Source organism: Muricauda brasiliensis (genome assembly GCF_003057865.1).
In the GTDB taxonomy this organism is placed as follows: domain Bacteria; phylum Bacteroidota; class Bacteroidia; order Flavobacteriales; family Flavobacteriaceae; genus Flagellimonas; species Flagellimonas chongwuensis.
The window spans coordinates 1-57,671 of sequence record NZ_QBTW01000003.1 but is presented as its reverse complement, the minus strand read 5'-3'; the positions used below and the strand labels follow the sequence as shown (position 1 = coordinate 57,671).

Genomic DNA, 57,671 nt, shown 5'->3' with positions numbered 1-57,671 from the left:
AGTTGGTATCGAACCATTTGGTCATTTCCATGGCGATGACATCCACTCCATTTTTTTGTAAGCCTCTGGCCATTGCAAAATAGAGGTCCAAAATGTTCTTGCTTGACTTTTTGGCGTTTTTGTAACGCTCTGGAATGGCCCCGACCATTAACGTGGTATCCAAAACTTGATCGTAGAAGGAAAAATCGTTGGATGGAATAAGGTCGATTCCCCTCTCTAGTTGCAGCTTCCAGTTTTCCGCACGTATACTTTTACCGACTTCTACAAGGTCTTCCATAGAGATTTTGTTCGACCAATACTTTTCGCAAGCTCTTTTCAGCTCACGATGGGCCCCAATTCTAGGGTAGCCCAAATTGCTTGTTTTCATTGCTAAAGCTTTTATAAAATTGAATAATTAGATAAAAGCTCCTTAGCTCAACTTCGCAATGCCTTGAACAAGAAGAACGCAGATGGAATTGGCCCAAGGTTCTGGGTAAATTTCAAACGTTCGACCTGCCCTTTACGCGAAGGCACCGTCAAAATCCTACAAAGTAGGAACAATATAGGCAGGTATCCTGGCTTGTCCGATCTTTGCCGCCTTCTCATCCACTAAATATGGTGGACAATGGCATAATTGGCAAAAACATGCTATCCCAAAAGTGGAATCGGACTTACAGTTGCGCGTCAGCTCGTGATTTACACACGATTCCCTTTTAATCCCGACAATGACCTGTCGAGAACCCCTATCGTTTTGATAAAGAAATTAAGTAAAGAACTTATTTAGGTGTAAATGTATGCAATATTATTTTCCTTTTGTCCCTGGGCACATCTTCTTTATATGGTCGACCTATTGTAATCATTGAATAATCATAATATTTGGATTTCTGTCCCATGCCTTTCCATAATCAAAATAACCATTTCGGCATCTACGTTGGAACCAACACTCGCTACACGGAGAATATTATCACAATCCTCTAAATCAAAATTAATCTCATAGCAAGGGAATTCCTCTTGGAGTTTATCCAAAAGGAATTCAGCTTGTTCAATGGATGATACAGAGGTGGAAAACACCTCCACTGTTTTTGAAGATTGCTCGATAAAACTACTGTGCATAGCGGTTTCTATAAATTTTTGAAAGATTACTAAAATTCAGGGTTGTAGTTGATCATCCAATGAACACCAAACTGATCTACAAAACTTCCGAAATAATCTCCCCAAAATTGATTGGCCATGGGCATTTCTATGTCACCATTTTGGGAAAGTCCATTGAACAAACGGTCTGCTTCTTCTTTACTGTTGGGATGCAACGATAGGTAAACGTTGTTACCATTGTTCAGGGAATGGCCCATGGAAGGTAAAATATCCGACGCCATTAAAGTGATATCCTTGGAAATGGGTAGCGAGATATGCATGATACGGTCCTTTTCCTCCTCTGGCATTTTATCGCTGTCCGGGGCATCGCTCATTTTCATGACTGCTGTAAAATCTCCACCAAATACTGACTTGTAAAAATTAAAGGCTTCTTCGGCATTTCCGTTAAAATTTAAATAAGGGCTTAGTTTCATTGTGTAAGGTTTTTAAATTAATGTGATATATGTATTTATAATGACTTTTCTGCGAGTTCCTTTACTTTCTCCAGCGCTTTTGGCCAAGTTTCCTCGAAAAAGTTCTTGTACTCTTCGATTGTCTCCATTTCTATCCGTAATAGAGTTCCTTCATCGACCGACTCTAGCGTATAATCTTCTGTTGCTCCTGCCCATTGATTGGCCTCCTTACTTTCAAAGTTTTCAATACCTCCCTCAACAACTCCCAAATGTTCTATGGTCATTCGTTCATTGGGTATGTTCCGTTTGATTCGACTTACCATGCCTCTCCCTTCGGGGCCGAGAAAAAGAACCTTGCTTCCTTCCTGCCAATCGGTTTCGGCGAAAGATCCTTCTGCAAAAACAGTTGTCCATTTTCGATAGGTGCTATCGTTCCAAAGTATTTGCCATACTTTTTTGGGTGTAGCCTTAATTGTTATTTTAAATTTCTGAAGTATCATTATTTAATTGAATTTTAATGGGTTAACCATTCAAATTACAAAACAAATTGAACAAATGCCCATCCAAATCGGCAAAAACTCCAACGTAATAACCATTTTCGTCATAAAACTTTTTGCTGTCCTTTCTAGGATCATATCTAATGCTCCCTCCTAACTTTTTTACGGTATCCAACCAATCGTGAATCTCTTCCTTCCCCTCTGCGGAAAGGGTAAACATAATTTCGTTGCCCTGGCTCAGATCGGCCATTTCTCCCTCGAGACTTGTCTTCAATTTTTCCTTCTCAAAAAAGTGAATCACAAAATCATCCTCGCCAAACAGAAAACTTACCAAATCATTTGTAGGCATTCCATTTTGCTTAATTCCCAATGCCAGATAAAATTCCTGTGTCCGTTCCACATTTTCTACGCCAAGGTTTGCCCAGATTTTTTTAGGTATCATGCTGTAATGTATTTAATGATTTGTTCCAGTTGATGGATATGGCGCTGTGTATGTACGGTATTGAAACCTATCCATTCCAGGCGGGTGAACGGACCGTATTCAGGGATTTCAAAATCCAAACATGTTTTTGAGAGGTCCATATCCTTGCAGTTTTGGTTCACCCATTCAATTTTCTTCTTCAAACTGGTCAGGAGGTCTTTCTTGTCAATTTGTCCATCGGTTGGTTCCACGGCTTTGGGTGAGTCCATTTTTATATCAAAGTTTAAAAACAGTTCGCGTATTTCTTTCATTTTTTGATCAGGGGCACGCTTGGTCTCCTCGGTAGTTCCCATCAAAATATTGGATACATTATAAGATTTATCCAAATGATCACCGATCTGTCCCGCTGTCCAGCTTCCATTTGCAGGTCTTGAATTGAGTTGCTCATTGGTCAATGAGGAAAGCAATCCTACAAGTTTTGATGTTGTTGTATCATATTCTTTTAAAACTACTCTGTCATCCATTTTATTAAGGTTTATAGGTTAGTAGTATATTGCCACATGCAAAAGGTTTGGTTTCAACCAAAGTGAGTGTATAACCTTTCTTGGTTTGGAACAATGGAGTTCCTTCACCAAGTGCTACTGGATTTACAATAAGTCTATACTCATCTATCAGGTTATGCTCCATAAACGATGAAGCCAAATCGGCTCCTGCAAATAGTACCATATTCTTTCCCTGTTTATTTTTTTCCTTTGTAATTTCTTCCACGAGATCATTCTTCAATATTCTTGCATTCATCTTAGCCTCTTGCAATGTAGTGGAGCAAACTATTTTAGGGGTTTGATTCATAATATCGGCAAATTCACCTTCTTGCCCGGGCCAATAATCAAGCATTAATTCATACGATTTTCTACCATAAATAAAAGTATCCACAGTTTTTAAAAACTCCATCATATAGGCCTGCATCTCATCGTTCCAAACGTGCCAATCAATATTGTTGTTCACACCTTCAATATAACCATCAAGGGACATTAACATTGATAATACAACTTGCCTCATCGCTTTATTTTTTATCTAATATTCAACAGGTTACCAAAGATACAGGTACCAATCCGTACTTTAGAGGTGCATTTACGTCAATATCACGGGTTGATTTCGACAAGATGTTGGTCTACCTTTGAGTCAACCACAATCCATTGATTTTTGTAATATGAAACATATTTCGATACTTGTCCCCGAAGGCGATTCCAGCCTGAGCAATTTAGAGGCCACCTTTAAAATGTTCAATATGACCAATGATGCCTTGAAAAAAGCTGGTAAAGCTCCATTGTTCTCTACACATCTTGTGGGCACCCATAATAAAGCAAGGTTGAGCAATGGAATGTTCAGCATTATACCCAATACTACAATTGATGAGGTAGACAAAACGGATTTGATCATAATCCCTGCCATACATGGCGATTACAAGGAGGTGGTTGCCAAAAACGGGGCATTTATACCTTGGATCAAACAACAGTATGGTAATGGTGCCGAGGTCGCCAGTTTGTGCATTGGTGCGTTTATATTGGCCGGCACCGGTTTGCTGGATGGACGGGATTGTGCTACCCATTGGCTGGCTGCAAGTGAATTTAGGGCCATGTATCCAGAAGTTAACCTGATCGATGACAAAATCATTACCGACTCAAATGGATTGTATACCAGTGGAGGAGCCTATTCATCTTTAAACCTGAATCTTTATTTGGTCGAAAAATTTGCTGGCCGAGAAATGGCCGTCTTATCATCAAAAATTTTTGAGATTGATATCAGCCGTGCCAGCCAATCGCCCTTTATTATTTTTAAAGGTCAAAAATCCCACAACGATAAAGAAGTTTTGAAAGCCCAAGAGTTTATAGAAAAAAATTACTTGGATAAGATTACCGTGGATGAACTTTCCGAAAAAGTTGCCGTGAGTCGACGCACTTTTGAGAGACGTTTTAAAAAAGCAACTTCGAACACGGTCATCGAATACTTGCAACGGGTTAAGGTAGAGGCCGCAAAAAAGGAGCTGGAAAAAGGAAGAAAAACCGTCAATGAAGTTATGTATGATGTGGGGTACAATGACCCAAAGGCCTTTAGGGATGTTTTTAAGAAACATACTAGGGTCACTCCTCTGGAATACTTGAACAAATACAGTAGAGTCAATTGAAGTAGTTATGAAACTCCATCAGGGCAGCGGTTGAATCTTGCTCATAACCACTAAAATATTGACCCTATCGAAAATATCTTCCAGTATACCCTATTTTTTCGATACCTTTTATTCAAACCCACTTTGTAAAAAATAGAGAACACTTTGATATGCAACTTCCCTCACATACCAAATACAGGCCAACTGCACCTTTGTTGATATGGGATGGACAATGTGGTTTTTGTAAATATTGGGTGACCTGGCTTGAGCAATTAACAGGAAAATCGGTCCTGTATACCCCTTACCAACAAATTCATCAAGCCATCGAAGAGATTCCAAAAAATGCGTTCAAAAAGGCCGTACGTCTCATAGATACAAATGGTGAAATTTATTGCGGTGCGGGTGCAGCTTATAAAATCTTTGAAAAAACCTCAACATGGAGCTTTCTTATTTCTTGGTACAAAAACAACTCCTTGTTCAAAGATTTCAGTGATTTTGTTTATCGATTCGTTTCAAATCACCGTTCTGCCCTGCTAACGATCACTAAATTACTATTTGGTAAAAACCCAACAAGACTTCAACATTTTTGGATAATTTATCTGGTGTTGTTCCTATTTGCGATTATCTTAATCGTTAAGCTGTTACCATCCTAGCCTCTTCCCTTTTGCAGTGAACCTTTTAAAGCCAAGCCGATTTGGTGTGATAGGGACAATTTTCGTTTCAATTAGAGCAAAGTATTCTATTGATCACTCCTAATTTTTAAGAAACCATAAGGGTTGTCACCGATTTAAAACACTATAAATCAAAAAAGTAACACTGGCAGCATATTCATTTAAAAAAAGAGAAGCATGGAAAAAAAAGGTGAAAAAACAAACTGGAAAGCAAAGGATAGTGCCCCTATGCCAACCAAAGGCAGAAAAGGTGCCAATTTTAGAAACAGAACTACAAACAGCCAAAGAAACAGGTTTCCTTGGGTAATGATTATTTCCATTTTAATCATATTGGGAGTCATTGCCTTTATTCTGCTATTTGTCGGAGGCGTAGCTTCAAATTAGGGAGCAGCGGAATGTCCACATTATCTATAAAGGATTTTTTTAAGTTTTGGTTTTATTAGAAAGGATAAAGCAAAAAACTATTGGCATTTGGTATCAATTGGATTTTCAATTCAATACAATTCTTTAATTTTAGAATTTTTAATCCATATTATCTAAATCAGCTAGTAATGGAACCTCGCATTACAAACTGTTTCTGGACATTGTTGTTTTGGTTTATTTTTAGCTTCAGTATCTTTTCCCAAGACAAACCAAACCAGCAACAAACAAGTCCCGAGACAAAAATAATCGATAGCATAGCCCAACAGGGGTATGATTTATGGATAAGAGACCCCGCGGAGTCAGTGAAGTTGGGCCAGCAAGCCTATGCATTGGCTGATGAAATAAAGTATTCCAAGGGTGCCGCTTTCGCCAAAAGGGTGTCAGGAGTAGGACATTGGACCCTCGGTGAGTCAAAAAATGCTCTCTTTGACCTGTATGAAGGGCTGGAACTCTATGAAGATTTAAAAGACCTTGAGGGGGTCTCCAACATAAAATTAAATATAGGCATGGTTTATGCCGATATCGATGAAGATTCGTTAGCCCTTAAAAATTACCGCGAAGCCATCAATGGATTTAGTCAGCTAAATTTGGATAACAGGGTTGCCACTGCATATACAAAGTTGGGGACTCTACAAATGGAAACCGGACGGTTGGACAAAGCCCATACCAATATCAGCAATGCACTTAATATTCATACCAAAAACAATTTTCAATATGGTATGGCAGAGGCTCACAATCGGTTGGGCCGTGTATATTTGGAACAGGGCGACCTCGAACAGGCCAATTACCATCTTAGGCAATCGTTGACTCTTGGGCGAAGAATAGACGATAAAGATGGTATGGTGAGCAACCTGCTTCAATTTGGCAGAATGTTTACCATGGAAAAAGAATATGAGTTGGCCGACATGCATTTTAAGCTAGCACTGAGCAGGGCCAATGAAATGAACCTGAAAAATTATCAATTGTCAATTTTAAAAAATTTAGCCGATCTTAAAAGACAGATCCAACAAAACGACTCGGCCCTTTACTATTTTTCCCGATATGTAGATTTAAAGGATTCTCTCTTTACTATTAAAAAATCCCATCAAATTGCCGGTTTAGAATTCAGGAACGAACTAGAGCAAAAAACAAACGAACTGGAACAGCTTTCCAAAAGGCAGCAATTGAGCAAAACCATACAATGGATACTGATCGGCGGTATTTGGATTATTGCCCTATTATCTTTCTTCCTTATCAAAAGCATGAGGCAACGTTCAAAAAACCAAAAGCATTTGCTGAAACAACAAAACATTATTGCCCAAAAAGAACTGGAAAACCAACAGCTCAAAGGTATGGACCTTGAGGGGGAATTGAATGCCAAAAACCGAGAACTCACTTCATATGCCATGAACTTTGTTCAAAAAAATCAGTTATTGGATGAGTTCCAGAACAAAATACAAGAGGCAAAAAAAGCAACTACATTAAATCAGGTCGGCAAAATTATGACCGATATGGAAAGAACCATAAAAATAAACCTGGGCAAGGAGAAGGATTGGGAAGACTTTAAACAGCATTTTGAAAATGTACACCCTGAATTTTTCACCAATTTGAAGCAACAATTCCCTGGTTTAAGTGCAAATGACTTAAAAGTTGCGGCCCTCACTAGGCTCAATTTATCCATTAAAGAGGCTTCCAATATCCTCGGGATCTCCCCGGAGAGTACAAAAACAGCTCGCTACAGACTCAGAAAGAAGTTGAACCTGTCTCCGGAAAAAGATCTTTTTGATTTTTTGTTGGATTTTAAATAAAAAATAATTTTTTGTTTTTCAACACTTTACAATTTTAGGAATACATTTTGTCTACCTAATGTCTACCTGATAGGCGATCAAGTCTACTTCTTATTCTTACGCTGTACACTCCATATACCTCCCTCTTTTTTTTTGATTTAAAATTGTCACGCTAGGTTTGCGCTCTCAAAATCAGCGGGATACACCCGTGTTTATTCATCATTTCAAAAATCAATTAAAAATGAAACGACAATTATTTATTGAGGCCTATCAATCCAACGAAGGATTATGGGCCATTAAGAAGAGAAGGAAAATGGAGTTCAACGCTAAGTTTAAATCTAAAATTTAACAATCATGGATACACTACAAAATTTACCTACACCGCTAGAAATTTTATTGGACCCTATCTCCTTGGTTGTCTTGGGGATGTATGCGAGCTTAATGATTTGGGAGGCGTTGTTTCCTGCCAGGGAACTACCAAAGGTCAAGAATTGGAAAACCAGAGGACTGCTCACCTTCGGAGTGTTTTTTTACCTATCCAGTTATTTACCTCTAATTTGGGACGGTTATATATCCAAATACCAACTTTTTGATTTGTCCTTCTTGGGAGATCTAGGAGGTGCTGTAGTAGGTGTAGTTATTTATGAATTTGGCCTGTTTCTTTGGCATTACAGCCTTCATAAAAGCGATTTTCTATGGAAAGTTTTCCATCAAATGCACCATAGTGCAGAACGTATAGATACGTACGGTGCCTTTTACTTTAGCCCAATGGACATGGCAGGTTTTACACTTTTAGGAAGTCTTTGCCTAGTTGGAATTACTGGCTTTACTCCTGGAGCATCAACCATTATCTTGTTGACAACCGTGTTTTTGGGCATTTTTCAGCACAGTAATATTGTTACCCCGCAATGGTTGGGATATCTCATCCAACGACCTGAAAGTCACACCGTACACCATGCCAAGGGTATACATGCTTACAATTATTCCGACCTGCCCATTTTCGATATCATCTTTGGTACTTTCAACAACCCCAAGGGTTATTCACATGAAACTGGATTCTATGATGGAGCTTCAAAAAGAATTAAGGAAATGCTTTTTTTCAAGGATATAAGCAAGGAAAATCAATCAAAATAGAAAATGAAGAATAGTATTGTTGGAATAGTATTAGTGGTGATGTCCCTTGTATCATGTACATCGGATGATATCTCCGGTTCAGGTGTCCTTACTACGGAAAACAGGGAGCTCAATGCATTCATTGCTGTTTCAGTAGATGGGATAACAAATGTGAACATTGTTCAAGGTAATGCCCAAAGTGTGAAAATAACGGCCGATGACAACATCATCGGCCTTGTTAAAACAGAAATCAAAGACGGTATCTTGGAAATTTACCTGACTTCGGGACATAACTATAAAAATATTGATGTAAGCATCGAAATTATGGCAAAAGCATTGAACGGTGTTGCCAATAAAGGTTCTGGCATATTGAAAGTTGCCAACGTGGATGGTCCAGAGTTTTATTTGGATAATGTGGGTTCTGGCGGCATCAGCCTCTCGGGAACATCAAACACATTACGTATAGAAAACGAAGGAAGTGGCAGAATTTCCGGATTTTCATTTTTAGCCGATAAGTGTGCAATAGACATCATGGGTTCCGGAGATGTAGAAATCAGCTGTACGGACGAACTTGACGTGAAAATCGATGGCAGTGCCAAAGTATTTTACAAAGGAAATCCACACGTAACCAAAAATATCTTGGGAAGCGGAAATGTAATAGATGAAAACTAAAAAATAATATAAAAATGAAAAAATCAACCTTAATACTTTTATTACTGGTATTACAATTCTCCAATATAATCGCTCAGGTAAAGTTTGCCGAGTTTGGCAACCATACTCTTAGAAACGGTGAAGTATTGGAAAATGCACGTATAGGCTACAGCACCTATGGCTCCCTCAATCTTGATAAGAAAAATGCCATTTTGTTCCCTACTTGGTATGCTGGAACGGGTAAAAGTCTTACCCCTTACATTGGCAAAGAAGCTATGATAGATACTACAAAGTACTATGTTGTGGTTGTGGAAGCGTTGGGCAATGGGATTTCTTCCTCCCCTTCCAATACAGATATAAAGGACGGGGGCAAATTTCCGGAATTTGGAATTGGGGATATGGTGGACCTGGAGCATAAACTGATCAAAGAGGTTTTGGGCCTGGACCATTTGTATGCTATAACCGGCATTTCCATGGGAGGTATGCAAACGTACCAATGGATGGCCAGTTACCCTGATTTTTTTGATAAGGCAATTCCAATTGTGGGCTCGCCCAAACTATCCGTTTATGACCAACTGAACTATGAAATCTTCAAGAAGATACTGAACAAGGAGATACAGCATGGCACAAAGGAAGAAACTTTTTTGATGTTGGAGTACGCGTTGGGACTTACGCCTCAATACTATGAAGGCAGTACTGAATCCATTGATGAAGTTTTGCAAAAAATCAAAGATGAGGCCAAACGGTATGATGTTCGGGACCTACACAGTCAAATGCTGGCCATTTCCAATTATAGTTTAGATCAAGATTTGAGCAAACATAAGGTTAAATCCCTATCCGAGCTGTTCAAAGGTGAGGCGTTTATCATATATTCAAGAACGGATCATTTGGTAGCTCCCTCAGCCAATTTGGAGGTTATAAAGGGATTAAATGCCCAATCCTTGGATTTAAATTCCAAATGTGGCCATTATACATTTGGCTGTGATTTGGAAAAACTCAATATGGCCGTAAAAAATTTCTTAAATTGAGCTGGACATGACCAGAGTACTCGTTATTTTCCTCCTGATTTTCTTATACCCTCACACCAAATCAATTGGGCAACAAAATGATGTTTTCATCAAGGCCGGCCTTTTGTATGACAGTAAGAGCAATCAATTATTCCCCAACAAGATTATTCATATTCAAGGCTCCACGATAAAATCCATTACCGGGTTCCGTAAGATGGGCAAAAGCAAAAAGGTAATTGATCTGTCCGATTATACAGTTCTCCCCGGATTGATTGATGCCCATACCCATGTTCTTTTTTCCCAAGAGGCCAATGAAGATTTTGCAGACCACAGTATACAGACCCTTACCATGGAAAGTGATGCATTACGAGCTTTACGGGGAGCCAAAAGAGCAGAAAGCTATCTCAAAGAAGGTATCACAAGTATTAAGGATTTGGGCAATTCTGGGCTGTATTTGGATGTGGCCCTTCGCGATGCGATTAATGAGGGAACCATTGATGGTCCACGAATCTTTGCTGCCGGCCCTATTTTAAGTGCTGTTGGAGGTCAAGTTTATGGAGTAACACATCAGCATCAAAATATTATTGATCTGGAATATAGAATCATTAAATCTTCTGAAGATGCAAAAAATGCTGTCCGGGAACACGTTAACCAAAATGTGGACCTCATTAAAATTTGTGCAGACAACCTTCCCAACAAAGCATTTTTGACCACAGAAGAAATGTCTGCCATAGTTGAAATGGCCCATGCATATGACCTCACTGTAACAGCACACTGTATTACCAATCAATCTGCAAGGAATGCCATAGAGGCTGGTGTGGACGGTATTGAACATGGATTCAACTTAACCGATTCTACGTTGACACTCATGGCTGAAAAAAAGATTTTTCTTGTTCCTACGGAAAACAGTAGGTCTTATATGGAAACTTACGCCAAATTAATAGGTGATGACTTAGATGGCATGGATTGGGTGAACGGATATATTAGTAGAGGAAAAAAGAGGTTAATGACAGCTATTGAAAAAGGGGTTCCCATTGTGGCAGGTTCCGATAATTATACCAAAATGGGCGTCAGTCGTGGTAAATCATCCACAGATATGCTGAGAACCTATTTTGAGGCCGGCATGAAACCCCTTGATATCCTCCAGTCGGCCACCTATATTTCTGCGATGCACTTAAATAAGGAAATGGAAATTGGCACAATAAGTCCTATGGCATATGCGGATATAATTGCAGTAAAAGGAAACCTGGAAAATGATTTTATTTCCACCATGGATAATGTGGTCTTTATAATGAAGGATGGAAAGGTTTATAAAAATATTGGGGATTCATCGAAATAAACCAACGTAAATATTAAAGTAGACCAATGAGTATACCCTACAATTCAGGAGAGCATTATTGCTCTCTTGATTTTTGTGGGAATATTAGCTGAACCACATCGGAAATCAAAAACAGCACTTTCAATCTTTTAAAAAAACTGGTTACTGCCAGTACACGGATTCGTTTTACCACTAAACATAGTAGGTTTTAACTTTTGCTATAGGCAATAGCCCTTACCTGAATTATTTTGATTGTTGATAATGAAACGTTTGTCACTAATTATTGAAAGATAAACTAGCCCTATAAACAGGGACGTTGCAAATTCCATCACCCCAATATTCTTTGCTTATACTTCAAAAATCTTGTTGTTCCATACTAAGCGTGGATTGCCTTACCACAAGACTTGTTTTTATAGTCTTAGTTTCAAACTTCGCTTTATCGTCCTTTCCCTCTATCCTATCAATCAATTTATTGGCAGAGGTCTCTCCGATAAAACGGCCATGTTGACTGATCATTGTTACTGGTGGACTGGCGTATCTTGATAGTTCTCCGTTGGTAAACCCGATTACAGAGATATCCTTTGGTATTAAAAAACCTTTGGAGCGCAAAAGGTCCATTACCTTAACGGTAGTAATCTCATCAAAGACCAAAATTCCATTTAGTTCTTTCAAGTTTAAAGAAAGTGAAATAGTAAGTTCTAGATCATCCTCCACTCCGAGCGATACTACCATATCTGAATCAAAAGGAATGCCTTGTTCCTTCAATGCTCTTTTAAAACCTTCAATCCTTAACCGGCCTATTGAAGAATTGGGGATTGGGTTTATGATGGCCAAAGAGCGACACCCTGTTTCCAAAAAATGTTTTGTGGCCTTGTAACCGGCCTCAATATCGTCCACGACCACTTTGTCACACTCGATCATTTCGGTTACCCTATCAAACATGACCAATGGAATCTGCTTTTGTAACAATTCCTCAAAATGTGCAATGTGTTCGGACAATTGAGCCTCTCCAGCAACAGTGGAAATAATAACCCCGTCCACTGATCCTGAGCATAAGAAATCCAGGATCTTAACCTCTTTTCCCAAAGATTCATTGGTACTGCAGGTAATAATACTATATCCCCTTTCATCGGCAACCTGTTCTATACCAAATAGGACTTGAACAAAAAAATAGTTCAAAATATTAGGGATTACCACACCAATTGTCTTGGTATTCCTATTTAAAAGGTTGAGGGCTACACGATTGGGCTTATAGTGGTTCTGTTTGGCAAATTTCCTAATCTTGACCTTAAGCTCCTCACTAATTTCATGGCTATCGTTTATAGCTTTAGAAACCGTGGATACCGATACATTAAAATGGGCAGCAATGGTCTTTAGGGTCAATTTGTTCATGGATACCGTAAATATAGCTCTAAAAGATAGCAATTTAATATCATCGAAACCATCTTTAGAGCAGGAGCATTCCAGAAGAAATTTAATTAATGGCAAACCGCCCATTCAGAATTTCAAAAATCCAATGGGCGGTCAGTATAAACGTGAATTTTAATTATTGGAGTACTAAACAAATCTCCCAACAATGTTCTCGAACAACTCTTGTTTGCCACTGATCTGTTTTGGCTCACCTGTTTCCAGAGCATGCTTAAAAAGATCGGAAAATTCCAATTTTCCTGAGCTGAACTCAGCTCCTTTGCCCTCTTGAAAGGATGCATACCTTTGACTTAAAAGTTCTTCGTATGAAGATTCCTCAATGATTGCATTAGCGGCCAAAAGTGCTCTGGCAAAGGTGTCCGCGCCTCCTATGTGGGCATGGAAAATATCCTCCAAATCGGTACTGTTTCTTCGTGTTTTGGCGTCAAAATTGACACCTCCGCCTTGCAATCCACCCGATTTGAGGAAGACCAACATGGCTTCGGTTACCTCTAGCACATTATTGGGGAACTGATCGGTGTCCCAACCATTTTGATAGTCACCCCGGTTGGCATCGATACTTCCAAGCATCCCCGCATTGGCTGCGACTTGTAGTTCGTGTTGAAAGGTGTGTTGTGCCAAGGTGGCGTGGTTCACTTCAATATTGAGCTTAAAATCATCCTCCAGTCCGTATTCCCGTATAGAATTGATAGAGGTAGCAGCATCAAAGTCATATTGATGTTTTGTGGGTTCCATTGGTTTTGGCTCAATAAAGAAAGTTCCTTTGAAACCTTGCTTGCGAGCATAGTCCCGAGCCATGCCCAAAAATCGGCCTATATTGTCCTGCTCCCGCTTCATATCCGTGTTCAATAGAGACATGTATCCTTCACGACCTCCCCAAAACACATAATTTTCACCGCCAAGTGCAATAGTAGCGTCCAGAGCCATTTTTACTTGTGCACCGGCATAGGCCAGTACATCAAAATTGGGGTTGGAAGCTGCACCGTTCATGTAACGAGGGTTTGAAAAGCAATTTGCGGTACCCCAGAGCAATTTTACCCCAGAGGCAGATTGCTTTTCCTTTAAATAATCCACTATGGTAGACAGTCGTTTTTCGGATTCGGCCAAAGAATCTGCCTCATCCACTAGGTCAAAATCATGGAAGCAATAATAATCGAATCCCATTTTCGTCACAAATTCGAAAGCGGCATCAGCCTTATCCTTTGCTGCCTTAATTGGGTCTTTATCCACAGACCATGGAAAATTTTTGGTACCGGGGCCAAAAGGGTCTCCCCCCGTTCCACATAGCGTATGCCAATAAGCCATGGCAAACTTAAAATGTTCCCTCATGGTTTTGCCCGCCACCACTTGGTCCGGATTATAGAATTTAAATGCCAAAGGGTTATCGGATTCCCTTCCTTCAAATTTAATATCACCTATTCCGGTGAAATATTCTTTGTTGCCTAAATGTGCCATTATTGTTTAGTTTTTAATATTAGTTGTAGTTCATTTTTCCAATTCTCGTACGCCTTTTGATAGAGCTCCTTATTGTCAAGCGGCTTATAAGTCATCACATGGTCGTTGTTCATATAAGATGTAAACTTTTCTTGGCCATGTTCATATATGGCACATGCTCTGGCCGCACCTATGGCGCCCGTTGTATTGTATATTTCTATTTCTTCTTGAATTAGGGTAGAAATGGTACCGGCAAATATGGCAGACCTAAATAGATTATCGTTGCCTGCCCGTATCACCTTTGCCCTAGCACCGTCTGAACTCATAATTTCCATACCGTATACAAATGAAAATGCAATTCCCTCCAATGCGGCCCTACAGAGATGTGCCTTTGAGTGTCTATTAAGGTCAAGGTTCACAATGCGGGTACCGATATCTTGGTTGTTCAACATACGCTCAGCTCCGTTACCAAAGGGAATTATACTGAGTCCGTCCGAACCAATCTCTATTTTCGATGCCAAATCGTTCATTTCTTCATAGGAGGCTACATCCAGGTTGTTCAGAAGCCATCTATATTGTATACCGGACCCATTGATACATAGCAGCTTTCCTATTCTAGTATGAGTGTCCGGACGATAGTTGACATGAGCAAAATTATTGACCCGAGAGCTTTCCTTAACCGAAAGGTTGTCCGTAATGGCATATACTACTCCCGAAGTGCCGCCTGTAGCAGCCACTTCACCCGGTTCAAAAATGTTAAGGGACAGTGCATTGTTGGGCTGGTCCCCTGAGCGATATAAAATAGGCGTACCTTCCAATAGACCGCTTTGTTGCGCACCTTCTTTGGACACCTCTCCTTGGTTCCCAAAAGTATCCACTGTATCCGGAACCATGGATTCTGGAATTCCATAATGTTCAAGAACCTCTTTGGAAACTCGGTTCTCCACAAAATCCCAAAATATCCCCTCTGACAGACCTGATATGGTTGAAGCTATTTTACCGGTCAGTCTGTACCCTATATAATCGCCGGGTAGCATAAACTTATAGACTTTATCAAAAACTTCGGGCTCATTTTCTCTGACCCAGGCCAATTTGGATGCTGTAAAATTTCCTGGGGCGTTCAATAATTTGGTATCACAGTTTTCCTCGCCTATTTCCTTGTAGGCGCGGTTACCAATTTCCACGGCACGACTATCACACCAAATAATGGAATTTCTTAGTGGTATGCCGGCGGTATCAACAATAACAAGTCCATGCATTTGATACGCAATTCCCAACCCTGAAATATTGGCCGGCGATATCTTATGATCTTTTAAAATTCTTTTAATCCCCTTGCATACCAATTCCCACCAAAGTTCGGGGCTTTGTTCCGCCCAACCTGGTTTTGTGGCCATCATGGACATTTCTTCTTCCGGCTCCTGTACGACCGTTACTTTTTTACCTGTGGACGCTTCGACCAGTGCAATCTTTATTGAAGAACTGCCCAAATCAATACCTATATAATACATGAAAGTTAATTGTTGAACTATATGGTTAAATATAAAAAATGCCCAGTTCAAAAGTGTTCTTTAAGTTAAAACAATCCAAAGCAAGATTGTTTAGGCTCGAATTGAACTGTTCAAAAGAAACCAATTAACTTACTGTATTACAATAATTTATGATAAAACCAATTAATCATCTGCGTTTCGAAATGGTTTTCGTAGATAATTTTAGAAATGGATGATAAATAACTTTATGGAAAAATCCGTTTGATGAATTACTCAATCATTCAAGTGTAAAGAATATTGATATCCCAGTTTGACCTACAGCCTTATTGTCGTTATCTAAATTCCAGATAATATTCAAAAAAGGGCAACACCTGCTGTGGAATACGCCCATCTTTCGTGTATATATTGTTCACATGGGTTCCGATATATTCTTCTGCAAAATGGTCAATGCCCAGATTCTCCAATTTAATACTGAACATTTTACATTGTTGCGTGAAGCGTTCTCCTGCATTTCGACCCCAATCCATTTTAATGGCCCTTAAACTTTTCATGTTGTCTATATAATTTTCAAGATTGTAGAACGGCATATTATCGTGCCACTTTTTGAGTATTTCTTGGTGTATGACCAATTCCCCTTCTTCGTATCCAAATGGAAAATCGCAATAAAAGGGTGGATTGTTAGGGTTCGGCGACCATGAGCGTGCAAATGCTACCATTACTTTTCCAAAGTAGGTTTTTTCCAATGCTTCATAGGTGGATATTTCAGATAGTTCCTTAAAGGTGTCGCTATTGGGGCCATATTCCCTAACTATGGCCAGAGCTCCTGGACTGATGGCGTACACTGTATTGAATACATCGGGGTGTTTCATGGCAATATTCAAGGCTCCATAGCCGCCCATACTATGCCCGGTTATTCCACGACTTTCCTTTTTGGGGATGGTACGATAATTCTTGTCCATATAGGCAACCAAATCCTCTACCGTAAAATCTTCCCAGTTTCCAAAAATTCCAGAATTGGAATAGAAACTTCCCTCGTAAGTTGTTTTTTGGTCGGGTATCACTAGAATAAAGGGTCGAATACGTTTAGTGGCTATGGCAAAATCCAAAATTTCCTTCATAGGTTCCAATAGGCTATGGTCCCCATAAAATCCATGTAAAAAATAGATGACCGGATATTTTTTGGTTTCGGTTCCATAGTTAGGTGGAAGATATACCCCTACTTTCCGAGTAGAGTTCTCTCCAAAATCATTCACCAAATGCTCCGAATAAATGGAATCAATGACAATACTCCCCGTTTCAGATTGCGCATGTATTATCTGAAAGGCGAAAATCAACAATATGAAGTGTAAAAATGTTTTCATCAATTTGCTTTTAATCGTTAGTATTTATGGGCATTTCCAACAGAATAGAGGATAATGTCTTGCCATGTTTGTCCAATCGCAACGAACGGGTTACCCCTCCCCTAAGAGCTTTGTGCATTACAAAATTGATTGCGCCCAATGTTGCAACCTCATACCGTATTATTTCGCCTTGAATCGTTTCACCTAAAAACAGCTTGACTTTTTCGACGGTCACTTTTTTTTGAATTATGGGATAATCCTTCTCATCAAAGGCAATCACAGAAATATTTACCATGTCCCCTTTGTCTCCTGTTCGCGAATGTGCTATCTCTTTAAGTTTCATAATTAACTTTCAAAATATTCAACCTGCGGCACCACCTTTTTTTTGTCAATCAAAATGGATTGAATAGCTATGACCTCCGTAACTAACTTGGAAATACCGCCACCGGCTGCCGGACCATTGGTATATAGGGTTTCCACTTCATTGACCAGTTTTACGGCTGCTTCCCTGGTTTTGGTTTTGGCCGCTATACGCAACCGTACTTCTTGAGGGTTGATGTCCAAAACATATTCTTTAAAAAGACTATTGGTTCCGATAAGGTCAAAAAGAATATCTTCTACTACGAGATTCCTGGCTCTAAGTCGCTCTTTGACAATTTCAATGGCCAATTGGGCCCTTTCCAATGCATAGCTCCCGCCATAACTTATTTGCGCATCAGCCATGTAACCATCGTGATACCCCACCGAAACTTTCAACTTTCCGGTCAATGTCTTTCCTGAAGCACCATAAATTTCAACTTTGTCCTTTTCTATCTCCTTTAATATTATATTGGAAAAATCCGCAACCACATCAGGCGTCAAATATGCGGAAGGATCATGCACCTCGTACAACAATTGTTCTTTACAGGTTGCAGGTGTCACCATACCACCCGAATCCTTTAATTTGGTAATATGGAACAAACCATCGTTGTTTATTTCTGCAATGGGATACCCCAGATTGCCCAAGTTAGGAACTTGTTTTTTTACTCCATCCGCAAAATAGCCCCCACATACTTGGCCCGCACATTCCATTAAATGCCCTAAGGCCGTTCCTTTTCCCAATAGAGGGTAGTCATTTATCGACCAATCAAATTCATAGATAAGTGGAGCCAAAAACAAGGAAGGGTCGGCCACTCTTCCTGTCAATATAATATCTGCCCCTGCTTCCAATGCTATTAAAATTCCCTCAACGCCCATATAAGCATTTGCGGAAATGATTTTATTCCCTAAAACCGATAGGGGTTCGCTGCTTTCCAAAAAGGTCTGTGTGCTGAAATCCAACATGGACAAAACATCATCCCCGAACACGGCGGCTATTTTTAAGTTGGTTAGACCAAGTTCTTGGGCAATTTTTGCGGTTTTCTTTGCTGCCGCCAATGGATTGGCTGCCCCCATATTGCTGATAAGTCTGACCTTTTTTGAAACACAATGTGTCAAGCAGGCCTTCATCCGTTCTTCCAACAAGGGGTCATATCCCAGCTCAGGGTCCTGCATTTTCTGCAATTGTGCCAAGGCAATGGTCCGCTCTGCAAGACATTCGAATATGATATAATCCAAATTGCCCTCTTTTATCAGATCCACAGCGGGTTCTATCCGGTCACCCGAATACCCTGCTCCCGAGCCAATGCGAATAATTTTTTCTGGTATCATGCTTTATATGGGAATAGTTCCTATTAATATAGATACAATGGTCATAACAATGGTCGCACCGAATGCATATTTAAAAGTGAACCGCTGATGCTCCGCTAAATCCACTTTCGCCAAACCGATGAGCAAGAATGTCGTTGCTGTCAATGGGCTCAATGGAAACCCAGTGGTCATTTGCCCCAATATGGCAGCCTGACCCACACTAATGGGTTCTACATTAAATTGACCTGCCACTTCGGATATCACGGGCAAAAATCCAAAATAGAAGGAATCCGGGTCAAAAACAAAGCTCAGTGGCATACTGGTGACTGCCATAATAAGCGGAATTTGTTCCCCTGCACCATCAGGAATTACATTGGCCATGGCACGCGTCATTTCAGCAATCATTCCGGATTCTGTCATAATACCTGTAAAGACGCCCGCTGCCAGTAGGATACTTGCCATCAAAAGAGATGCTTTTGCGTGGGAATCTATCCGCGAAGCTTGATCTTTAAGGTTTGGATAGTTTACCATTAGGGCAATTATAGTACCTAGCATAAACGGCAGTGCAGGGGCGACAACACCCACGATCAGCAATACAATCACTGCAATGGTCAACACGATATTGAACCAGAACAATTGAGGCCTTCTCATCCTTTTTTCTTCTTCTGAAACTTTTTTCTGATAGCCATCATCTTTATCAACATCCATGGAGCCCAGTTGAAGTCTTTTAGCCTCTTTGGAGCCTAAATACCATGCAATGACCAAAACAAACAATATTCCGAACAATTGGGGTATCATTACAGGAGTGTACAATTCCGTTATCTCGACCTGTAGTGCCGTAGCTGCCCGAATGGTAGGTCCGCCCCAAGGGACGAGGTTCATCGTTCCTGCACCAAGGGCAACAACACAGGCCAATACCCTTTTGTCCATTTTGAGTTTCTCAAAAAGAGGTAACATAGCGGGAACGGCAATGAGAAAAGTAACTGCTCCAGAACCGTCCAAGTGAACAATCATTGAAAGAATTGCCGTACCTATGGTAATTTTTACTGGATTGTGCCCCACCAATCTGAGGATGATATTGATAATCGGGTCGAACATCCCAGCATCGGTCAAAACTCCAAAAAACAATATGGCGAAGACGAACATGGCGACCACCGGGGCAATATTTTTGATGCCTTGTATTGCAAAATCTGCGGTATCCAGACCAAATCCTGCAATCAACGAACCTATAATAGGGACCAGAATCAAAGCGGAAAGGGCACTTACCTTTTTAGAAAGGATAAGTGCCAGCAATACCACAGTAATCGCTATTCCAGTAAAGAGAATCAATTTTTATACACTTGGTCTAAAAAGTTATAGCGAGCATCGTTCGATGCCTTGGTAAGGTTACTCTCCGTGTTGATGACCATTACGGGAGGGTTACTCTCATTACTCTTGGAAGCATTCCAATTAGGAAGCTCTCCACCATTGGGGTCGCCTGTTTTAATAAAGTTTGCAAAGAACTCCTGCATAGTGGTAGATGCTTTATAATCATCAGGGGTCCAGGCATAATCATCTACAAGGTGTAAATTGCCCATAGCATATTCGATTTCTGCAGCATGCGGTGCCCCGATTGCTTTGGGCATCTGAGGTGCACCGGAATCCTTTTCTACGGTTCCACCCGCCAATCCTGAGACTTTGCTTTGATCTCGTAAAGGTGGACGTATCTTACTGTATAGATATCGATAAACCGGTTGGTCTGAGTTTTTACGGTGCAAATCGAACCATTTCCAAGTACTGTAAACTATAAAGTTATCGGATGCCAGATTGGTCGCTGCCCATGCTACTTCCGTGGATGTGCCATGAGGGTAGAGTTCCAAAACTTCCTCATACTTCTTGGGATAGTTTTGCTTTACCTTTTCCACAAAAGCCTCTTTTGTGATTGGTCCCTGTGTAAATGCCATACCCGGTATTTCCGCAGAATTCCATCCAACCAATAACGGCACTTGGGCCTGTTGTTTCGAAGCAAAAATTTCAGGTAGCGTTTTTGGCAGAAGATAGCCATCAATGACCATGGGAAAACCAAACCTTTTAGAGTCGTTGTACTTTTCATAAATCTCACGTGTGCTCAGTTTCCTTAGCTCAGCAATATTTTCCACACCTGTGCTTTCAAGAAACTGTGTTCCTTGTTTCTCTGCCTCTTCCAAGGAAACAGGAGCCATAGTAGGTGAAATTGCAGCTCCACTTTCTCCTATTGCCCCCGCAATAAGGTTTTTTGATAAGGGAGAGGCCATCTGTACACTGACTCCTATGGAGCCAGCTGACTCCCCTGCAATGGTCACTTTCTCAGGATTTCCGCCAAATGCCGCAATATTGTCCTGCACCCACTTGAGGGCCATGTTCTGATCCAATTGACCGTAATTACCAGAAGCTTTGTATGGGGCCTCTTTGGTAAGTTCCGGGTGTGCCAAATTCCCAAAAATATTCAGGCGATAATTGGTTGTCACGACCACAATGCCCTTTTTGGCCATGCTTTCGCCGTCGTATCTATACTCGGATGCATCTCCAGCAACGTTTCCTCCTCCATAGAAATAGACCAAAACAGGAAGGTCTTTTTCGCTGTGCTTAGCAGGTGTCCATACATTTAAGTATAGACAGTCCTCGCTCAAACCTTTTGAGCGGGATTTCATATCCCCGAATACCATAGCCTGTATAGGTCGCGGACCAAATTCCTTGGTTTCCTTGACACCTTGCCATGCATCCAAAGGCTGGGGAGCTTTCCAGCGGAGTTCCCCTACAGGTGGTTTTGCAAAGGGAATCCCAAAATACTTTTGGATGCCCGAATGGGTATCGTAAAGCCCTTCAATTGTTCCATTTTTCAGTTTTACCTGGACCGGAAAGGCATTGGTGTTCTGTGCATGAGCACTAATGCCAAGTCCTAATAAAATCATTAAGGTAATAGCTAATTTCTTCATTGTGCGTTTGTTCTCTTTGTTATTGTAACAGTTTGTTACAATAATACTTTGTTTTTTCGAATTTTCATGCTTTATTTACCAAAATTTCAGTTTTGAATACCGATAAACATCCACAAAGCCTTAACAAAGAAGACTATCTTTCCCATATCGCATTTGATTCTGTCATATTTGGATTTAATGGAAAAGACTTAAAAATCTTGATATTGGAGTATCATAACACGGGCTTGTTCGCTTTACCCGGAGGATTTGTACGACGAAAAGAAAGTCTGGCCGAAGCTGTCACCAAAGGCGTAGAGGAACGAACTGGAATTGATGACCTCTATTTGGAACAGTTCCAAACTTTTGGAGGTCTCAATAGATCTGATTCCAAAGCGATGGAACAAATATTGGAAATGAACGGACTGGATATTAAGGCCAATGAGTGGTTATTGGACCGGTTTATTTCCATTGCCTATTATGCACTGATCAATTTTGAAGAAGTCAATCCCATTCCTGATCCTTTGGCCGACAGTATTGAGTGGTATTCTTTGGATGAACTTCCCCCATTGATGATGGACCACGAGGAAATCGTTCATAAAGCACTTGAAACCCTACGTGAAAATCTGGACAAAAAATTATTGGGCATGAATCTGCTTCCTGCAAAATTTACCATGAAAGAATTGCAGAATGCCTATGAAAAGATAACGGGCGAAACCTTCAAGCGTACTGCATTCCAGCGGAGGATGCTGGCTACAAAAAACTTGGTCCGTCATGAAAAGCTATTTACAGGGGGAGCCCATAGAGCCCCATACCTCTATAGTTTTAAAATCAAGTAAAGCTAGAATCATTTGGATCTATTTCAAAACCGAACAAAAATTTGGAAACATTCGACACAATATGTGTTTGATTTTCAAAATTTTATAATGACTATTGAAATTGAAAATATAGTAAGTTAAAAAAAAGATGACCCATAGTGGGCCATCTTAAATTAACTAAATCAAAAATAAACTATCCTTGAATTTTACTCTACATCACAAATACCTTATTCAAATTCCAAAAAATAGTCCTTGAACTCAGGTGAATTGAACATCCTGTTACCATCGTGTGCCACATTGGGCACTACTATTCTTCTATGATTATGGTCGGTAGGGTAAAATGTTTCCATGTATTGAAACATATGCTCCCCCCTAATGAAGCGATTGGACCCCAACAAAGTTGCTTGACAGTCCGTAGTGTTAAGAGTTCCTTCCGTTGATGTGTCATCACTTCCCAAAAAGTAAACCGTATTCCGTGAAACCTGCTGTTGGGTCAAGGTAGTTGCATCTACCCCATCCAAATAAGGCACAGCAAACTCATATCCATACGGCCAATAATCGTATCCCTCACAATCCATAGGCTCATAGAAACTGGAGGTATCCTCATTATAGCGCTGGCCATCTGGATAATAGAAATATTGATTGTTTGCCACCACGTACTGAAAATCAATACCTTCTATCGTAGCCTGCACTTTATTGGCCAAAGCATAATGTTGTGTATAAGTGGCTCCGGATGAATGTCCGGTAATAAAAATGTTCTCTACATTGGGAAACTTCTCTTGGTTCGAAAAGCGATTCACCAGACTATCCATTACAGTAAAGGAGCTAATTGCGGCATTATTGTTTCCTGCGTTTGCTCCTTCACGCCATCTGGAATCGTTCCATATCAATCCATTTGCTGGGGCCGTTCCATTATCTTGAAAGTATGGTGCAATAATAAGAGTGTTTCTTTCCATCTCCATACTTTGCAACGAATTGACCATGTAATTGTAATAATTATCTGCATCTCGATTGGCTCCGTGGACTACCACAACGACCTTCTCTATAAAGTCCCATACAAACTCGGTGTCTTCGATAAAATCATAGTTTGAATAAACATCAAAGGATAAGGATTGTTCTGAATCGTCCAGAAACTCGATTCTTTGCATACAATCTTCAGATGCCGAAAGGCATGGGGTCTTTGCATTCGTTTCCGCATTTTCTGTTGTAAAAGAATAGGAAACCGACTCTTGGAGCATTTTTCCCTCGACACCAATTCGACCAGAATCAATATTAATTGTATAGGCCGTGTTGGGCACCATGTCGCCCAAACCAATCAGCACCTTAGTGGATTGGTTAAGGTATTGCGCCGTATAGGTCACATTCTCCTGTCCTGCACTTATATACACCGCATTTTCAAATACACTGGGTTCCACTGCGGACGAAAAAACAACCTCAAAAGTACTGTTCAATGGAACACCTTGCATATCATCGGTAAATACAGAATCGTTCAATTTAACGGAAATCACGTTTAACGAGCCCGTCGTGGCATCATCATCTTCACTACAAGCGGTGAACCAAAGCACAACCATGCCCATAAGTACACGTTGAAGGTTCTTAATTATATTTTTATTCATCTTATTCTTTTAATAAATTAATTACATGCTGGATAGGTACAGGCCGACTCTTGTGTTATGGTGGAACCAGCAGCGCAATCCACACCACCTGTCATCCAGGTTGCACCCTCCTTATAGGCCCAAGACCCCGAATATTCCCAGGCTGCCCCTGTTCCATCCACATCAACATCACCAAAGGTTTCAACCACGGTATTCCCATTGAACAGTTCTATGGCATCATCACCATTTTGGTTCATGGACTCGGTCTCAATAATGTGTTCGAACGAATCGATACAGCTACCAAAATAAGCAGCTATAGTTGCTTGCTCGCGAGCCAGAAGAATATCGTCCCCTTCCTCTACGGCAATTGCCGGAAGTGTATATTCGATACCGTCGGTACCACCTCCATTGTTGGCAACACCGATACTGTATATGCTCAAATCGGGAATGTTCTTATTTACCTTTAAGTGAACGGCCTTTCCTCCATTGGTCCCACTACCGTCCCATGATAGGGCCAGTACTCCTTTTAAGGAAAGTGCTTCGTTACAAATGGGGTAAGGACAGTTGGAATCGGCAGAAGTAGTGGAGCCAACGGAGCAATCAAGCCCGCCAGTGGTCCAGAACCCATCAAATTTATAGGCCCAAGTTCCGGAATATTCCCAGGCCTCACCCGTACCATCTACGTTAGCGTCCCCATAGGTTTCGATGACAGTATCTCCTTGGAACAGTTCAATGGCATCGTCCCCGTTTTGGTTAATTGCTGATTCAGCTTGGAGTACATGCTCGAACTCACCGGCACACCCTCCTAGGTAAGTGGATAACAATGCCATTTCCCTTGCTACTAAGATGTCATCCCCTGCTGCAACAGAAATCGCAGGCAAGGTAAACTCGTTTCCATCCGTTCCATCACCATTGTTCGCTGTTCCTAAACCATAAAGGCTCAAGTCGGCAATATCCTGATTGGCCACAAGATGGATGGCCTTACCATCATTGGTACCGGAACCATCCCATGTTAGGGCCATAATCCCCTTTAAGGATAAAGCAGGTAATTGCTCAATAATGGCTAACGTTATCCCTTCTGAGCTACTGGAGGCATTGGTTACTTCTCCCAATGAAATATCAATCAGCTCATTGCCTTCATTTTCGCCATCCAATACGGTGGTAATCTCAAAAGAAACAGACAAGGAACCTTGAGGAACAGTGATAGTTTCCTCCCCGGAAAAAGTATAGTCCACATCCTTGGTGGCACTTCCATCAAAAATGATGGTAGCGGTCACATCATCGTTCGCAACTTTATTCAAGGTTGCCGTAATCGTCGCCGTTTCACCATCTTCCTGTAATTCGGAAACATCGCTGGACAAGGTCAAGGTCGGTGGCACAAAAGCTGCGGTAGTGAAATTAATGGCAAAAGGGGTGTCCAAGGATTCACCTTCAACACCATACGTTCCCTCTGGCAATGTTACCGTATAACTCGTTTCATAATCCAATTCACTTGGAATCAAACTAACATTTGAGTCGGTGTTTGAAAATTCAATTTCGTAATCTACGTTTGCGGAACCTGAAGTAAATTCCAGGGCCGATACTATGGCTTCGGTATTTAAACTATGGGAAAAAATCAAATCGACCGATGTGTTCACCGGAACATTTTCGGCATTGGTCCCAAAATTTGTTTCGGTTATATTGGTGGTCAATACTCGCAACGAGCCGTCATCTAAAATGCTACCTTCATCGTCATCGTTACAACCAATAAATAAAAACACCATAAAAAAGGCTATGTGCAATATTGGGTTTTTATACGTTTTCATGTTTAGTAATTTTTAGTTTGTCATTTGGTAATCTTTTCTGAAATAAATACACTGAACTCCCTTGGATGAAAATCCCAAATAAGAGGCAGTAAGTAGTACACCATAAGTGAAAGGAACACTATGGAAACAATGTTCATCCATATCCCACTCTTTGCCATATCGGATATTTTTAAATATCCCGACCCAAAAACAACCGCATTGGGTGGTGTTGCCACTGGGAGCATAAAAGCACAGGAAGCTGCCACTGTGGTAGCCACCATCAATATGTAAGGGTTGATATCGAGTCCTATGGCAATTGGCGCCAAAATAGGAAGCAACATGGCAGTCGTAGCCAAGTTTGAGGTTACCTCGGTAATAAAGTTTACGGAGGCAACGATTACTACAACCAATACAATAAGGGCCAATCCTTGCAACAGACTCATTTGACTGCCCAGCCATTCTGCCAATCCGGTCGTCTCAAAACCCGAGGCCAAGGCCATGCCGCCTCCAAAAAGCAATATGATCCCCCAAGGAAGCTTTACGGCATCTTCCCAATTGATCAAAGGTTCCTTTTTGTTGTCACTTTTAATGGTGAACAACAAAATACCAGCGCACATGGCTATTATGGTATCATCAATGGCTGGCAACAAAGGTTGAAGCACAAAAGAGCGGGTGATCCAAGCAAAAGCGGTAAGGACAAAAATGCCCAAGACCATTTTTTCTTCCTTCTTCATGGGCCCCAGCTGTTTTATCAATGTATTGATTTCCTCCCTTCCACCTGGAAACTCTTTCTGTTTAAAGGTAAAGGCAAACTTGGTCAGGTAGATCCAAGCGATGACCAAAAGTGGAATTGCTATGGGCAATCCCCACTTGGCCCATTGCCAAAACGTAATCTCTATCCCGTAGACCTCTTCTACATAACCGGCGAAGACCAAATTCGGAGGTGTTCCAATCAAGGTGGCCACCCCTCCAATGGAAGCACTATAGGCTATTCCGAGCATAAGCGCCTTTCCAAAAATCAAGTTTTCGTCTTCCCGTGTAGCTGGATTGTCCTTTAGCTGTGTAACAATGGACATGGCTATGGGCAACATCATTACTGAAGTGGCGGTATTGGAAATCCACATAGACAAGAATGCTGTTGCCACCATAAAACCCAGAATAATCTTGGAGACATTGGTCCCTATGATGCGAATAACATGCAAAGCGATCCGTTTATGCAGATTCCATTTTTCGATGGCAATGGCCAACATAAAACCGCCCATATATAAAAAAATGTACTTGTGTCCGTATGAGGCAGTGGTACTTGATAAGTCCACAGCTCCCGTCAATGGAAATAGAATAATGGGCAAAAGTGCGGTCACCCCAATTGGGATAGCCTCGGTCACCCACCATATGGCCATCCAAAGGGTGATTCCCAACATGCTAAAAGCACTCTGTGGCATACCGGAAGGAGGGTCAAAGGTTTGTAGTATTAAAAAGACCAATGGCCCCAGTACCAAAAATATATTTCTTTTTACCAAACTCATTTTTGGGTCTTGTAAGGTTCAAAATTCATTTCATCCACCAGTTGCCTCAAAAAGTCACCTGTGGTTGGCAAAACAAACGATAGATATAATTTTTCGTCGTTCGCATCCTTAGTGATCAAACGGTCGGGAACCTCAAGGATGGATTTACCCGTGAGCAATTTGGTAATCGTCAATGCAATCAAATACGTACCATCCGAAGAAGGGTGTTTGTCATCAAAATAGAATTCCAAATCAGGCCTCACAGTTCGAGCCTTCATATATACCGGTCCCACTGGCAACACCTTTGCATTTAGCGATGTGGCCAGATCCATGTACCCTTTGGTAATGGTCTCTTGCATCAATGGATTGGATTTATAGGCCCAAGTCATATAAAAAATGGGCTCCGCCCCTTTGGAACGGACCAATTCGGCAAACTTGGTCCCGTATTCCTTAAAACGTTCCGGAGTGTCTATGGTACTAAGGCTATGGTCGCCGAACACAACATAGTCCCATTCCTTTTCTTCAAGTAGTTGACGGGTAACGGTTCCTTTTTCATTTTTCCAATGCTGTTCCAAATTACTGCCACCCACTGTGGATTGATGTGCAGAAATATCGACTCCCTGTGTTTCGGCCATGGCATCCACCAATTGGGGCATGTTCCAAAAGTAGGTGAAGCTATTTCCAACAAACAATATTTTGATGGGGTCTTCTTTTTCTTGGGCACTTAGCTGAACCGGAATGGTCAGCACCAGTGCAACAATCCATATACTCAGATTTTTGATATGTCTATTTCTCATAATTTGATAATGCAATTCTTATTGGTTTATTGATTGACCGGGGTTTGGTCAAAAAAGTTGGGAATTGGGTCGGGAACATTATCGTTCCTGTCTATTTCAGATTGTGGATACAAAAACCGTTGTGGCAGCTCATTGCCCGTGTTCGGGGCGATAGGTACCCTGACAACCGTTTCTCCCTCGGTTCTTCGGGTATCGTTGAATGTCTCTATTTGTCCGAACAATGTAATGTAACGTTCTTCCAAGATTTCGCGGAGCAGCGCATTTTCCGGACTGATACCATCCATATTTTCCATTCCTCCCACTTCAAAATCTGCCGACACATAAGGTTCATAGTTTACTTGGGATGGGTCTACATTTCTAAGGTATCCTCCTGTGTCCATAAATTCCCTATACTCGTTCAGATTGGATAGTCCTGTACCAAAACCACTGGCCCTTAGTCCTGCCTCTGCCAATATCAGTAGGTTTTCCTCATAGGTCACCAAAGGTGCCGGGGCATCCTGGGCCGCAAAACCGTCTTCTATATTGGGCTGTATCCCTGTGCTATTCGTGGTGAAAAGAAAACCATATCGTCCTGTTTCATCCGTCTTGGCATTTCCCCTATAATTGGAAGGTATCGGACTGCCTGCGCTTGGGTCAACAAGACTTGCCATAAAATCGGATACCACAAGGTCGGACTGCCGTACTTCTATGGCAAAAAATTGATAATTGAGATTGGAGTTTTCCGCCGCAGTTCCATGCGGTCCATACATACTGTTCGCCATGGAGCTAATTCCGTTGCCCGCGGCATTCAATGCAGCTTGATAGTTCTTGGTGTGCATGTAAAAACGTGCCTTAAGCGTATAAGCGGCTTCTATCCATGCATTGGCGTCTCCATCAAAATAAATATCGGAACCGGCACTTGGTCTTCCCGTTCCTTGGCCCAACAACGAAATTGCGGTATCCAAGGTGTTCTGTATTTTTCCATAGACCGAGGTCTGGTTTTCAAACACGGGGTCCGTGATAGCAACATTTCCAGCTTCATCAAAAGGGATATCACCATACAGAGATGCGATGGAACCTGCAACCTGTGCCTGTAAAACCAAGGCTATTCCCTGTGCAATTGGGCCAATTTCATCATTGAGAGCGGTCTCTTCCGCAATCAAGGCATTTCTGAAACCATTTACAAAGGCATCATTCCAAAGGGCATCAAAATCACTGGTGGTCACCGAATAATTATAGAACCCTTCATGCTGTCGATCTATTCCTCTATACTGGCCGGCAAAAATAGCGGCTCTACGGGCCGATTCCCCGCTCTGGAACAATAGGTTTCCTACTTCTGCCCCAGTCAGCACAGAACTGAAGGAACTCTCCGTAAGGTTATTGGGGTCGTTGTTCAAGTCGTCGACCAAGTCACTACAGGATGCCAGTAGCGTACAAAGTATTATGATGGATATATAGCGTTTCATTATAATAGTTTTTTTTGATTAGAAGTTAAGTGTTAGGCTAAACAAGTAGGATTTAGTGCTTGGGTTGTTGAAATAATCTATCCCTCTAGCTGCACTTACCCCCGAAAGATTGGTATCGGGGTCGTTTCCTTCAAATGGGGCCCATAAGAACAGGTTTCTTCCGGTCACTGAAAATTCAGCGGATTGAATTCCCATGGAATCCGCCATCCATGCATTTTTTAAACGATAGGAAAGGCTTAATTCCCTTAAACGGGTCCATGAACCATCTTCAATATACAGTTCATCATTTCCATTGCTGAAAAATCCTCCGTCGCCATTGTACCATGCTTCGGTAAGAGCAACTGGGCCCGCACCAAAATCCTGTACATTCCCCCTAAAGGTTTCCCCGATATTGATAATGTTCCCGTCCGCAGTAAAGTAATTTCGTGTCGCCGTGACCTCATTGGCCGTATCGTACCAAGTTCCCAAATCTCGCATCACGGATTTGGTTCCGGCATAAATATCTGCACCTTGATAGGTTTCCAGCAGGGCTGTCAATCTAAAATTCTTGTACGAAATGCTTGTGGCCAATGACCCTTGCCAATCTGGGTTGGGGTCACCGATTACACCTTCCACCTGGTCTTGCTCGGGAAATCCGTATTCATCATAAACAATGGAACCATCTTCGTTCCGGAGGGTTCTGGACCCCCACAAGACACCCAAAGGCTCTCCTTCTACCGCACGGGAACTAACTGCAGAAAGGCCTCCTAGGTTCAAGGATTCTATTCCCGCCAAATCGGTCACCTTATTACGAACTTGTGTGAAATTCGCATCTATCGACCAGCTAAAATCTCCCGTATCTATGATACGATAGCCCAAATCCAGTTCGTAGCCTTTGTTTTCGATTTCAGCGCCATTGGTATATACGGATGTGTAGCCCGTTGAATTGGCCTGTGGAAACTCCAACAAAACATCTTCCGTAACATTGGAAAAGTAAGTACCGCTGATAGAAAGCTTGTTTCTAAAAAAGCGCAGGTCCAAACCTAACTCCATTTCCTTTTTCCTTTCTGGTTTCAAATTGGTATTACCACGACTGGCACTTGGTACAAAAGCTCCATTACCGAACAACCCAAGATTCAGTCCTCCTCCGTATGAATCGCCAAATGTGGGGGAAACATATACATTTGAGGTATTGTATCGGGCAGGCTGTACACCGACCTCACCATAGGAAGCTCTTAATTTTCCGAAGGAAAAAAATGTGCTTTCGGTAAAAGGTTCCAGTTCGGAAAACTGCCAAGCTATTGAAGTAGAAGGAAAAATAAAGGCTTTGTTGTCCATATCCCCAAATGTAGAAGCGGTCTCGCCCCTGACCGTGGCATTTACATACAACATCTCGTACAGCGCAAATGATGCCGATGAATATACCCCCACGGTCCGTTCTTGTCCTTGGGAACTATTGGTCTCTATATTTTCGGGCAGGATATTATCCGAATCCCGTATACCACTGTCCACATCGAGGAACTGTACAAAGTTTGTCCCTACGTATCCATTTACCGCTCTTGATTTATCGTTATAATTAAATCCCAACAAAAAATCACCACTGACATCATCCGTTAGGTCAAAATTGGTCTTGGCGATGTAATCCATATTAAAAATGGTATTGGTCGCCAATTCCTGACTGATAAAACCTGTGCTATATGAGCCCGATGCGGAACCTGGTGTAAAAAATTGATTTCGTTTCTCACTATAGTGGTCAAGCCCCACTCTACCTATCAAGGTCAACCAAGAGTTGGGCGTAGCGGTCAACTCCACATTAGTGATAAAACGATCCACCTTGGCCAAATTTTCTTGTTCGTTTATGGTCCAAAGTGGGTTGTTATAGGTAGGTGTACCGTCCGCACCTAATGGTTCCCTATACGATCGTTGCCTATCGGATACCGGAGTTGCATCACTATTTGCATAATAGTCCCCTCTGTATCCAGAGATATCAAAATCCACTGGATTTCTCAGTAATCCAAGATATAATCCTGAACTGTTCGCCCCTTTTAAAATTCTATTGGACTTGGTACGGGAATAGGATGAGCTGATCTTCAAACTAATTGCATCGGTAAAGTTTTGTCTGGCATTAAAGCGCATGGTCGTTCTATTATAATCGGAATTGTTCCTGATGATACCTTGTTGGTCCAGGTTTCCTAAACTAAAGAACATAGAACCTTTTTGATTACCTCCGCTAACGCTCAAGTTGTTTTCCAAAAAGTGCCCATTATCAAAAATCTTATCAAAATTGGAATCATGGAAGGTTTCCCTTGAGTTTTTGTTCAGAATAGGATAATGGACATTTCCGTTTTGATCCAGATAAAACTCGCCCGAGGTATCCAGTTCATCCAGGCCACCGGACCTTTCGGACAGCTTATCGCCCCAGGAATCCCTGGCCCTTTGATCATATACCCCATTATCGCCCTGGCCGTATTCATCCTGTTGCGGATATCTACGGTTAATTTCATCGTAGGAATAGGTACTCTTTAAGCTTACGGAAAGTCGGCTGTTGAATTTACCGGTTTTGGTCGTAATATTGATGACACCGCCTAAGGCCTGGGTACCCCATAGAGCCGCTGCCGATGCTCCTTTGAGTACGGTAATGCTCTCGATATCGTTCGGATTGATATCGTTCAGCCTTGATTCTTGGTTCACTCCACCGCTATCGCTGTTTCCTCGCACATCGTTACTAATGGGAACGCCGTCCACAATAATAAGCGGTTGACTGTTTCGGGTGATGGAAGACACCCCCCTGATCTGAATGTAGGAACCTGCCCCCGGATCGCTCGAGTTCCGTGAAATACGTACCCCGGAGGATTTACCCGATAAACTATTGAGTACATTGGTCTCCCCTGCCTCGGCCACCTTGTTCCCAGAAACCGTGGAACTGGCATAACCCAAATCGTCTTTCTGTTCCTTAAATCCCAAAGAAGTTACGACAACCTCATCAAGGGCCTCTGCACTCTCTTCCATTACAATATTTAAGGTAGCACCGCTCCCCACCGTTTTGGTTACCGTGGTAAACCCAATATAACTGAATAGAACTTGTGAGGATTCATCGCGTACCGTAATGGCGTAATTACCATCAAAGTCTGAAGTGGTTCCATTAGTTGTCTCTCGCTCAAGTATGGAAACCCCGGGCAATGGCTGCCCATTTTCGTCAGTTACTTTTCCGGAAATTTGTTTTTGAGAAGATACAATTTGAAAGGAAAGGACCCCAAGAAGCAAAAATGCATGCTTAAGTCTGAATTTCATTTTAAATGTTTTAAGTTTGATTAGTTTAGAGTAAAAACTACCAAAAAAACAAAAGTTGTTGTTTTGATATTATTGTGCTTATGTGATTGACAATTATATAAATAATCATCATTTATATTGTCACTTTAATAACTTTTATCAATTTTTATCAATTTTTAACCGACTTACATGCATACAGAAGACGAGATAAATAAAATTCATGCGGAATTTATCTCAAAACTAGAACGCCATTATGGCAAATACGATCCGAACACGAACAAATTCGAATCCACAAGCAATTCAAAGATTGCACGTGACCTATTTTATAGTGATTCACAATTCTCTAGATTAATAAACAATACAGCATCGGAAGGTGAGCTTACCCGGGCCCTACGAAATGTTCAGCGTCTCTTGGACGTAAATGAGCTTCGCGGTAAGGTGAAGAAGTTAGGTGAAAAGCCAAGCGATTCCTCTTTCAGCAATAAAAAGTACCTTTTTGGTATCGGGCTTTTACTATTAGGTTGTATCCTGACCACCTACATGATAACACGTTCAAACGAAACAATTGACCAAACCGAGGAACTATCCGAGGAGACCCGATACGAAATGTTGCGATGGGGTTTTGAAAATAACTACGTAAAACCCTATGTCCGACTAAAGGAACTACCTGAAGATTGTTACTACCCCTGTTACAAGTACCAAGGTAAATGGAAGCTCAAAGAAGAATATAAAATTCCTTTTTTTAGGGAAAGAAACGGATTTCATTATGTAGCAAAAGAAGTGGTCATGTATGCCAGGTGCATGGATGAAAGGGATGATCGCGGAGAATCTTTCGAAGGATATGAATACCAAAAACATGAGATTTGGTATGATAAACGTGAGGTCCCCATCGATTCATTTCTAACCAAGGACGCTAATCCCAAATTGATTTCATCCTACATGAACTCCAACTTTGAAGATGACCCCAATTATGTAAAAATTGCTTATGTGCATACCTTTTTCAAAACCGAGTTCAGTATTGATGGTGAACAGATACAGCGATCCGGCAAGGCCATTGGACGTGACATTGAGTTTGTCCCTCAAGAAGTTCTGGAAAAAGAGGCCGTATCTGCAAAGTTATTGAACGAACTAAAAAGCGAGACCAACTCCATAGCCAAAAATCTATTGGATGACTTTTCAAAACCCATTACGTGTAATCCGACGATGGCGCCCAATGTGGATTTTAATCAAATCAAAGAGGGGGATGTCCTAAGTTTTGACTGCCAGTTCAGTACCGGTAGATTTCTTGTTGACTATAACAAATCTTACATTTTCACAGATCAATACATTAGTACCTTCTGTAGATAGACCAAAGATTTAGAATGCGTACCGCTGTGGTCCTCCCCTTCGGATTTCCTCACTGGCATGTTCCTCGAACTTTTTAAAGTTTTCCCTAAAGGCATTGGTGAGCTTAAAGGCCGTTTTGTAGTACGCCCCGTCATCGTTCCATGTAGCCCTTGGGCTGAGCACCTTGGTCGGAACTCCCGGGCATTCCCGTGGCTGGGCCACGCCAAAGACCGAGTGGATATGGTACTTCTCATAATTGTACAGTCCCAGCTCCCCGTTCAATGCGGCGCTGATCATTGCCCTGGTGTACTTCAGCTCCATACGCGTGCCCACTCCGTAGGGACCACCGGTCCAGCCCGTGTTCACCAACCATACGTCCACACCGGACTCCTTCATCTTCTTGCTCAGCATCTCCGCATACTTGGCCGGGTGCAATGGCATGAACGGGGCCCCGAAGCATGCCGAGAACGATGGCTGTGGCTCCACAACACCGGCTTCCGTTCCCGCTACCTTGGCCGTGTAGCCCGATATAAAATGATAGGCGGCCTGTGCAGGGGTCAGTTTCGAAATGGGGGGCAATACCCCGAAAGCGTCCGCCGTAAGGAAAAAGATGTTCTTTACGTTCTTCCCTATCGATGGCCACTGTATGTTATCGATATAATGGATGGGATAGCTCACCCTAGTGTTCTGGGTGATCGAGGTATCTGTAAAATCGACCTCGCCGTTGTCGTCCATCACCACGTTCTCCAAAATAGCGCCCTTTTTGATGGCACCGTAGATCTCCGGTTCCTTCTCTTTTGATAGATCGATCACCTTGGCATAGCAGCCTCCCTCGAAATTGAACACCGTGTTATCGGGCGTCCAACCATGCTCGTCGTCCCCTATCAGTTTTCTGTCCGGGTCCGTGGAGAGGGTCGTCTTCCCCGTTCCGGATAGTCCAAAGAATATCGCCGTGTCCCCCGATTCCCCCACATTGGCGGAACAGTGCATGGGCAATGTATTCTTATATACGGGAAGGATGAAGTTCAGCGCGGAGAATATCCCTTTCTTGATCTCCCCGGTATAGCCCGTACCACCGATAAGGGCGATCTTCCTGTCAAAGTTCAGTATCGCAAAGTTGTGCTGTCTGGTACCGTCCTGCTTTGGGTCGGCCATAAAACCGGGCGCGTTGACCACGGTCCACTCCGGGTCAAAATCCTCCAGTTCTGCCTCAGTGGGCCTAAGGAACATATTGTACGCGAACATATTGGACCATGGGTACTCGTTGATCACACGGATGTTCAAACGGTAGTCCGTATCGGCACAGGCGTACGCATCCCGGACATACAGCTCTTTGGTGTTCAGGTAGGCGATGACCTTATCGTAGAGCGCATCGAACTTTTCACCATCAAAGGGGATATTGATGTCCCCCCACCAGACCTTGTCCCTGGTGATATCGTCCTTCACGATGAAGCGGTCCTTTGGGGACCGGCCCGTGAACTCGCCCGTATTTACGGCCAAGGCACCGGAAGAGGCCTCACGGCCCATGCCCTTGTCGATAGTGATGTCCTGGAGCTCTTCAGGGGTCAATTGGTAATGGATGTTGTTGGAGTTAAGGTTTAATTTTTCAAGCGACGCGATAACGTCGGCGGAAGGTGATACGGACATGATTTCTTGTTCTGTTGATTTATATATGCCTTCAAGAATATCAAAAAAATGCCAGGTAGTAAGAGTTTAACAACGTTTACTAATTTTTAACGATTTTTATTTTAATGAGCGTCGCCCCCTTTCCTTAACCGGCATTCAACTATGATTTCATGTTGATGATTCTCTATTGCATTCTACCTAAGAGAAATAAGGTGTACACCAAAATCAAAAAAGCACTATCAAATGGTTGACAGTGCTTTTAAAACATTCGTTTATGGTGTCGGGATGACTGTATCTTCAACGAAATCTTATGTTGTTGAAAATCATTTTTTTAACCCTGTAATCTTGAAGGTATTCGCGTTAAGAACACGGAAAGAAAAAACAACTTTTGAACACATTTTTGATGTGTTTATTACAAAAAACATGCAATAAACTCTATGTTGAAAAATATTTACTGCTAGACTAAGATTTGAAATTCTTGGAATTAACATTATAGTAAGAAAACATTGCCCATTGACAATCCTTTCTTGATGAAAAGATACCCGTTCCCATATCCTTCTCTATTGAATCAGTTGACATATCAAATGATTATTGGAAAGATAGACCCTCAAAACCAAATTCATAAGCTATTTCAGATACATTATTTTCTGTATTAATACATAATTTCTTAGGTTCTTTAATCAAAGAAATATGCCCTAAAATCGTTCCTAATAGACTCTAATGTATCATCCCAAAAAGGCAGCATACATCCAAACCAGCTTTTCCTGTTCACGAATATAATCGCTCATCAAGGAATTAGTTCCTTCATCTTGGGCCTCATCCGCCAAGACCAACAACTCCCTTTCCAGAAGCAGAAGAATCTTGAAAGATTCTAAAATGATACGCACGGCGGTTCCTTCATCCTGAACATTTTTATGTTCCGCGATTTGGGCTACTTCCACATAGTCTGAAAAACTATGCAACGGATGTTTCCCCAATGTGAGCACACGTTCTGCTATCTCATCAATTTTCACCAATGAATCGGTATACAATTCTTCAAATTTGGCATGTAGTTCAAAAAACTTATCGCCCTTGATGTTCCAATGGAATCCCCTTGCGTTCAAATAAAAAACCTGGTAGTTCGCCAATAGTGCATTAAGTTTTTCGGCAATATGATGAGATTTGGCCTTTTCCAGGCCTATATAATTTAAATAATCCATGATTTACTTTTTATAGATTGCTAATTCTTCTTTTGAGTTGTAGTAATTAAAAAACATAAGGGCCGGAATCCATACTCCAGCCCCTATCGATCAAAACCACAACCAACATCTATTATGCATTGTTATTTCAAATATTTTTTCAGTTCGGCAGCGGCGTGATCTAACATGGCCTTTGTAGAGGGTTGATCGGCCAAGGCGTTCAACAATCCAAAGTCATGGATGGTTCCATTGTAACGAACCGTGGTTACTTCTACACCTGCTTGGTCCAACTTACGGCCATAGGCTTCACCCTCATCCCTAAGGATATCGTTCTCAGCGACCATGATCACTGCAGGGGGCAATCCTTTCAATTCCTCGATATTGGCTTGCAATGGTGAGGCATAGATAGATTTTCTTTCTTTGGGATCGGTGGTATATTGATCCCACATCCATTTCATGATGGGTACGGTCAAGAACCTATCGCTGGCAAATTTTTGGTAGGACTCTTGGCTAAACGTAGCATCGGTTACGGGCCACAAAAGGATTTGTGCTTTGATTTTGGGTCCATTTTCTGCTTTGGCCTTTAGGGCCGTTACTGCGGTCATGTTACCTCCAACACTGTTTCCGACAACGGCCAAACGAGATCCATCCACATTGATTTCCTTGCCATGCTCGGCCACCCACTTTGTTGCGGCATAGATTTCATTGATGGCCACTGGAAATTGGGCTTCTGGAGAAGGGGTATAATTTACGAAGACCCCAACGTATCCGGAGCGAACCACTAGGTCTCTGACCAATCTCTTGTGGGTAGGATAGTCTCCCAAGATCCAACCCCCGCCATGGATGAATACGAATACGGGAAGTTCCCCTTTCACGCCACTTGGGCGGACAATATTCAATTTTACCTCATACCCATCGGCATGGATGGTCTTTTCGGATTCATCAATGCCGCTAAGATCGACTTCAAAAGCTTCTTGTGCCCCTACCAAAACCTGACGGGCATCTTCTTTGGAAAGGGTTTCCAGACCTGGTCCACCAGAAGTGTTCAATACGGTTAAAAAATCCTTTACGCCTTGATCAAGATGTGCATCTGTGGCATAATCTTGTACCTGTGCATTAACTGTTGTACTCATAACTGTTAGAATTAAAGTTTTAAAAATTGTTTTCATTGTGATTCTTTTTAAAGGTTATTTCATTTTGATGGCACAAAGATTTATTATTTGGCATATATAAATCAAATTAATAATTTTATATATTAATTACTTTTACTTATATGTATGACTATACAACAGCTTCGGTACATTGTGACCCTCGAAAAAGAACGACATTTTGCTAGGGCGGCAGAAAAATGCTTGATTACCCAACCTGGTCTGACCATTCAGTTGAAAAAATTGGAAGAGGAAATCGGCATCAAGATCTTTGATCGATCCAAGATTCCCCTCGAACCAACCCCACTTGGCCTAGAGATAGTTGAAAAAGCCAAAAAGATTCTGCGTGAAGTAGACACGGTCCGGGATTTTATCATCGAACAAAAGAATATATTGACAGGTAAGGTTCGCTTAGGTGTGGTATCCACTTTGTCCCCCTACTTGATACCCCTTTGTCTGAGAGAGTTCCAAAAAACCTTGCCGGATATCCAGTTCATTATTTCAGAAGATTCAACCGTGGGCCTTATGAATACATTGGAAACCGGGGAATTGGATGTCGCTTTGATGGCCACGCCCACTGGCAATTCCAACTTAAGGGAGTTCCCCATCTTCAACGAGCCTTTCATGGCCTATCTGCCCATCCACCATCAGAAAGCCACGCAAAGCACCTACGAACTTGATAATCATGACAGGGATAATTTGTTGATCTTGGAAGGTGAATTCTGCTATAACTCCCAACTGTTGGACATCTGCAGCTTGGACACTTCCAATGCCCATCTCAATTTTTCCTATGAAATCAATTCGATTGAAACACTCAAGAACATGGTGCGGCAAGGGTTTGGCTTTGCCATTGTTCCCTGGTTGTCCACATGGGTCGAAACCACTCAAACAAAAGCGAGCAGCATCCCATTTGCGATACCTCAGCCCGCACGGGAAATAAGTCTGGTGACTTCGGACACCTTCTCCAAAAAACTATTGGTTGAAAAAATGAGCCAAGCGATATGGGAAAGTCTTCCCGATGCTCTAAAATCCATGACAACGTATCGGAAAATAAGATGGGACGATTCCCCTTATTTCTCAAAAAAATTGGCCAAATAAAGTGCCGGCTCCAATCGAGAACTTTAAGTTCCCCATTCCTTTTGATAACGAAGAAATTGTCAAAGGGGATATTGGGTAAATGTAGGAGGACAAACTCGAAGGACAATTTCGATTTGTGGGGAAAATGGGGAAACCAAGGTCTGGGGAGAGCAAACCCCATACCAAGGTATTACATCTACGCTGTCCTTCAAGGTCCAAGTATTAGGTTTTGGTTGCCACCGTTGTATTTTGGCCAGTTAATCTGTCCATTGAAGCTGGTCAAGGGCCGTTTCTATGGATTGCTTTTGGAGTTTCTTCATAGCTGTACCCTCTACCCTGACCAAATCAACATCCTTAATGCCTAAAAAACCAAGTATGGTCCGAAGGTATGGGGAAACAAAATCCATTTGTTTGGCCGCACCTTCTGAATATACCCCCCCAGAAGCCATCGCAATATAAGCCTTGGTGTTTTGTATGAGGCCTTTAGGACCATCCTTTCCATATTCGAAGGTGACACCGGCACGACTGATCTGATCCAGCCACGCTTTCAGTTGGGACGGTATTCCAAAATTGTACATGGGGGCATCAATAATCAGAATATCGGCTTCCATCACTTGCTTTATCGCCTTGTCGGATATCCGTAATAAATGTTCCTGATCCGGCGTCAACTTTTCTTTGGGCACAAAAAAAGCCGCAAAGGTATCCCCTCCCAAATGCGGGAAATCCTCTTCGGACAAATCCTTCGTCACCACATATATGTCCGTATAAAGGTTTCTTAGTTTATGTACCAGTGCACAACCCAATCTTGCACTATAGGATTCATTCCCGTTGATACTTGACTTAATATGCAATACTCTTTTCATATTTGGATTTATTGATTGTTCGATTTCTGCATGTGGTGTTCCCCTTTAACAAATAGGGCATAGGAGATAGTAAGTAGGACCAAGAACACCAATGGGGCAACCCATACAGCAATCGGGTCCCCCACCGAAATGTGTGCCAAGGCGGCAGAAATAAAGGTGAAAGCAAAGCCTGCATACACCCATTCCTTGATCCTGCCCTTTACTGGTGCAAGCAGTAGAATAGCACCGATGATTTTGGCAATGGCCAGTTCAACTCTAAAATAAGAGGGAAAGCCAAGATGTTTGAAAGCCTGCTCCATCTCTGGATTCCCGAGATAAGAATATGCAGAAAACAACATCATAATGCCTATTGCACCGGTAATGACCCAAAAAGTAACTTTTAAATATTTTCTCATGATTTCATTTTATTTGGCTAAATTAGTAACATCAGCTATACATATGTTAGCAGTATACCAAATGTTAGTAGTTACATTTTTGTTAGTGGATTATGGAAAATACCATCTCAAAGGAGGCCTGTCAACGAAAACTCAATGGCATTGACGATGCCCTTTATGCAATTGGCGGGAAATGGAAACTAAAGATCATCCTTGCGGTCAAGGAAGGTAATTCACGCTTCAACGAGATTCAGCGGGCCATTGGAATATCTGCAAGGATGCTGTCCTTGGAGCTGAAGGATTTGGAACTGAACGGGTTCATCCATCGCAACGTGGATACCGGACCACCGGTGCAGGTGGAATATTACGCCGCTCCTTACTGTGATACCTTGGATGGGGTATTGGCGGCTTTGAGTGATTGGGGCGAGATACACCGTGAGAAAATAAGACGTGAACGATCTTAAGGGTATACACCACAGCTTTGTCGGTAGCGACTGTAAACTGTCCCCAAAAAAAGAACCTCTTCCATTTAAATTATAAACCGAACGCAACTTTTCTCCGGATTCATCCTCTTCCAACAAAAAATATGAGAGCACACTATCTGCTTTGTGTCCTTATTGCTTCCAATAAGCCATTGTTGGGTTCAAAAACAGGTATATCAGATGCAACCATCAAATTATGAATTAGGATTAATATCAATCGAATCCCTTCAATAAGGACAGAACAACATTTCATTTTTAAAACCTATTGACTCTGTTTTTAACCCTTCCTCTATCTGAAAAATGAAGATTGTATCAGCTACCCCTCATAAAACATTTTGAGCTGCTCCAAACGGCTTTTGACCCGTTTATTTTTCATGGGTTCAAAACGGAACAATTTCTTACCGTCTTTGATCACCAATACCCTATAGGGCTGTTTCAATTTCTTAGTAAAATGGTATATGGACACCAATTCCGCAAGATCCTCGCTCCAAGAAGCCATACCGTAAAGGGAGGCGAAGGGTGTTTGCTTTAGCGCAAGGTACACTTCAGGTGCCTGAGCAATGGGAAGAGGTTTGCCTCCCCTGAACCTAGTGCTCTCCAGCAGGGTATCCACATACATCTTTATAGGTAGATTCCGGCCACTCCACACATCTTGGGTAAATGGGGTAACGGCCAAAGAGGCTTCTACTTCGGTTTGGGGTGCGATTTCCATGACCACATCCATAATGTGCGTGGCCTCATGGAGCAATACATAGACCATGGCGCTCATATCACCGGCCTCGACGCGTACTTCATATCCATCTCCCTCGGAAGTCCTGTAACATAGGTTCTCTTTCCATGTCGCCCATTCAGAAACAGTTTCATTAAAAATACCGGCCCTGAAGGTGATATTGAACTTTTTCCTTTCTACTGTTGAGTCCAAGGTTGAAGTAAGGGCCGTATTGGGCATATTGTCCATAAAACTAAAGCTATGCAGATGCTCTTTTAGTACCCTTTGATGGGAAGGTGGCAAAAGTGAAAAGCTCATCTGGAACAAATCCTTCTCCTTGGCCGTCAATTCATGGTTCACCGGGTCCATCCCGGCATCCCGAAACTTGCCAAGCACACTTTCAGGTGCAGGCTGGACCCTTTCGAACAACCAAACATCCTTGGGACCACCGGTCCTCCCAGAGGTCTGGGCTTGGACGGATGACCCCAAAACAATCAACAAAAACACTTTGAACAGCTTACGTTTCATCTTCATCTTATTAAGTCAAACCATGGATGCCCATAGCTGTGATGTATAAACAATTCCCAAAACCAAGATTAACCCGGGCCATCAAAATAACGACCGACAGGTCTACTAAAGGGTAATTCTCAAGGACTTGATCAATCCGTCCTCAAATTCAAAATTATGCCTCAAAACAATAGGACTGCCAGGAAAAGTGCCGGAACTTTCTGCGGTAAGTATCCCCAACTTCCCATGTTCTTCATAGTTTAAGGGTTTTACCACTGTATTGTACTTTGCATTGGTTTCGGCATTCCAGTTTTCAATCTCAACTTTTCCCATATGGTCCTTTCCCTCGTCGAACACCCTTGCTTTTTCAGTAAAACAATCGGCATAGGCAGCACTATCAAACTTGTCCTGAGCCGTGATCAGATCCGTAATTACTTTTGGTAGATTTATTGTTTTCATATCTTCTATTTTTCGATTTCTAAAATGTAGTTGCCCACAAAATGGGTATGTTTAAATGGTGGGGATGGTGCCGCCATCGATCACGTATTCCGTACCTGTCAAATAACCTGCTCTTGGAGATACAAGGAACCCTACCAGTTCGGCCACCTCTTCGGGCCTAGCAGGTCTTCCATAGGGTATTCCGCCCAAGGCGTCCATCACGGTCTGCTCCGCCGCTTCAACGGAAATGTTGGAACTTTCCGAAATACGCTCCATCATCCTTTTGGATGCTGCGGTCATGATCCAGCCCGGCGAAACGGTCAGTACCCTCACCCCTTTTTGGGAAACCTCCTTCGCCAAACCTTTGCTGTAATTGACCAAACCAGCTTTGGCCGCTGCATAGGGCAAGGTGGAGTCGTGTAAGGGCAATTTCGCTTGGATCGACCCAATATGGATGATCACCCCGTTTTTTCTCTCCAGCATTTGAGGCAAGATGGCCCTATCCAATCGAACTGGGGCCAACAGATTGGTCTGGAGGGTCGATTCCCAATCCTCGTTGGTCAGCACAGAAAAGCCGCCTCCCGGGGTGTCCGACCCACCAAGGTTATTGACCAAAATATCAATCTTCCCAAAACGGTTCAACACCTCGGATGCCACTTTGGAAGTCCCCTCCTTGGTACTGAGGTCCGATGGAATGAATTGTATCCCATCGGCCAGGGATTCTGGGTGGCTTCTGGCGGTCACGATCACCGTTGCACCAGCACTGTTCAAGCGTTCAGCTATGGCCCTTCCCGTTCCTTTTGTTCCTCCCGTCACCAACGCAACTTGGCCTGCCAGTTCATTCTGATAATCCATTTTCTAATCTATTTGAAATTGTTTGGTACAAATTTCTGCCGTATGATACTTTCCCACAAGTACGGACTTACGATTCATATAGGGATAAATTTTTCCCCTATTGTCCAAAATGGAACATAGGTTTATTTTTGTATCATGTATGAAAGAAAAATAATGCCCAATTTAAATTGTGGGCTCGACTTGATCGGCGAGGTCCTCTACGGCAAATGGAAGATGCGCCTTCTTTGGTTCATTAATGAAGGACATCTGAGGCCGAGTGAACTGCAGCGTAAAATACCGGATGCCTCCCGCAGGGTCCTGAACATTCAATTGAAGGAACTGGAGGAGCACGAACTGGTCACCCGAAAGATCTATCCGGTGGTCCCTCCCAAAGTGGAGTACAGTCTTACCGACTTTGGCAAGAGCCTGATTCCCGTGATCGGTACAATAGGGCATTGGGGCGACGAAAATGCAGCACGTTTGCGGGAGGTAATCATGAAACGATTGACCAATTCCGAAACGGAGTGACCAACAACTACGTGCCACATGACCATTCACCGCTTTCCCTTGGTGCTGTGCAAGACCATGCCCACTATGATCAATACCATCCCTCCCATAGCATAATTACTAGGGATTGGAGCATTGAGCAAAACCATTTCCCCCATAAGGGCGAACATGACCTCAGTGGATTGCGTGGCCTCCACCATGGCCAATGATTTCTGGTCATGGCGAACCTTGTCTGTCGCCAAAAAGAAGAGTGAAGTGGCCACTACCCCCGATGTCAGGGCCACGATCAAAGTCTGGATGTATTGTTCCTTCCCGGGCAATGAATGCTCCACAAGAAGATCATATCCGCTCAATAGGAGCCAAAATGGCAAACTACCGATCAACATACCGAGTATCCTTTGGTAAACGTCCAACCTTCCCCCGGTGAACATCATCGTTTTCCGGTTGCCCAAGGGATATGCACATGCTGCCAAAAGCACGGGCAAAGTACCCAATGCCATATGGTCCAAGGTTAGGGATTCTGCCTCATTGAGCTGCATGACCACAATTCCACATATGATTATCGCGGAAAACAAGAGGGATGGGAGCAGACTTCCTTCCGTGGGCCTTCCCGACCTATGGATCAGTGGGGCCAAGAGGATCCCGGCAACAATGGTAAATTGCCAGGTACTGGCCACCAGCCAAGAGGGACTATATGCGGCCGCAAAAGTCAACGGGGCATAGAACACACCAAAGCCCACGGTGCTCCAGAGTATCCATTTGAGCTTGTTTTTCTTCATTTCGACCCACAGTGCACCAAAGTTCCTTCGGGACAGTACAATCAGCAGGAAAAAAGGGAGCATCCAAAAAAAGCGCAATGACGCACTCCAAATCCAACTGCCCCCTCCAAGGGACATCAAACGGTTCACGATAAAGGTGATGGCAAAAAATAGGGATGCCAGAAGCCCTAGCACTAGGGCCTTGTATGAATTATTGTCCATGATGTAAATGCTATTAGTTCTTGGAAAGGAATTTGGTCCTGAAATTCGATGGGGTCTCGCCCGCTTTTTGCAGGAACAATCGACTGAAATAGGCGGGGTCCTCATACCCCAAAATGTATCCTATCTCCTTTGAAGTAAGCTCCGTATAGGCCAGCATTCTCTTGGCCTCCAGCACGATCCTGTTCTTGATCACATCGTTGGGCAGCGGCAGCTTTAACCTTTTAAACTTATGGGTAATCGTTTTGGGTGCGAGTCCCAATATTTCAGCATAGTCGGCCACATTGTGCTTTTGTTTGTAATGTGTTTCCACCAACATCGTGAATTTTCTAAAAAACTCGAGATCGTTCTGGTGTTCCGACAGGGCCCTGTCCAGATTCTGCTTCTTCCAAAGGCGGGAAGATTTAATAAAAAGTTGTTTTAGATAGGTCCGGATCATTTCCTCAAGAGAGGGGTCCTGAACCGCAAACTCCGTTGCAATCTGTCCAAAAATATGATCAAAAAAAGGAAGTTCATCCGCTTCCAACCGTACAATGGGCATATTGTGGATATTATTGAACAAAAGTCCGTCGCAAGCGACCTCTTCGTCATGGATCTGGATACAGTAAAAATCCCGGTTATAAAAAATCAAAAATCCAGGTTCCTTACCTATTTGTTCAATGCGCAAATGCTGATCGGGGCTCACGAACAACAAAGAAGGCTGATCGATGGTATATGATGTTAAATCTACTTGTACCCGGTAACCGGAAGGAAGGAACAATACTTTTATATATTCCGTATAGACCTCATCGTTGATATTTTGGACACTTTTGTTGTCAATAGGCAGAAGCCCAAGGGTCTTCAATTCACTTTGAAACAACTGTTCGGTTTTCATTTTTTTGGGATATAAAGGATAAACGTACAAATTTTAAGGACATTTACAGGGTTATTCGCCAACTCCACCACAATTGTAGTGAACTGTAAATAAGCAACATTGGCAGCATACCAAAGCATCCTGCCAATGTCCAGACTTTACTGATTGGCAAATTTTTCCAATTCTTTGTTGAACTTCTCAGCTTCTTCCACGAAGAGCGCATGTCCACTGTTCTCGAACTTAACGATATAGGAATCCCTGATACCTTTGTGTAGTTCCTCAGAAAATTCAATGGGACATAATTTGTCTTGGGTGCCATGGAATATAGCCACGGGAATATCGATGATCTTCAATTGGTCGCGGAGGTCAAGGTCACGCAAAGCGGTGATGGATTGGGTAACGGCATAGGGCCATGCCTGTAAGTTGATGTCTTCCAACCATTTTTCCACATTTTTTGAAATATTGCCCTCCTTGGCTGGAAATCCTGCACCAAAGCTTGCAATAAGGTCCTGACGAGCAGTCATCGTGGTATAAATCAGGCCATCCGCATCTTCTTTGGTAAGACCGTATGGATATTCATCCCGTTGTATCCAAGAGGGGGCAGCGGCTGCAAACAAAGCTAATTTACTGACATGGGCGGAATTATACTTGGTCACATAGTGGGTCACCACGGCCCCACCCATGGAAAAGCCTCCCAAAGTGGCATCCTTGATCTTGAGTTTCTCCAAAACTACTTTGATATCATCGGAGAACACATCAAAGTCATACCTGCCGTAAGGTCGGTCCGATTGCCCAAATCCCCTTAGGGTAATCCCGATCACACGGAATCCATTTCGGGAAAGATATTGGTATTGGTATTCGTACATGGCATCGCTCAAGGGCCACCCATGAATCAATACAATAGGTTTTCCCTCACCCATATCGGTGACATGTAGCTTGACGCCCTTCTCAACTTCAATGTAGGTTTCCCTCCCCAGTGAAGCTGGTACTCTTTTCCCTTGTCCAAAGACATTATGGTTAGACAATATGGATACAAATAAAACGGTAGTTGCAAAAATTGTTTTCATCTTATTGATTTTTAATGGTTCATATAAATTTTACACTGCAAAGATGAAACAGAAACCGTCGCAATAAAATGGACAATGGTGGATAGATATTGTACATTTTTCCCAACCAATAAGAAAATGCAAAAACTTGTCAAAATACCATTTCCTTAAAAGCCAAAAAACGATTTCCAAGCTATATTCCTGGGTGTGATTACCCTGTTCATGATGAACTGGGAAAAATCTACTAGATATAGTGCCTTTTCTCCATTTATTGGCCTGTTCTGCCGCCGCAAATTTGTGCTCTAAATAAATAATGTTATGACAAATAAGCAGAACCGCACCTTAGGTGCATTTGAGAAAACCTTTTGGCTATTGGATTTTATCGATTCCAAAGATTTTGCCATTGCCGGTGAAATTGAGGGCCACAGACCCGTTTCCGAATGGCGAAAGGCCTTGAACAAGGTACAATTAAGACACCCCAACCTGTCGGTCAGAATTGTTATGGATGCCTATTCCAGACCCGTTTTCAAACATGCCTCCTTTTTGCCCATACCATTAAGGGTACTTGAAGTTGACCAAGATTACCGATGGGAGCAAGAAGTTGAAAAAGAATTGTCGACCCGCTTCAATACCGAAAAGGAAGCCCTTTTACGGGCTGTACTGATCCAAAGGCCCCATGACACGGTACTGATACTTACGGGGCACCATTCCCAATCTGACGGCACGTCCATGACCTATCTGTTCAGGGACATCCTAACGGCCGTAAGCGGAAAGGAATTAGACCCTATGGAGGCCCAAGAATCCAATGACGAGACCCTGGGACTCCCCGAAGATAAGGTTTCACCAAGTTCGCAGCGGACTCAGCCTTTGGTGAAAGTCAATAAAGGCTTTGCACCAAAAATTTCAAGCCATCGACTTTCAAAAGAATTGACCAACAACTTGCTTAAAAGGGCAAGGGAGGAGTATACAACGGTACATGGGGCATTATGCGCTGCCGTTCTCATTGCCTGTAGAGCCATGAGAAAGGAATGGGCAAAGAAAAAAATAGAATTGATTTCTCCCATCTGTTCAAGGAGAGCACTACAACTGGATGATAATTATGGACTCAATATTACGACGCATCCTGTCTATTTTGAAGGTGACCAAGAATTTTCATTTTGGCAATTGGCACGATTCGCCAAGGCGGGTCTAGCAGGGACAGATACCAAGGAGCATGTAAAAAATTATATCAATTTCTTTCGGGATCTGACCTACAACACAACTGATCTCAATAAAATCATCGAAGTTTTGAAGGAGGCCTTTAATCAAGAAATCATGGTCACCAATTTGGGTTTGATCAAATACAGAACTGATTTTGGGTCACTCAAGCTCAAAACCCTCTATGGACCCATGGTTCGTTCCGGCAAGGGCATGGAGCAAACTATTGGTGCCATTACCAGCAATGGTTCGCTTTGTTTGACCAACACAAGTGACACCCCCATAGAAGGGCTGCTTCAGGAAATGGAAAATATCTTGACCAGGGCATGCCACAGCGTTTAATTATAAAAGTTCGGGGACTCTGGAACATAAGGGTCCCTGAACTATAATTTTAAATTGTATTCTAAAATTGAAAAAAAGTATTTCTTTTTCAACTCATCTATGATGTCCCCACATTCAGTTCATTTCTTTTGACACCAACTGGAATCTCATTAAACACCATAAAGACAATACCATTACAATTAATATTTTATACATTGAAATAAGTTTGACGAGTAACCGTAAAAAAACTTTGACTTTGAAAGCTGAGCGGGGGCGTTGTTCGAATATATCCAAGCCATTGATCCCACCAAATTGCTCATGGTATCCAGAGAAGACTTTTATGAACTTGTGGAAAACGTCCCCAACATTTTAGTCGCTTGTTTAAGAAAAAAGTAGGCTACACACCCAATGAATTTAGGATGCTGAATTGAGAAAGGTTAATCTGTAATAAAAAAGGTATTATAAAACTAGTGCTTTTTTTCGGGATGACCGAACCACTCATATGATTGTATGTTATTGTAAATCAGAAGCAATTACTGAATTTTCAGAACCTAAACACCTTATTACACATTTATCATGACAATGAGATCCATTTGACAATAAAAGTACTGGAATCAGTCTAATAAGTAAGAATGGGGTCGCTTTAAAAAATTTAATTTCAATCCCACCATTAATCGAATTTCATATAGTACGAATGTGACTAAATCCAAACAGAAAAGGTGGCAGAGCAAGATTGTAACATCGACCTATAACCAAAAAAAGCAAATGGTTATTGTTGAAGCTTAAAAATTCTTAATTTCATATAAATCTCCACCTACAAAATTCAATATCCACTAAAAATTGGGATTTCCACTTGGAGGGATGAAGGGAAACCACCATCTTTTGAAAACATATCCTTATATTCGATCAGGGCCATAACCAACAAATTCTTGCCTATGTTTTGTAGGTCATTGATAATTGTCTTGTGTACATTATAGGAAACATATTCTCCTCTTTCAAACATCAAAAGTGAGATGCCCCCATGTGAAAATCTCGTGATAGCATCCCCCCCCGACAAGCAAATCAATTTAAAATTATTTTTAATCAACCGAAATGGTGTGCGCTCGTAAGGTTCGAGTAAAATCAAACCCATTTTGACATTCTTGGTTTGATATAGGCAATATTCACTAAAATCCTCGCATGTCTGTAGCTGGCGAAGTTCCGTAAGTCTTGTTTTGTTCCAAAGTTCAAATTGCCCCTTCTTGTTTAATTCTACACATTTCATCCTTGGTAATATTACCGGTTATTACTTTCTATTCTGTTTAAAGATGTTCCAAAAAATATAAATGGTCACTGAAATACAAATGGGCACAAGTATAAAATCAGTTCGTAAAATTTGCCCTTTGGCCGAACTGTGCACGTTTTGCAGATCGGTCACATGTATAGTAACAGTGAGCCACATAAGAAAAACCAATGTTAAAAGAAGACCATCAATGAATTTCATAAAAACATTTATTTTTAGAAATGGTTTGGTTTAGCGGCAAGTTCCCGCTGCTTTAAAATCTTTGCTATCTTCTCACACGAGAGAGGTTTACTGATAAATCCCTCACATGCACTGTGTCTATCTGCATCAATCCTATCCATAAGACATGTTGAAGAGGAGAGCATATAAATTTTTGTGTTCCTAAAACACGTTTTTTCCATGGCACTATAAGCATCCAAAAATTCAAATCCGCCCATTTCCGGCATATTGATGTCCAACAAAATGATATCTGGGGTGAACAGAAAATCGGCCGTTTGTTGATTCTTCAACGTGGTTAAAAAATCGATTGCCTTTGCTGCCCTGATGAAAGTGAGGATTTCAGCATCGTCAACTACCTTTTCAATGAATTTTTGATTGACGAACAAATCAATCCCATTATCATCGATCAACATAAAGTTTACTCCCATGATTCACTTGTTTTAATGTTTTTTGGAAGAATTATATGGAAGCAGGCACCTACCTTTACCCTACTCTCAACATCAATGGTTCCATTTAGATTCTCCACAATTCTTTTGACTATGTACAGTCCCAATCCGTTCGACCCCGAAAATTCCTCAACCTCAGCCCTATAATACATATCGAATATCCGTCCCAGATTTTCTCTCCGTATTCCTTTGCCATTGTCACATACCATGATTTCTGTCCTATCACTCAATTCCGACACCTTTATCTCAATAAATGGCGTATGGTCTTTTGTTCTGGGTAATGAATATTTTATCGAATTTTTTATCAAATTCTGGAATACGGCAAAAATTAAGTCCGGATTGGAAACATACTCATGGGCAACTTTTATGTCCACATTGAATTTTATCTGGTCAAAGTTGTGACACCTCTTGAGCGAAGTCAGCACATGCCCCACAAGTATTTCAAAATCAATTGGTTTTGAGCTTTTTACCTTCTCAGATACCAATGAGGCCTTGGCTAGCCCTTCCGACATTACCTTGGCACAGCTTATAGTGTTCTCTAGCATCCCTAAGAGTGTTTTCATTTTTTCAATGGAATACTCATCCCTCATTAAATTGATCAACCCTTGTGCAGATGAAAATGGTGCATTGAGGTCGTGGGCAGAGCGGTACAGAAACAATTCCAGTTCTTTGGTTTTCTGTTTCAGTCTATTTTGTACCTCAATTCTCTTTGTGATGTCCAGCATTTTCAGGGCATAAAGGTTCTTCCCATTGGAATTGAGCTTACTCATAACAAACTCAACAGGGAACTTCCTCCCTGATTTATGCAGGCACTTAAATTGAAGTAGTTTATTTTTCTTAAGATCTTCATTGCTTTTTGCGCGTTTCACAAATTCCGAAAAACCCAGTTTTCCATATTTTCTATCCATTAAAAGCGAATATGGCCGGCCCAATATCTCGTCCTCGCAATATCCAAATGTGTTCTCCACACCTTTGTTCCACTTTAAAATCTTACCATTGGCATCCGTAACTATAACAACTGCTATATTCATGGAATCATAAATATTCCTATACAGAAGTGCATCATCAATTGTCTCATTTTTCACGGGGTGGGATTGTGCAGCCATGGATATCTACTTTTTGTGTTCTTTTATTTTATGTTTTAGGCAATACTCTTGAGCCTTGGATATATCATCAAATATGACATAGGGCGTTTTTGTATGATAGATCCTTTTGTAAGATTGCACCAATAGGTTGATCGGGAGAGAGTTTACAACATAGACCTCATAGACGATATTGGATAGTTTGTTGAAGCTTTTTGCCAACAATTGACCAGCCTCACTGGAGAATGTGCCTTTAACGTCACGAAGGTCGATCAAAAAAGGCATGGGAGTCCCACTGGACAATTCCGCAATTGTTTCAAGATACAGTTGAGCAGTCCTGAAATCCAGCTGATGCCGGGAATTCAAATTGCGTACCTTTCCAAATAGGATCCCATTACCCTTGGTCCAAAAAGTAGCATGTTTATGGATAATCATCTCTTCCATGCCCCAACCATTCTCCGATTATCCATACAAGCCATTTTGAACCTGCCAAAGCATTGGTTCAATGCCACTTTGGGGTTGTTGTGCAAGGTGTTCCAAAAAGCATTTCCGGTTGCAACGCAATACACCGACAACATTATCCTCAAAGCATTGGATCTGACCAAAAATGATGTGGACAAAACTGAAAAATCCAACAATGATGGGGGGGACAAAATGGCAAACAGCCTAAAGGCATCAAAAATTCCAACTTCTCTCAAATCAATCAACAGGGGGAGGTATCTACCGTTAGATAAAGTTGAAATTCCACTTGCAAAAATTTTAGCGACATTATCCTCCAAAATTCTACCTTGGTGCTCTTTACCTACTGTACAATGAATGATATTAGAATCTATCCAGAATACAACTCCATCAATCTCAGTCATGTTTTAAATCATTTGTAAAAAACAAGACAATGGCCGTGCCAAATCAATTACAGGTTAGCAAAATCAATTTTAACTAATTGATATTTAGTACTTTAAAATTAATCTAGGAATTTTAGTCCATCAAAAAAGGTCACGGTATACCGTTTTTTGAATAGTAAGAAATACCCTACTTAACGGTATTCCGTGGATATTTATTTCTTTTTAATGCCTAATTTGGACATTTTATCACGTAGAGTACTTGGTTTTACATCGAGTAGTGTGGATGCACTATCAGGTCCTGAAATTTTCCATTTACATTTTTCCAAAACGCTGACGATATGGTTGCGTTGGATAGTATCCAATGATAGATTCTTGGATTTAATCGGCATTTTGGACTTTTGCACCTCGGATTCAAAACCGGGAATCACCAATGTTTCCCCATTGGACAGAATAGAGGCCCTTTCTATCAAATTTTCCAATTCCCTGATATTTCCGGGCCAATCATAGGACCTTAGTTTCTCCATGGCCTCGTCCGATACATATTTAATATGCTTTGCATATTCCTTGTTGAACTTGTCCACAAAATGTTCCACCAATAATGGAATATCCTCTTTCCGTTTTCGTAAAGGGGGAATTTCTATAGGAAAAACATTAAGCCTGAAATACAGATCTTCACGAAATCTTTTCTTTTCTATTTCTTCTTTGAGATTCCTATTGGTTGCGGCAATGACCCTGACGTCCAATTTCTTTGTGCCCATTCCGCCAACTACCTCAATCTCTCCCTCTTGTAAGAAACGTAAAATTTTTGGTTGCATGTCCAAGGGCAACTCCCCTATTTCATCCAAAAACAAGGTTCCGCCATCGGCCAACTCAAATTTTCCGACCTTGTCGCTGAATGCACCAGTAAAAGAACCCTTTTTGTGCCCAAACAGCTCACTTTCTATCAGCTCACGTGGTATGGCCGAACAATTTACTTTGATCAAAGGTTTGCTGCTCCTAGCGCTGATATTATGTACCGCCCTAGCCAATAGTTCCTTACCTGTTCCGGACTCTCCCAACAACAATACGGTCGCATTGGTGGCAGCCACTTTCTCCACTTCACTGAGTACATCACTGAACTGTGCACTCCCGTACACCATTTCCTCAAAATTGAACACTAGGTCGAGCTCATTTCTAAGATAGGTGTTTTCCTGTTCCAATTGATCTCTTAGAACATTCAATTCTGCATTTGCCTTGGACAATTCTTGGTTTGAAACAACAAGTTTGTCCTCGGCTACCTTACGTTCATGACTCTCTACCATTAAAGAAACAATGTTTGCAATGGAAGTGGCAAATTCCTGTTCATCCGCTGTCCAATCTCTCGTACTGTCCCCTACATGCTCAAAGCAAATAATTCCATAATAACCGTTTGTACTATTAATAAAGACATCCATAAGGGATTGTATGTTATTGGGGACCAAGTAATCTTTTGCAAACGGTTTTGTGACATTATTGAGTTGGGCATCTTTTACCTTTACTGTTTGATTCTTGTTCAAGGCCTCAAAATAACTAGGGTTGTCCTCTTTCTGAAGCAGCATTCCATGTAAGTGGATATCTTGATCAAGATTATAGAGGTTTTCACAGTAAATCTCATTTTTATCGGTATTAAAGCTCCAAATACTTACACGACCAACATTTAAAGTTATAGCAGCCAATTCTGTGATTTGATTTAGGGAGCGTTTAAAATTTTTACCGACAAGACCCGCCAATTTAAGAATAACATCCTTTTTCTCCGAGGACTTTAGAGCACTTTCCTCCAAGGCCGCTTTTGCCTTTACCTCTTCAGATATGTCCTTCATGGTTCCGAAAAGCGCTATTACCTCACCCTTATCATTGGTTATATTTCCCGTTAGAAAAGTTGCCAAAAACTTTTCACCATTCTTCCGAATGAATTCAAATTGGAACGAAGGGGCTTCGCCCCTTGCTACCTTTTGATTGGTCTTGGCTATTGCCTCAAAGTCTTCTGGTTTGACGAAGGGATAAGGCAAATTGAGCCCTATGAGCTCTTCTTTGGAGTAACCAAGAATGCTACAGGTGGAATCATTTACTAAAATAATCTCACCATTTAGATCAACAATGATAAGTCCCTCCTGCATGGACATGACGAGTTTATCCGTAAACTCTTTGGCCAATTTTAAATCCAGTTCGGCTTTTTTGCGTTCGGTAGTGTCAATGACCGTCGCAAAATAAGAATTGACTGCTCCATTTGGGTCTCGCATCAGGGAAATCATTACGTCTACATTAAACCGACTCCCATCCTTGCGCATATAGATAGTCTCAAAATTGTCCAGTTGTTCTCCCCTTTCAATTTTTTCATGCCGCAAATTGGACTCATCCTCAATTTCTGGAGGTGAAAAAGGGTATGGGCATTGTTTCCCGATCAACTCTTCTTCTGAAAAGCCCGACATTTTGCAGAACGAGGGATTTACACTTGTTATTTCGGTCTCCAAGTTGAATACAACAAGGCCTTCATGCATGGATTCTATCAGTCCTTCTGAATATTCCTTGGCAGCCTTTACCTCTAGTTCCGCATTTTTACGTTCTGTGATATCCCTAATGATCCCAATCAAAAATTTGTTCCCTTTTTCATCAACAAATCTGGTTTTTTTGGTTGAAATCACCCTTTTTTCCCCTCTTCTGACCGTTAGGTTTTCCTCATTCACATTTTCAACGCCAGTTTTAATGACTTCCCTATCGATTTTCAAAAAACTTTCCCTTTCTTCTGGTGTCACATCTTCGGCCAGTGTCTTGCCCAAAATATCCTTTCGGGACAAACCGAAGATGGTGCAAAAAGCATCATTTGCCAACAATACCTTGCTTTGGTCATCTTTTACAAAAATGGGGTCGCCAATATTATTTATAATATTGTCCAAGTATTTCTTGTTCTCCACCAAAAGATCTTCCGCCATTTTTCTTTCCGAGACATCAGAAAAAAAGATCGTGAGTCCTTCTTTTGAAGGATAGAATCTATTCTCAAACCATTTTCCAAAAGGAGCATAAAAATGTTCAGACTCTTGTTTTTGCTGAGTTTCAAGAGCCTTTAAGGCCAAGTTATAAAATGGGGTCTCAACAATATCGGGGAACTCTGTCCAAATATGTTTCCCTATTAAGTCCTCTGGTGTCCTGCCCATAATGGCAGCTGCATTTTTATTTGCATACGTGTAGTACCAATCCGTATCCAAGGATATAATACCATCACTAATATTGTTCAAGGTAAAATCCAGTTGAGAAACCAGGTTTTTTTCTTCCAAAAGACTGTTATACTTTCTTCTGTAGTTCAATACGGAAAATATATCCTGGTTTACAGAACCATTCCGGACCATATCAACTTTTCCATTTGAAATATCCCTCAATAAGCCCAAATGGGCAATGATCTTTCCTTTTTTGTCCTTGATACTTGACGAGAAAATGGATACGGGAAAGTGGCTTCCATCTTTTCGCATGTGCAAAGTCTCATGTTCACCAGTGAGGCCTTCTTTTAGAGTTTTTTTAAAGCCGTTGGTGAAATCTTTTTTTAATTCCTCTGGCCAAAAAGGGAAAGGGGCTTCAGCGCCCAATAGTTCATTGCTTTGAAAACCTGTCAATTCACTGAGAGCGGTATTAACCATTATGATTCTTCCCTTGGAATTGGCAATAAGCAAACCATCCTTAATGGATTCCATAAAAATATCAGAAAAACCAAGATCAACTTTTAGTGATCTTATTAAAACTTTGTCAGTGTTTTCCATAAATAAATCAATGATACCCAACACAGAACCATTGTGCGATATTTCACGTTAACTTATATATTTTCGGGGGAATTTGCAATACTTTAAAGCGAGTACAATACCCACAATAAAATAAAAGATTGTCTTCAAAATTGATTCTGCCAATTTTAACAATTTAAATTACTAAAAATTTTGCTCACTTCCAATTCATTAGGAAATTGGCGGTCAATTCCCAAACACCTACTTTTAAGAAGAAATTGTGCGGGTTTTGGGCATCACCAAAGAAGGCATTGAGAATTTTTCGGAAGAAACCGTCCTAAAAATTATATCAAATACTTTACTAATAATGATAGTTCTACAATCTATGCAATCAATTTTTTAGCCAAATTTAATCCATTGGACATGGTAATTGAACTATATGAGCGTCTTGTTCAGGCTGAAAAAGATAAGGTGACTTACCTGGAAAAGCTATTGGACAAGAAATAGCATAATACTTTAAATCAAATCTCTTTATAAATGTCCTTACCAAAGGCGAACGGAACGCAGTGAAGTGCTGCAAGCGTCCCAAATTCTTACCCCAACTTTTGCGCATGGATCCTAACGGTTTTTTGTAGTGTTCCGGTAGATAAGCGTGAAGCAAAAACCCGGTATGGCGCAACCTACTTTTTGGATTTCAGTACCCCATGTCCTCACCTGTGCCTCTTGCCCTCTTGCCTTATTGATACCTCTTCCAAGGGCTTTGATGATCTTGGCCGCCATCTGTACTTTATTTGTCGGTATACTGGGGGCCTTGACCTCTTGGTTGCGATGGAAACTCTTGGCATAGTCCTCCATGAGTTTCCTTGTATATTCCCTTAGCAGATTTGGGTCATTGCCTATGGCCTTAAGCTCCCTTTGGTTGGGACTGACCACTATGGAATAGAATTCCGGGTCTTTCTGCCTCTGTTTGGCCGTATTGGCATCGATTTCTTCAACGACCTTTTCAGGACTTACGCTGTCGTTCTCTTGGTCAAAGAATTCCTCCCTTTGTTCGGGCAATCTGTCCTCGTTTTCCTTTTCCAGATACTTCACGAAATCTGCCGAGCTTTGCGAATAGTTCTTGCCCAAATTCTGTGCCGAGATGGTAAGGTACATGGCCGTTATCTTATTTGATGTTTCAGGCTTTCAAACTTCCCGATGCCCATGTTGATCTTGATATAGGGCTTTCCCATCATTGGCTCCACCTTCTCCACATTATGGAGGATTTCATTGCTGTGCTTTTTATAGTTTTCAAAGCCTTTCAGCATTCTATCATGTTTTGTTTTCGGAACGGTGTTTCTAGGTTCCAAAAAGTCTTTTCGCTCTTCCTGTGTTTTTGACTGGTTTAGGTTTGGGTTTCCTCACATCCTTTACATAGGCCTCATAAAGTATCAATACCATTTCATAGGTGGGCCGGATACTGGTCTTTTCCATGTTCTTGATAATGGCGATGAGCCTATCGATTTTTTTCATCATCTGACGCTACAACTTTTTGATACTTTCAAGGATAATCTTTGTTCCCTCCCCAAAAGGGTCAAG

General features: G+C 41.6%; 55 protein-coding genes, 1 pseudogene and 1 riboswitch (1 of these 57 running past the window's edge). Of the genes and pseudogenes, 15 read left to right on the top strand and 41 right to left on the bottom strand.

The window, feature by feature from the left end:
• The 7 genes from metE to DCK90_RS01970 form a co-directional block, all read right to left on the bottom strand.
• On the bottom strand, positions 1-367 hold the 5' end (the start) of the coding sequence (gene metE, locus DCK90_RS02000) for a 5-methyltetrahydropteroyltriglutamate--homocysteine S-methyltransferase (protein WP_108244510.1). The gene continues 1,955 nt to the left of window position 1, outside the view; the window shows 367 of its 2,322 coding nt (coding positions 1-367); the start codon lies at positions 365-367; the stop codon falls past the left edge of the window.
• A 160-nt stretch (positions 368-527) separates the two neighbouring features.
• A riboswitch (cobalamin riboswitch) is annotated at positions 528-739 on the bottom strand.
• A gap of 107 nt (positions 740-846) precedes the next feature.
• Positions 847-1,092: a hypothetical protein gene (locus DCK90_RS01995; RefSeq protein WP_108244509.1), complete on the bottom strand. Its 246-nt coding sequence runs from the start codon at positions 1,090-1,092 to the stop codon at positions 847-849.
• 29 nt (positions 1,093-1,121) lie between these two features.
• On the bottom strand, positions 1,122-1,544 hold the full coding sequence (locus DCK90_RS01990; protein ID WP_108244508.1) for a VOC family protein: 423 nt from the start codon (positions 1,542-1,544) through the stop codon (positions 1,122-1,124).
• Positions 1,545-1,579: 35 nt separating this feature from the next.
• Positions 1,580-2,023, bottom strand: a complete 444-nt coding sequence (locus tag DCK90_RS01985; protein ID WP_108244507.1) for an SRPBCC family protein — start codon at positions 2,021-2,023, stop codon at positions 1,580-1,582.
• Between the two features lie 22 nt (positions 2,024-2,045).
• The gene (locus tag DCK90_RS01980; protein WP_108244506.1) at positions 2,046-2,462 is read right to left on the bottom strand and encodes a VOC family protein; all 417 of its coding nucleotides are present in this window, start codon (positions 2,460-2,462) and stop codon (positions 2,046-2,048) included.
• Positions 2,459-2,965 (bottom strand): DinB family protein, encoded by a 507-nt coding sequence (locus DCK90_RS01975; protein ID WP_108244505.1) that lies wholly within the window; start codon positions 2,963-2,965, stop codon positions 2,459-2,461. The genes DCK90_RS01980 and DCK90_RS01975 overlap by 4 nt, the downstream gene beginning before the upstream one ends.
• 4 nt (positions 2,966-2,969) lie before the next feature.
• Positions 2,970-3,500 (bottom strand): dihydrofolate reductase family protein, encoded by a 531-nt coding sequence (locus tag DCK90_RS01970; protein ID WP_108244504.1) that lies wholly within the window; start codon positions 3,498-3,500, stop codon positions 2,970-2,972.
• Positions 3,501-3,651: 151 nt separating this feature from the next.
• On the opposite strand from DCK90_RS01970, the gene DCK90_RS01965 reads away from it, so the two are divergent.
• The 8 genes from DCK90_RS01965 to DCK90_RS01930 all read left to right on the top strand — a co-directional run bounded on the left by DCK90_RS01965 (position 3,652) and on the right by DCK90_RS01930 (position 11,575).
• Positions 3,652-4,626: a GlxA family transcriptional regulator gene (locus DCK90_RS01965; RefSeq protein WP_108244503.1), complete on the top strand. Its 975-nt coding sequence runs from the start codon at positions 3,652-3,654 to the stop codon at positions 4,624-4,626.
• A gap of 191 nt (positions 4,627-4,817) precedes the next feature.
• Positions 4,818-5,258: a thiol-disulfide oxidoreductase DCC family protein gene (locus tag DCK90_RS01960; RefSeq protein WP_159075741.1), complete on the top strand. Its 441-nt coding sequence runs from the start codon at positions 4,818-4,820 to the stop codon at positions 5,256-5,258.
• 195 nt (positions 5,259-5,453) lie between these two features.
• Positions 5,454-5,660 (top strand): hypothetical protein, encoded by a 207-nt coding sequence (locus tag DCK90_RS01955; protein WP_108244501.1) that lies wholly within the window; start codon positions 5,454-5,456, stop codon positions 5,658-5,660.
• A 167-nt stretch (positions 5,661-5,827) separates the two neighbouring features.
• Positions 5,828-7,486 (top strand): tetratricopeptide repeat protein, encoded by a 1,659-nt coding sequence (locus DCK90_RS01950; RefSeq protein ID WP_108244500.1) that lies wholly within the window; start codon positions 5,828-5,830, stop codon positions 7,484-7,486.
• A gap of 333 nt (positions 7,487-7,819) precedes the next feature.
• Positions 7,820-8,599 (top strand): sterol desaturase family protein, encoded by a 780-nt coding sequence (locus tag DCK90_RS01945; RefSeq protein ID WP_199912636.1) that lies wholly within the window; start codon positions 7,820-7,822, stop codon positions 8,597-8,599.
• A 3-nt stretch (positions 8,600-8,602) separates the two neighbouring features.
• Positions 8,603-9,250 (top strand): GIN domain-containing protein, encoded by a 648-nt coding sequence (locus DCK90_RS01940; RefSeq protein ID WP_108244499.1) that lies wholly within the window; start codon positions 8,603-8,605, stop codon positions 9,248-9,250.
• Positions 9,251-9,264: 14 nt separating this feature from the next.
• Positions 9,265-10,257 (top strand): alpha/beta fold hydrolase, encoded by a 993-nt coding sequence (locus DCK90_RS01935; protein WP_108244498.1) that lies wholly within the window; start codon positions 9,265-9,267, stop codon positions 10,255-10,257.
• A 7-nt stretch (positions 10,258-10,264) separates the two neighbouring features.
• Entirely contained in the window at positions 10,265-11,575 is a 1,311-nt protein-coding gene (locus DCK90_RS01930) for a metal-dependent hydrolase family protein (RefSeq protein WP_108244497.1), read from the top strand.
• A gap of 333 nt (positions 11,576-11,908) precedes the next feature.
• Here DCK90_RS01930 and DCK90_RS01925 read toward each other — a convergent pair whose 3' ends face one another.
• The 8 genes from DCK90_RS01925 to DCK90_RS01890 form a co-directional block, all read right to left on the bottom strand.
• On the bottom strand, positions 11,909-12,946 hold the full coding sequence (locus tag DCK90_RS01925; RefSeq protein ID WP_159075740.1) for a LacI family DNA-binding transcriptional regulator: 1,038 nt from the start codon (positions 12,944-12,946) through the stop codon (positions 11,909-11,911).
• A gap of 165 nt (positions 12,947-13,111) precedes the next feature.
• Positions 13,112-14,437 carry a xylose isomerase gene (gene xylA, locus DCK90_RS01920; RefSeq protein ID WP_108244495.1) on the bottom strand — a complete coding sequence of 442 codons (1,326 nt, stop codon included), beginning with the start codon at positions 14,435-14,437 and terminating at the stop codon, positions 13,112-13,114.
• Entirely contained in the window at positions 14,437-15,924 is a 1,488-nt protein-coding gene (locus tag DCK90_RS01915; RefSeq protein WP_108244494.1) for a xylulokinase, read from the bottom strand. Before DCK90_RS01915 ends, xylA begins: the two co-directional genes overlap by 1 nt.
• 311 nt (positions 15,925-16,235) lie before the next feature.
• Entirely contained in the window at positions 16,236-17,264 is a 1,029-nt protein-coding gene (locus tag DCK90_RS01910; protein WP_108244711.1) for an alpha/beta hydrolase, read from the bottom strand.
• Positions 17,265-17,274: 10 nt separating this feature from the next.
• Positions 17,275-17,586 (bottom strand): AtuA-related protein, encoded by a 312-nt coding sequence (locus DCK90_RS01905; RefSeq protein ID WP_108244493.1) that lies wholly within the window; start codon positions 17,584-17,586, stop codon positions 17,275-17,277.
• A 2-nt stretch (positions 17,587-17,588) separates the two neighbouring features.
• Entirely contained in the window at positions 17,589-18,932 is a 1,344-nt protein-coding gene (locus DCK90_RS01900; RefSeq protein ID WP_108244492.1) for an acyclic terpene utilization AtuA family protein, read from the bottom strand.
• A gap of 3 nt (positions 18,933-18,935) precedes the next feature.
• Positions 18,936-20,240 (bottom strand): CitMHS family transporter, encoded by a 1,305-nt coding sequence (locus DCK90_RS01895; protein WP_108244491.1) that lies wholly within the window; start codon positions 20,238-20,240, stop codon positions 18,936-18,938.
• Positions 20,237-21,865 carry a carboxylesterase/lipase family protein gene (locus DCK90_RS01890; RefSeq protein ID WP_108244490.1) on the bottom strand — a complete coding sequence of 543 codons (1,629 nt, stop codon included), beginning with the start codon at positions 21,863-21,865 and terminating at the stop codon, positions 20,237-20,239. The genes DCK90_RS01895 and DCK90_RS01890 overlap by 4 nt, the downstream gene beginning before the upstream one ends.
• A gap of 92 nt (positions 21,866-21,957) precedes the next feature.
• Between DCK90_RS01890 and DCK90_RS01885 the strand changes: the two genes are divergently transcribed.
• Complete coding sequence (locus DCK90_RS01885) at positions 21,958-22,680, top strand: NUDIX hydrolase (protein ID WP_108244489.1); 723 nt, start codon at positions 21,958-21,960, stop codon at positions 22,678-22,680.
• A 206-nt stretch (positions 22,681-22,886) separates the two neighbouring features.
• Here DCK90_RS01885 and DCK90_RS01880 read toward each other — a convergent pair whose 3' ends face one another.
• From DCK90_RS01880 to DCK90_RS01855, 6 genes are read right to left on the bottom strand one after another with little or no spacing between them, the layout of a single operon-like run.
• Positions 22,887-24,275, bottom strand: a complete 1,389-nt coding sequence (locus DCK90_RS01880; RefSeq protein ID WP_108244488.1) for an Ig-like domain-containing protein — start codon at positions 24,273-24,275, stop codon at positions 22,887-22,889.
• 17 nt (positions 24,276-24,292) lie between these two features.
• Complete coding sequence (locus DCK90_RS01875; protein ID WP_108244487.1) at positions 24,293-26,059, bottom strand: Ig-like domain-containing protein; 1,767 nt, start codon at positions 26,057-26,059, stop codon at positions 24,293-24,295.
• Between the two features lie 20 nt (positions 26,060-26,079).
• The gene (locus DCK90_RS01870) at positions 26,080-27,564 is read right to left on the bottom strand and encodes an SLC13 family permease (RefSeq protein WP_108244486.1); all 1,485 of its coding nucleotides are present in this window, start codon (positions 27,562-27,564) and stop codon (positions 26,080-26,082) included.
• On the bottom strand, positions 27,561-28,340 hold the full coding sequence (locus tag DCK90_RS01865) for a DUF4886 domain-containing protein (protein WP_234414565.1): 780 nt from the start codon (positions 28,338-28,340) through the stop codon (positions 27,561-27,563). Before DCK90_RS01865 ends, DCK90_RS01870 begins: the two co-directional genes overlap by 4 nt.
• A gap of 26 nt (positions 28,341-28,366) precedes the next feature.
• Complete coding sequence (locus tag DCK90_RS01860) at positions 28,367-29,785, bottom strand: SusD/RagB family nutrient-binding outer membrane lipoprotein (RefSeq protein ID WP_108244485.1); 1,419 nt, start codon at positions 29,783-29,785, stop codon at positions 28,367-28,369.
• Positions 29,786-29,803: 18 nt separating this feature from the next.
• Entirely contained in the window at positions 29,804-33,055 is a 3,252-nt protein-coding gene (locus tag DCK90_RS01855) for a SusC/RagA family TonB-linked outer membrane protein (RefSeq protein WP_108244484.1), read from the bottom strand.
• A gap of 168 nt (positions 33,056-33,223) precedes the next feature.
• Here DCK90_RS01855 and DCK90_RS01850 point away from each other — a divergent pair, with 168 nt between their 5' ends.
• A complete protein-coding gene (locus DCK90_RS01850; RefSeq protein ID WP_199912635.1) occupies positions 33,224-34,381 on the top strand; it encodes a hypothetical protein in 1,158 nt (385 codons plus the stop codon).
• A 9-nt stretch (positions 34,382-34,390) separates the two neighbouring features.
• On the opposite strand, the gene pckA is transcribed toward DCK90_RS01850, so the two are convergent.
• The 3 genes from pckA to DCK90_RS01835 form a co-directional block, all read right to left on the bottom strand.
• On the bottom strand, positions 34,391-36,007 hold the full coding sequence (gene pckA, locus DCK90_RS01845; protein ID WP_108244483.1) for a phosphoenolpyruvate carboxykinase (ATP): 1,617 nt from the start codon (positions 36,005-36,007) through the stop codon (positions 34,391-34,393).
• Between the two features lie 704 nt (positions 36,008-36,711).
• On the bottom strand, positions 36,712-37,185 hold the full coding sequence (locus DCK90_RS01840) for a Dps family protein (RefSeq protein WP_108244482.1): 474 nt from the start codon (positions 37,183-37,185) through the stop codon (positions 36,712-36,714).
• 122 nt (positions 37,186-37,307) lie between these two features.
• Entirely contained in the window at positions 37,308-38,297 is a 990-nt protein-coding gene (locus DCK90_RS01835; protein ID WP_108244481.1) for an alpha/beta hydrolase, read from the bottom strand.
• A gap of 144 nt (positions 38,298-38,441) precedes the next feature.
• Here DCK90_RS01835 and DCK90_RS01830 point away from each other — a divergent pair, with 144 nt between their 5' ends.
• A complete protein-coding gene (locus DCK90_RS01830; protein WP_108244480.1) occupies positions 38,442-39,410 on the top strand; it encodes a hydrogen peroxide-inducible genes activator in 969 nt (322 codons plus the stop codon).
• A 236-nt stretch (positions 39,411-39,646) separates the two neighbouring features.
• On the opposite strand, the gene DCK90_RS01825 is transcribed toward DCK90_RS01830, so the two are convergent.
• Positions 39,647-40,252: an FMN-dependent NADH-azoreductase gene (locus DCK90_RS01825; protein WP_108244479.1), complete on the bottom strand. Its 606-nt coding sequence runs from the start codon at positions 40,250-40,252 to the stop codon at positions 39,647-39,649.
• An 8-nt stretch (positions 40,253-40,260) separates the two neighbouring features.
• Positions 40,261-40,647: a DoxX family protein gene (locus tag DCK90_RS01820; RefSeq protein ID WP_108244478.1), complete on the bottom strand. Its 387-nt coding sequence runs from the start codon at positions 40,645-40,647 to the stop codon at positions 40,261-40,263.
• A gap of 92 nt (positions 40,648-40,739) precedes the next feature.
• On the opposite strand from DCK90_RS01820, the gene DCK90_RS01815 reads away from it, so the two are divergent.
• On the top strand, positions 40,740-41,090 hold the full coding sequence (locus DCK90_RS01815) for a winged helix-turn-helix transcriptional regulator (protein ID WP_108244477.1): 351 nt from the start codon (positions 40,740-40,742) through the stop codon (positions 41,088-41,090).
• A gap of 334 nt (positions 41,091-41,424) precedes the next feature.
• Here DCK90_RS01815 and DCK90_RS01810 read toward each other — a convergent pair whose 3' ends face one another.
• The 3 genes from DCK90_RS01810 to DCK90_RS01800 all read right to left on the bottom strand — a co-directional run bounded on the left by DCK90_RS01810 (position 41,425) and on the right by DCK90_RS01800 (position 43,617).
• Positions 41,425-42,345 (bottom strand): hypothetical protein, encoded by a 921-nt coding sequence (locus tag DCK90_RS01810; protein WP_199912633.1) that lies wholly within the window; start codon positions 42,343-42,345, stop codon positions 41,425-41,427.
• 105 nt (positions 42,346-42,450) lie between these two features.
• Positions 42,451-42,783 (bottom strand): nuclear transport factor 2-like protein, encoded by a 333-nt coding sequence (locus DCK90_RS01805; protein ID WP_234414563.1) that lies wholly within the window; start codon positions 42,781-42,783, stop codon positions 42,451-42,453.
• Positions 42,784-42,834: 51 nt separating this feature from the next.
• Positions 42,835-43,617 carry an SDR family oxidoreductase gene (locus DCK90_RS01800; RefSeq protein WP_108244476.1) on the bottom strand — a complete coding sequence of 261 codons (783 nt, stop codon included), beginning with the start codon at positions 43,615-43,617 and terminating at the stop codon, positions 42,835-42,837.
• A gap of 135 nt (positions 43,618-43,752) precedes the next feature.
• On the opposite strand from DCK90_RS01800, the gene DCK90_RS01795 reads away from it, so the two are divergent.
• Entirely contained in the window at positions 43,753-44,124 is a 372-nt protein-coding gene (locus DCK90_RS01795; protein ID WP_108244475.1) for a winged helix-turn-helix transcriptional regulator, read from the top strand.
• A gap of 26 nt (positions 44,125-44,150) precedes the next feature.
• Here DCK90_RS01795 and DCK90_RS01790 read toward each other — a convergent pair whose 3' ends face one another.
• From DCK90_RS01790 to DCK90_RS01780, 3 genes are all read right to left on the bottom strand, one after another.
• The gene (locus tag DCK90_RS01790) at positions 44,151-45,083 is read right to left on the bottom strand and encodes a DMT family transporter (protein ID WP_108244474.1); all 933 of its coding nucleotides are present in this window, start codon (positions 45,081-45,083) and stop codon (positions 44,151-44,153) included.
• 13 nt (positions 45,084-45,096) lie between these two features.
• Complete coding sequence (locus DCK90_RS01785) at positions 45,097-45,954, bottom strand: helix-turn-helix domain-containing protein (RefSeq protein ID WP_108244473.1); 858 nt, start codon at positions 45,952-45,954, stop codon at positions 45,097-45,099.
• A gap of 137 nt (positions 45,955-46,091) precedes the next feature.
• The gene (locus tag DCK90_RS01780; RefSeq protein ID WP_108244472.1) at positions 46,092-47,000 is read right to left on the bottom strand and encodes an alpha/beta fold hydrolase; all 909 of its coding nucleotides are present in this window, start codon (positions 46,998-47,000) and stop codon (positions 46,092-46,094) included.
• Positions 47,001-47,297: 297 nt separating this feature from the next.
• On the opposite strand from DCK90_RS01780, the gene DCK90_RS01775 reads away from it, so the two are divergent.
• Entirely contained in the window at positions 47,298-48,518 is a 1,221-nt protein-coding gene (locus DCK90_RS01775) for a condensation domain-containing protein (protein ID WP_108244471.1), read from the top strand.
• Positions 48,519-48,859: 341 nt separating this feature from the next.
• Positions 48,860-48,928 (top strand): annotated as a pseudogene (locus DCK90_RS01770) (AraC family transcriptional regulator); the annotation flags it as partial.
• Between the two features lie 392 nt (positions 48,929-49,320).
• Here the strand turns inward: DCK90_RS01770 and DCK90_RS16945 are convergent.
• From DCK90_RS16945 to DCK90_RS16935, 9 genes are all read right to left on the bottom strand, one after another.
• A complete protein-coding gene (locus DCK90_RS16945) occupies positions 49,321-49,500 on the bottom strand; it encodes a hypothetical protein (protein ID WP_159075739.1) in 180 nt (59 codons plus the stop codon).
• A 494-nt stretch (positions 49,501-49,994) separates the two neighbouring features.
• Positions 49,995-50,426: a response regulator gene (locus tag DCK90_RS01755; protein WP_108244468.1), complete on the bottom strand. Its 432-nt coding sequence runs from the start codon at positions 50,424-50,426 to the stop codon at positions 49,995-49,997.
• Positions 50,417-51,550 carry a PAS domain-containing sensor histidine kinase gene (locus DCK90_RS01750; protein ID WP_108244467.1) on the bottom strand — a complete coding sequence of 378 codons (1,134 nt, stop codon included), beginning with the start codon at positions 51,548-51,550 and terminating at the stop codon, positions 50,417-50,419. The genes DCK90_RS01755 and DCK90_RS01750 overlap by 10 nt, the downstream gene beginning before the upstream one ends.
• A 6-nt stretch (positions 51,551-51,556) precedes the next feature.
• Complete coding sequence (locus DCK90_RS01745; protein ID WP_108244466.1) at positions 51,557-51,970, bottom strand: DUF7793 family protein; 414 nt, start codon at positions 51,968-51,970, stop codon at positions 51,557-51,559.
• Positions 51,958-52,389 carry a hypothetical protein gene (locus DCK90_RS01740; RefSeq protein ID WP_108244465.1) on the bottom strand — a complete coding sequence of 144 codons (432 nt, stop codon included), beginning with the start codon at positions 52,387-52,389 and terminating at the stop codon, positions 51,958-51,960. The genes DCK90_RS01745 and DCK90_RS01740 overlap by 13 nt, the downstream gene beginning before the upstream one ends.
• Positions 52,390-52,580: 191 nt before the next feature.
• Positions 52,581-56,069: a PAS domain S-box protein gene (locus DCK90_RS01735; RefSeq protein ID WP_159075738.1), complete on the bottom strand. Its 3,489-nt coding sequence runs from the start codon at positions 56,067-56,069 to the stop codon at positions 52,581-52,583.
• Between the two features lie 642 nt (positions 56,070-56,711).
• Positions 56,712-57,248, bottom strand: a complete 537-nt coding sequence (locus tag DCK90_RS01730) for a DUF5712 family protein (RefSeq protein ID WP_199912632.1) — start codon at positions 57,246-57,248, stop codon at positions 56,712-56,714.
• A gap of 5 nt (positions 57,249-57,253) precedes the next feature.
• Positions 57,254-57,400 carry a hypothetical protein gene (locus DCK90_RS16940; protein ID WP_159075737.1) on the bottom strand — a complete coding sequence of 49 codons (147 nt, stop codon included), beginning with the start codon at positions 57,398-57,400 and terminating at the stop codon, positions 57,254-57,256.
• A gap of 31 nt (positions 57,401-57,431) precedes the next feature.
• Complete coding sequence (locus DCK90_RS16935) at positions 57,432-57,608, bottom strand: BfmA/BtgA family mobilization protein (protein ID WP_159075736.1); 177 nt, start codon at positions 57,606-57,608, stop codon at positions 57,432-57,434.
• Between the last annotated feature and the right edge of the window lie 63 nt (positions 57,609-57,671).

Coding starts and splice junctions, on each gene's coding strand:
- DCK90_RS01995 (WP_108244509.1), bottom strand. CDS start 1,092: ATGCACAGTAGTTTTATCGAGCAATCTTCAAAAACAGTGGAGGTGTTT.
- DCK90_RS01990 (WP_108244508.1), bottom strand. CDS start 1,544: ATGAAACTAAGCCCTTATTTAAATTTTAACGGAAATGCCGAAGAAGCC.
- DCK90_RS01985 (WP_108244507.1), bottom strand. CDS start 2,023: ATGATACTTCAGAAATTTAAAATAACAATTAAGGCTACACCCAAAAAA.
- DCK90_RS01980 (WP_108244506.1), bottom strand. CDS start 2,462: ATGATACCTAAAAAAATCTGGGCAAACCTTGGCGTAGAAAATGTGGAA.
- DCK90_RS01975 (WP_108244505.1), bottom strand. CDS start 2,965: ATGGATGACAGAGTAGTTTTAAAAGAATATGATACAACAACATCAAAA.
- DCK90_RS01970 (WP_108244504.1), bottom strand. CDS start 3,500: ATGAGGCAAGTTGTATTATCAATGTTAATGTCCCTTGATGGTTATATT.
- DCK90_RS01965 (WP_108244503.1), top strand. CDS start 3,652: ATGAAACATATTTCGATACTTGTCCCCGAAGGCGATTCCAGCCTGAGC.
- DCK90_RS01955 (WP_108244501.1), top strand. CDS start 5,454: ATGGAAAAAAAAGGTGAAAAAACAAACTGGAAAGCAAAGGATAGTGCC.
- DCK90_RS01950 (WP_108244500.1), top strand. CDS start 5,828: ATGGAACCTCGCATTACAAACTGTTTCTGGACATTGTTGTTTTGGTTT.
- DCK90_RS01945 (WP_199912636.1), top strand. CDS start 7,820: ATGGATACACTACAAAATTTACCTACACCGCTAGAAATTTTATTGGAC.
- DCK90_RS01940 (WP_108244499.1), top strand. CDS start 8,603: ATGAAGAATAGTATTGTTGGAATAGTATTAGTGGTGATGTCCCTTGTA.
- DCK90_RS01935 (WP_108244498.1), top strand. CDS start 9,265: ATGAAAAAATCAACCTTAATACTTTTATTACTGGTATTACAATTCTCC.
- DCK90_RS01930 (WP_108244497.1), top strand. CDS start 10,265: ATGACCAGAGTACTCGTTATTTTCCTCCTGATTTTCTTATACCCTCAC.
- DCK90_RS01925 (WP_159075740.1), bottom strand. CDS start 12,946: ATGAACAAATTGACCCTAAAGACCATTGCTGCCCATTTTAATGTATCG.
- xylA (WP_108244495.1), bottom strand. CDS start 14,437: ATGGCACATTTAGGCAACAAAGAATATTTCACCGGAATAGGTGATATT.
- DCK90_RS01915 (WP_108244494.1), bottom strand. CDS start 15,924: ATGTATTATATAGGTATTGATTTGGGCAGTTCTTCAATAAAGATTGCA.
- DCK90_RS01910 (WP_108244711.1), bottom strand. CDS start 17,264: ATGAAAACATTTTTACACTTCATATTGTTGATTTTCGCCTTTCAGATA.
- DCK90_RS01905 (WP_108244493.1), bottom strand. CDS start 17,586: ATGAAACTTAAAGAGATAGCACATTCGCGAACAGGAGACAAAGGGGAC.
- DCK90_RS01900 (WP_108244492.1), bottom strand. CDS start 18,932: ATGATACCAGAAAAAATTATTCGCATTGGCTCGGGAGCAGGGTATTCG.
- DCK90_RS01890 (WP_108244490.1), bottom strand. CDS start 21,865: ATGAAGAAATTAGCTATTACCTTAATGATTTTATTAGGACTTGGCATT.
- DCK90_RS01880 (WP_108244488.1), bottom strand. CDS start 24,275: ATGAATAAAAATATAATTAAGAACCTTCAACGTGTACTTATGGGCATG.
- DCK90_RS01875 (WP_108244487.1), bottom strand. CDS start 26,059: ATGAAAACGTATAAAAACCCAATATTGCACATAGCCTTTTTTATGGTG.
- DCK90_RS01870 (WP_108244486.1), bottom strand. CDS start 27,564: ATGAGTTTGGTAAAAAGAAATATATTTTTGGTACTGGGGCCATTGGTC.
- DCK90_RS01865 (WP_234414565.1), bottom strand. CDS start 28,340: ATGAGAAATAGACATATCAAAAATCTGAGTATATGGATTGTTGCACTG.
- DCK90_RS01860 (WP_108244485.1), bottom strand. CDS start 29,785: ATGAAACGCTATATATCCATCATAATACTTTGTACGCTACTGGCATCC.
- DCK90_RS01855 (WP_108244484.1), bottom strand. CDS start 33,055: ATGAAATTCAGACTTAAGCATGCATTTTTGCTTCTTGGGGTCCTTTCC.
- DCK90_RS01850 (WP_199912635.1), top strand. CDS start 33,224: ATGCATACAGAAGACGAGATAAATAAAATTCATGCGGAATTTATCTCA.
- pckA (WP_108244483.1), bottom strand. CDS start 36,007: ATGTCCGTATCACCTTCCGCCGACGTTATCGCGTCGCTTGAAAAATTA.
- DCK90_RS01840 (WP_108244482.1), bottom strand. CDS start 37,185: ATGGATTATTTAAATTATATAGGCCTGGAAAAGGCCAAATCTCATCAT.
- DCK90_RS01835 (WP_108244481.1), bottom strand. CDS start 38,297: ATGAGTACAACAGTTAATGCACAGGTACAAGATTATGCCACAGATGCA.
- DCK90_RS01830 (WP_108244480.1), top strand. CDS start 38,442: ATGACTATACAACAGCTTCGGTACATTGTGACCCTCGAAAAAGAACGA.
- DCK90_RS01825 (WP_108244479.1), bottom strand. CDS start 40,252: ATGAAAAGAGTATTGCATATTAAGTCAAGTATCAACGGGAATGAATCC.
- DCK90_RS01820 (WP_108244478.1), bottom strand. CDS start 40,647: ATGAGAAAATATTTAAAAGTTACTTTTTGGGTCATTACCGGTGCAATA.
- DCK90_RS01815 (WP_108244477.1), top strand. CDS start 40,740: ATGGAAAATACCATCTCAAAGGAGGCCTGTCAACGAAAACTCAATGGC.
- DCK90_RS01810 (WP_199912633.1), bottom strand. CDS start 42,345: ATGAAACGTAAGCTGTTCAAAGTGTTTTTGTTGATTGTTTTGGGGTCA.
- DCK90_RS01805 (WP_234414563.1), bottom strand. CDS start 42,783: ATGAAAACAATAAATCTACCAAAAGTAATTACGGATCTGATCACGGCT.
- DCK90_RS01800 (WP_108244476.1), bottom strand. CDS start 43,617: ATGGATTATCAGAATGAACTGGCAGGCCAAGTTGCGTTGGTGACGGGA.
- DCK90_RS01795 (WP_108244475.1), top strand. CDS start 43,753: ATGTATGAAAGAAAAATAATGCCCAATTTAAATTGTGGGCTCGACTTG.
- DCK90_RS01790 (WP_108244474.1), bottom strand. CDS start 45,083: ATGGACAATAATTCATACAAGGCCCTAGTGCTAGGGCTTCTGGCATCC.
- DCK90_RS01785 (WP_108244473.1), bottom strand. CDS start 45,954: ATGAAAACCGAACAGTTGTTTCAAAGTGAATTGAAGACCCTTGGGCTT.
- DCK90_RS01780 (WP_108244472.1), bottom strand. CDS start 47,000: ATGAAAACAATTTTTGCAACTACCGTTTTATTTGTATCCATATTGTCT.
- DCK90_RS01775 (WP_108244471.1), top strand. CDS start 47,298: ATGACAAATAAGCAGAACCGCACCTTAGGTGCATTTGAGAAAACCTTT.
- DCK90_RS16945 (WP_159075739.1), bottom strand. CDS start 49,500: ATGTTTGAAAGAGGAGAATATGTTTCCTATAATGTACACAAGACAATT.
- DCK90_RS01755 (WP_108244468.1), bottom strand. CDS start 50,426: ATGGGAGTAAACTTTATGTTGATCGATGATAATGGGATTGATTTGTTC.
- DCK90_RS01750 (WP_108244467.1), bottom strand. CDS start 51,550: ATGGCTGCACAATCCCACCCCGTGAAAAATGAGACAATTGATGATGCA.
- DCK90_RS01745 (WP_108244466.1), bottom strand. CDS start 51,970: ATGGAAGAGATGATTATCCATAAACATGCTACTTTTTGGACCAAGGGT.
- DCK90_RS01740 (WP_108244465.1), bottom strand. CDS start 52,389: ATGACTGAGATTGATGGAGTTGTATTCTGGATAGATTCTAATATCATT.
- DCK90_RS01735 (WP_159075738.1), bottom strand. CDS start 56,069: ATGGAATCCATTAAGGATGGTTTGCTTATTGCCAATTCCAAGGGAAGA.
- DCK90_RS01730 (WP_199912632.1), bottom strand. CDS start 57,248: ATGTACCTTACCATCTCGGCACAGAATTTGGGCAAGAACTATTCGCAA.
- DCK90_RS16940 (WP_159075737.1), bottom strand. CDS start 57,400: ATGCTGAAAGGCTTTGAAAACTATAAAAAGCACAGCAATGAAATCCTC.
- DCK90_RS16935 (WP_159075736.1), bottom strand. CDS start 57,608: ATGATGAAAAAAATCGATAGGCTCATCGCCATTATCAAGAACATGGAA.